Below are 55,735 nucleotides of genomic sequence, written 5' to 3' on the forward strand. Positions count from 1 at the left end.
CAAACGTGCAGGCGGCACGCGCCCTGCCCGCGCCCAAAAAACGGCGCGGGCGCGGCGCGAAGCCGGGCGGCGTCAGGCCAGCTTGCAGCCGGTCTTGTCGACGGGCAGGAAGGACTTGCCCGAGCTGACCACGTCCACGTAGTCGGCCGGGTTGGCCATCTTCGACTTCGCCTTGCCCTTGAGCAGGTAGTAGTCCTTGATGACCTGGTGGTCGGCCTTGCGGATTTCTTCCACGCCCGTGAGGCCGTCGAACTTCATGCCTTCGAGCGCCGCGACCACCGCCTTCGGATCGACCGTGCCGGCCTTCACGATGCCGTCGATGAGGATCTTGGTGCAGATGTACGAACCGGCCAGGCTGTAGTTGGGCACGATCTTGAGCTTGTCGGCGGTGCGCTTCACGAGGTCCTTGTTGAGCGGCGTGTCGACCGTGTGCCAGTACTGCGCGCCGAAGTAGACGCCGTCGCACAGGTCGGCGCCCAGCTCGTCGAACTGCTCCAGGCCCGAGGCCCAGGCCATGAGGATCGTCATGTTCTTGTGCATGCCGAAGCTCACCGCCTGGCGCAGCGCGGCCGACGACTGCGCACCGAAGTTCAGGAGCAGCAGCACGTCGGGCTTGGCGGCCATGGCGTTGGTGAGGTAGCCGCTGAACTCCTTGTCGTTGAGCGAGTGGTAGCTGTTGCCCACGTGCTCGATGCCCTTCTCCTGGAAGATGGTCTTGGCCGCGCTCAGCAGGCCGTCGCCGAACACGTACTGCGGCGTGATCGTGTACCAGCGCTTGGCCTTGGGCATGGCCGCGATCAGCGGGCGCACCGTCTGCTCGATGGCACCGAAGGTGGGCACCGACCAGCGGAAGGTGGCGGGGTTGCAGTCCTTGCCGGTGATCTCGTCGGCGCCCGCGGTGGTGATGAACAGGCCCCCGGCCTTCTCGGCCTCCTTGCCCATGGCCAGCGCTTCCGACGACAGGATGCCGCCGACGAAGAACTTCGCGCCCTGCTGCTGCGAGGCCTCCTGCACCTTGCGCACGGCCGTGGCCGGCTTGCCCTCGGTGTCGAGCACCGTGTAGGCCAGCGGCCGGTTCAGCACCTTGCCGTACTGCTCGATCGCCAGCTTGGTGCCCAGGTCGGCGAACTTGCCGTTGGCCGCGAAGGCACCCGACATGGGCACCGGCGCACCGAATCGGATCGCGTCGGTGGCCTGGGCGATGGCCGAGCGGCTCATCAGGAGCGAAGCCGGGGCGGCCGACAGGGCGGCGAGCTGAAGGAGTTGTCTGCGTTGCATGGGGTTCTCCGGTCGTGATGTGGGAAGTGGGGAAGAAAACACAGTGCCTGCGATCGCCGGCAATTTAAGCGGATAAATAGGATTAATATGTTGGTAAAAACCCGTTAGCAAGCCCCGTGCCCAAACCCAACCCGACCCTGCCGATGACGCCGTTAAGATCGCGCGCTGTTGCGCATCCCGCGCATCTCCCGATGTGCATGGATGGAGCGTTTTGATGAGAGTGGGGCACAACCCTCCGAAGCGGCAAAAGCTCTCGGACGTCATCGTCGAAGACGTCAAGCGATGGATCGTTGCCGAGCGCAAGCAGCCCGGCGACCGGCTACCGAACGAGAAGGAACTGATCGAGCTCTTCGGCTATTCGAAGAGCACGGTGCGCGAGGCGCTGAAGGCGCTCGAGGTGCGCGGGCTGATCTCGATCCGCACCGGCCCCGGCGGCGGCGCGTATCTGCAGCAGGTGTCGGTCGACCATGCGTCGGAGCCGCTGCGCAACTTCCTGCACTTTCACCACCTGGACGGCCACCACATCTACCAGCTGCGCAAGGCGCTGGAGCCCGAACTGGCCGTGAGCGTGGTCGGGCGGCTCACGCCCGAGCAGTTTGCGCGGCTCGAAGAGAACGTGCGCCTGTGCACCATCGAGCCGACCAACGAGGACGAGCTGCGCACGCAGCGCGAGGCCGAGCTGGCCTTTCACACGATGCTGGCCGAGGCCTGCCCCAACCCGGTGCTGTCCTTCATGTGCCGCTTTCTCAACGACCTGCTGCGCGACCTCGTCGTCTACAAGAAGGCGCTGGACCACCACCACTTCGGCGAGACCAACGTGGACTACCACACGCAGCTGCTGGCGGCCTACCGCAAGGAAGATGCGGACGAGGTGCGGCGGTTGATGGTGGAGCACATGGTGGATGCGGAGCACCATATGCATGAGATGGAAGCGCACATCGGGGCGAAGCACTTGTTGCTGCCCAGCGGACAGCGATAGCACCACAAAGGTCTAGAAGACCTTGCGGAACCGCTCGGCCCTGCCGAAGCGCACGGCGACAGTGCCGTTCGCCTCGAATCCGCATCGAAGGTAGAACGACCCGGCGTGTGGATTGCCGGTGACGTGGAGTGCCGACGCACCCTGGCGCCGGGAAAGCTCGACACAGTGCGCGACCAATGCCTTGCCGATACCGCGACGCCATGCCTCGGGCTCGACGAACAATCCATCGAGTTCGGCGCTGCCGTCATCGTTGGGCAGCACGACAGCGAATCCCGCCGTCACGCCATGGAGCTCTGCCACGAACACCCGGCCATCGACGATCTGGGCCAGAGGCAGTTCGATGGCGTCCGGGTCGGACTGAATCGCCTCGCGATCGCCAGGGTTCGCGAGCGATGCGCGCCGCTGCAAGTCTTCGAGTGCCCGGTGTTCCGACGCAAGTGCAGGGCGAATACGCAGGGGTGTTTCGGTCATCTGGGGTGGTTTCAGTGCCTTCAGATCTTCGCACCGCCATGCGCCTGCTCCAGGCACGCCTGAAACGCCAATACCGCCCGCGAAGGCTTCGGCGAGCGCCGCAGCAAACTCACGAACCGGCACGCATAGTTGAAGCGCGCCGGCAGCACCGCCTTCATGAGCCCGCGCTGCTCGAACACCTGCGCGTAGTGGTCGGGCAGAAAGCCCAGGAAGCGCCCCGACAGGATCAGCGTCGCAATCGCCTCCTGGTCGAACCCCGTCGCCTTGCGCGACAGCCGCGCCCGGTGGCTCAGCTCCATGTTCGGCGAGTGATACCCCAGCCCGGCGAAATGGTGTTCGCCCAGCTTCGACCAGGTGAGCTTGCCGTGCGGGCTGTCGAACAGCGGATGCCCCTGGCCGCAGTACAGCAGCATGGTCTCGTCGAACAGGTCGGCATACACCAGGCTCTTCGAGCTGCGGTGCGCCGGGATGATGCCAATCTGGAAATTGCCCTCCAGCACGCCCTGCTCGATGGCGTTGATGGAGCCCACGTGCACCGCTAGGTTCACCTCGGGCGCGATCTCGGTGAAGCGCGCAATGGCCTCGCCGATGCGCGCCTTCGGGTTGGTCGCGGTCTTGTCGAACAGCGCCACGTCGAGCTGGCCGCCCATGCGGTTGTGGATGTCGTCGATGCTGCCGCGAAAGGCGTCGACCGAGGCCAGCAGGCGCAGCGTCTCGTCGTACACGCGCTGGCCCTCGGCCGTGAGCGCAAAGCCCGCCCGGCCGCGCCGGCACAGCACGAGGCCCAGGCGGGTTTCCAGGTCTTTCACGTGGCGGCTCACGGTCGAGGTGCCGATGTTCAGCTCCAGCTCGGCCGCCGCCATGCCGCCGCAGTCGACCACGCTCTTGAACACCTTGAGCAGGCGCAGGTCCATGTCGCTGAGCTGCCCCAGCACGGCGCGGTTGCGGGTGCCCTGGGCAGCGGTTTCGTCGGCGGGCGGGGCCTTGGCCTTTACTTGCATGGATCGTCAAGTGAACATTGATATTGCGCCATTCTCCACACTGAAGGCGTTGCGAACAATCGGCGCATCCCTTCACCCCCGGAGCCCGCCTTGCGCGGGATGCGCCATGACCCTCGCCACACCCGCCATCGAACCCACGCCCACCGCGCGCACCGACGCCGCCTGGCTCGAGGCGCACTGGATGCCCTACACCGGCAACCGCAACTTCAAGGCCGATCCGCGGATCATCGTGGAGGCCAAGGGCGCCTACTTCACCGACAACGACGGCCGCAAGATCTTCGACGGCCTGTCGGGCCTGTGGTGCTCGGGCCTGGGCCACGGCCGCCCCGAGATCACCGAGGCGGTGAGCCGCCAGATCGCCAAGCTCGACTACTCGCCCGCCTTCCAGTTCGGCCACCCGCTCTCGTTCGAGCTGGCCAACAAGATCAAGGAACTGACGCCCGCCGGCCTGGACTACGTGTTCTTCACCGGCTCGGGCTCCGAAGCCGCCGACACCTCGCTGAAGATGGCGCGCGCCTACTGGCGCACCAAGGGCCAGGCCGGCAAGACGCGCCTGATCGGCCGCGAGAAGGGCTACCACGGCGTGAACTACGGCGGCATCTCGGTGGGCGGCATCGCGGCCAACCGCAAGCTGTTCGGCCAGGGCGTCGAGGCCGACCACCTGCCGCACACGCAGCTGGCCAGCAATGCCTTCTCGCGCGGCATGCCCGAAAGCGGCGCCGAGCTGGCCGACCGCCTGCTCGACCTCATTGCGCTGCACGACGCCTCGACCATCGCGGCCGTGATCGTGGAGCCCTTCGCGGGTTCAGCCGGCGTGGTGATTCCGCCCAAGGGCTACCTGAAGCGTCTGCGCGACATCTGCACGGCCAACAACATCCTGCTGATCTTCGACGAAGTGATCACCGGGTTCGGCCGCTGCGGCGCGCTCACGGGCGCCGATGCCTTCGGCGTCACGCCCGACATCATGAACATCGCCAAGCAGGTCACCAACGGCGCGCAGCCGCTGGGCGCCGTGGTGGCCAGCAAGGACATCTACGACACCTTCATGGCCGCCGGCGGCCCCGAGTACATGCTCGAGTTCCCGCACGGCTACACCTACGGCGCGCACCCCGTGGCCTGCGCCGCCGGCATCGCGGCGCTCGACGTGCTGCAGAAGGAAGACATGATCGGCCGCGTGCAGACGCTGGCCCCGCACTTCGAGAACGCCGTGCACAGCCTCAAGGGCAGCAAGCACGTCGCCGACATCCGCAACTACGGCCTGGCCGCCGGCATCACCATCGCCGCGCTGCCGGGCGAGCCCGCACGCCGCCCCTACGAGATCGCGATGAACTGCTGGAAGAAGGGCTTCTACGTGCGCTACGGCGGCGACACGATCCAGCTCGCACCGCCGTTCATCGCCGAGAAGGCCGAGATCGACCGCATGGTCAATGCGCTCGCAGACGCCCTCGCAGAAACCAACTGATCCCTTTCCGAGACCTGAAGACATGCAACACGACAAGAACGTCACCGCCACCATCGGCCACTTCATCGACGGCAAGCACGTCGGCGGCGGCAGCCGCGTGCAGCCGGTGTTCGACCCCGCCACCGGCCTGTCGGCCAAGAGCGTCGCGCTCGCCGACAAGCTCACGGTCGAGCAGGCGATCGCCTCGGCGCAGGCCGCCTTCCCGGCCTGGCGCAACACGCCGCCGCTCAAGCGCGCCCGCGTGATGAGCCGCCTGAAGACGCTGCTCGAGGAAAACGCCGACACCATCGCCGCGCTGATCACCGCCGAGCACGGCAAGGTGCTGGCCGACGCGCACGGCGAGCTGCAGCGCGGCATCGAGAACGTCGAGTACGCCAGCTACGTGCCCGAGCTGCTCAAGGGCGAGCACAGCAAGAACGTGGGCCCGTCGATCGACTCGTGGAGCGAGTTCCAGGCCATGGGCGTGGCGGCCGGCATCACGCCGTTCAACTTCCCGGTCATGGTGCCGCTGTGGATGTGGCCGATGGCCGTGGCCTGCGGCAACACCTTCGTGCTCAAGCCTTCGGAGCGCACGCCCTCCTCCACGCTGTTCATGGCCGAACTCGCGCTGCAGGCCGGCCTGCCGCCGGGCGTGCTGAACGTGGTCAACGGCGACAAGGAAGCGGTCGACACGCTGCTGACCGACCGCCGCGTGAAGGCCGTGAGCTTCGTGGGCTCGACGCCCATCGCCGAATACATCTACACCACGGGCACGGCCCACGGCAAGCGCGTGCAGGCGCTGGGCGGCGCCAAGAACCACGCGGTGGTGATGCCCGACGCCGACATCGGCAACGCCGTGAGCGCGCTCATGGGCGCGGCCTACGGCTCGTGCGGCGAGCGCTGCATGGCGATCCCGCTGGTGGTGGCCGTGGGCGACGCCACCGCCGACGCGGTGGTCGAAGGCCTGAAGGTCGAGATCGCCAAGATGAAGGTCGGCCCCGGCACCGACAACGGCAACGACATGGGCCCGCTGGTGACCCAGCCGCACTTCGAGAAGGTCAAGGCCTTCGTCGACGCGGGCGTGGCCGCCGGCGCCAAGCTGGTGGTCGACGGCCGCGGCATCCAGGTCGAGGGCCACGAAGGCGGCTACTACCTGGGCGCCTGCCTTTTCGACCACGTGAAGCCCGGCATGACGATCTACCAGGAAGAGATCTTCGGCCCGGTGCTCGGCGTGGTGCGCGTGAAGACGCTGCAGGAAGCCATGGACCTGATCGACGCGCACGAGTACGGCAACGGCACCTGCATCTTCACGCGCGACGGCGAGGCCGCGCGCTGGTTCAGCGACAACATCCAGGTCGGCATGGTCGGCATCAACGTGCCGCTGCCGGTGCCCGTGGCGTACCACTCGTTCGGCGGTTGGAAGCGTTCGCTGTTCGGCGACCTGCACGCCTACGGCCCGGACGCCGTGCGCTTCTACACCAAGCGCAAGACCGTCACGCAGCGTTGGCCTTCGGCCGGCGTGCGTGAAGGGACGATGTTCTCGTTCCCCTCGAACCGTTGATGCGGTCTCCGCAGGTCAGGCTTTATCAGCCTTGCCTGCGGCGTTCGCGAGCTTGCTGAGCATGCGGTCCACCAGCCATGGCTGGCGGTCCTCATCCTCAGCGCGTTCCTTGCGGCGGATCGCGTTGCGCACGACGATAGAGCCGACATAGCGCATGGGCTCCGGCGGAAAGTAGCCCAGCGGCCCGTTCGTGATCGGGCTGCGCGTCCATGCGTTGTCCTGGTCGAGCACCAGCGACGACAGGATCTGCCCGCCCATGTAGGTCGGCCCCACCCCGTTGCCCGAGTAGCCGAAGCCGTAGTAGATGTGCGGCGCGCCATCGAGCTTGCCGAAGAACGGAAAGCCCGTCACCGAGCGGTCGGACGGGCCGTTCCAGCTCGCGGTGATCGGCGTGTCGCGCAATGCCGGGAAGAACGAATGCAGGGCCTGCGTGAGCTCGCCCTCGTAGGGCGAGCGCTCGTCGAACACCTTGGCCATGCGGCCGCCCCAGGCGAAGGTGTTGCCGCCCTTGCCCAGCATGATGCGGCCGTCGACCGTGCTGCGGTAGTAGTACACGAAGGTGCGCGAGTCGAGCACCGACACGCCGTCGGTCAGCCCGATCTGCTGCAGCAGATCGGGGCAGCGCTCGGTGATGATCATGTCGCTCGACACGATGGCGATGGTCCGCTCGAACTGCGGGAAGCGGCTGGCCATCCACGCGTTCATCGCCAGCACCAGTTTCTTCGCGCGCACGCGCCCGGTGGGCGTGTGCACCACCACGGGCTGGTCGGTGCTGAAGTCGAGCATCGGCGTGCGCTCGTGGATGCGGATGCCCATGGCCAGCGCCACGCGCCGCAGCCCGCGCACCAGCTTGCCCGGGTGCACGGTGGCGGCGATCGGCGAGTACACGCCGGCCAGGTTGCGCGCCGAGCCCGAGCGCCGCGCCACCTCGTCGGGCGGCAGCGCGTGGTACGAGTGGATGCCGCGCGCCTCCAGCGCCTGCATCATCGGATCGAGCGTGCCGATCTGCGCCTGCGAGGTCGCGGTGTAGAGCGTGCCGTCGCGCCGCAGCTCGGCGTCGATGCCGTGCGCCGCGCAGAAGTCGGCGATGTGCCCCACCGCCGCTTCCGACGCCTTCACGAGGCGCACCGCCTCGTCTTCGCCGAACAGCCGCCGCAGGGTCAGGAACTTGGCCGACCAGGTGAGCAGGCAACCGCCGTTGCGCCCGCTGGCGCCGGCGCCGCACAGGTCGCTTTCGAGGATGACGATGTCGAGCGCGGGCGCCTGCAGCTTGGCCTGGATGGCCGTCCACAGGCCGGTGAAGCCGCCGCCGACGATGCAGACGTCGGCGGTGGTTTCACCTTGCAGCGCCGGGGCCAGATCGCCATCGTTGAAGAGCGCTTGTTCGATCCAGAAGGGGCGCATCCGTGTGCCTTAAGCGGTGGTGAGGGCTTGCCGGTGCTCGGCGGAACTGATCTCGAGGTGGCGCACGAAGTGCGCGAGGCCGGGCATGTCGGCATCGGCCAGCTTGGCCGTGTCGTCCCACTGCCGCAGGCGCACTGCGTCCATCGCATACGGCAGCGTCTCGAAAGCCTTGGCCTGTGCCTCGTCGAAGACGCCGCCCTGCAACTGCAGGCTGCGCTCCGAGTCGGGCGACAGCGCCTCCAGGTAGCCGGGCACGCGCGCGCACAGGAAGCGCTTGGCGTCCACATGCAGCCGGATCGGCTCCAGCGTGGCCGGGCCGAACAGCGCGCGCAGGAACGGCAGGCAGCGGTACTGGTGCAGGTCGTCCAGGCCCTGCTGCGTCGGCGTGCCGCCGAAGTCGTGCAGCAGGTGGCCCAGGTCGTGCAGCAGGGCGGCGGCGATCAGCGCGCTGTCCGCCCCCTCCTGCTCGGCCAGGTGCGCCGACTGCAGCGCATGTTCGAGCTGCGTGACCGGCTCGCCGTCGTACTGCGCGTGGCCCTTGGTCTCGAAGAGGCCGACGATGTCGGGGATGCTGAGGCTCATGGTTACCAGGGCAGCGAGTAGGTCTTGGTGTTGGTGAAGCTCTTCATCGCTTCGAGCACGCCTTCCTTGTAGCCCAGGCCCGAGTCCTTGATGCCGCCGAAGGGCGTGAGCTCCAGGCGGTAGCCCGGCACTTCGCGCACATTGACGCTACCCACGTTCAGCTCGCGGATGAAGCGCGTGATGTAGTCCAGGCGGTTGGTGCAGATCGAGGACGACAGGCCGTAGGCCGTGCCATTGGAGATGCGGATCGCCTCGTCGATGTTCTTGAAGCGGATCACCGGCGACACGGGGCCGAAGGTCTCGTGCTTGGCCACGGTCATCTCGGGGTCGACATGGTCGAGCACGGTGGGCGAATAGAGCGCACCGCGGCGTTCGTTGCCGTAGAGCAGCTTGGCGCCGGCGGCGATGGCTTCGTTGACCACGGCTTCGAACTGCTTGGCCGCCGCTTCATCGATCACGGTGCCCATGTCGGTGTCGGGGTCCATCGGGTCGCCGTACTTCAGGGCGCGGGTCTTCTCGACCAGCAGCTCCACGAAGCGGTCGGCCACCGACTCGTGCACCAGCATGCGCTTCACGGCTGTGCAGCGCTGCCCCGAGTTCTTGTAAGACCCGTTGGCAGCCAGCGTCGCAGCCTCCTCGATGTCCGCGTCTTCCATCACGATGATCGGGTCGTTGCCGCCCAGCTCCAAAATCTGGCGCTTGTAGGTGGCCTTGCCCGCGATGTACTTGCCGATGGGCACGCCACCCGTGAAGGTGACCAGGTCGACGTCGGCGTTGGTCAGCAGCTCGTCGGCAATTTCCTTCGGGTCGCCCGTGAGCACCGACAGCATCTGCGGCGGCAGTCCGGCCTCGTACAGGATGTCGGCCAGCAGGAAGGCCGTGAGCGGCGTCTTCTCGCTGGGTTTCAACACGATGCGGTTGTTGGTCGCAATGGCCGGCGCCACCTTGTGGATCACCTGGTTCAGCGGGTGGTTGAACGGCGTGATGGCGGTGATGGCGCCCAGCAGCGGCTCGCGCATCGTGTAGACCTTGCGGCTCTTGCCGTGGTGCGTGAGGTCGCAGGAGAACACCTGGCCGTCGTCCACCAGCGCCTGGTTGGCGGCGAACAGCAGCACGTCGGAGGCGCGGCCCACTTCGTACAGCGAGTCCTTGCGCGACAGGCCCGATTCGAGCGTGATGGTGCGCGACATTTCATCCAGGCGCGAGGCGATGATCTCGCCGGCGCGCATGAGGATCTTGTAGCGCTCGTAGCGCGTGAGCGTGGGCTTGTAGTCGCGGGCGATGCGCAGGGCATTGCGCACGTCGTCCAGCGTGGCCTTGGGCACGGTGGCGATCACCTCGCCGGTGTAGGGGTAGGTGACCTCGATGGTGCGGTCGCGGTGAACTTTCTCGCCCGCGATGCGCAGCGCTTCGCGGTGGACGGTGCCTGGCTTCAGGATGGCTTGGCTCATGAGTGCTTGCTCCGTGCGGTGTCAGCGTGCGTGGTTCAGGGCGAGGTCGAGCGCATCGAAGTTGCGCAGCCGGCGGCCGGGGGCAATGCCTTCGACCGGGCGGTTGCAGATCAGCGGCACCTTCTGCTCCGAGACACCGCCGTGCGAGCGCAGCGGCACTTCGAGTGCCGACAGGTCGTGGCGGCTGGCGGCGGTGCCGATGACGGTGCTCTGCTCGCTCACCACCACGATGTCGCCGATGCGGTCCGGCGGCAGCTCGAAGCGCTTGGCGGCTTCGGCGCGCGAGAGCACGAGCTCCATGCCCGGAATGCCCTTGATGCGTTCGATCCAGCCCGGCACGCTGGCTTCATCGGGTGCGTACACGGTGGCGAAGGAGCCGAGCGCGCCGTGGTGCACCACGTAGGGGTCGGTGATCGGCAGGATCACGCGGGCTTTTTCGGCACCGTACCAGCCGTCGAGCACGTCCTGCAGGTAGATCACATTGGGCGAACCGTCCGCGCCATGCTTGTCGTTCATGCCGTGGTCGGCCGTGAGCACGATGGTGGCGCCCAGCGCGTCGAGCTGCGCAAGGTAGCCGTCCATCATCTTGTAGAAGGCATTCGCGGCGGGGCTGCCCGGCGCGGCCTTGTGCTGCACGTAGTCGGTGGTCGACAGGTACATGAGGTCGGGACGCTGCGATTCCATCAGCTTCACGCCGGCGGCGAACACGAACTCCGACAGCTCCGCGCTGTAGACCGAAGGCACCGGCATGCCGACCATGTCGAGCACGTTGTCGATGCCGTTCTCTTCCATCGTCACCTGGTCCGACTTCTCCGACGAGAAGCAGATGCCCTTCATCTTGTGGCCCAGCAGCTTGCGCAACTTGTCCTTGGCCGTGACCACCGCGAGCTTCGCGCCTGCATCGGCAAACGCGGCCAGCACGGTGCCGGCGCGCAGGTACTTGGGGTCGTTCATCATCACTTCCTGGCCCAGCTCACGGTCGAAGAAGTAGTTGCCGCAGATGCCGTGCACCGCAGGCGGCGCGCCGGTCACGATCGACAGGTTGTTGGGGTTGGTGAACGAGGGCACGACGCAGTCGGCGAGCAGGTCGGCGCCGTCCTTGCGCATGCGGGCGATGTAGGGCGCCACGCCGGCCGCAATGGCCGCGTCGAGGTAGGCCGGCTCGCAGCCGTCCACGCACACGACCACGATCGGACGCGCCATCCAGCGATAGCTCCTGGCATTGACTTCAAGTGTCTCCGGTGTCATTTCAGACTTCCTTTTGGGGTGGGTGGTTCGGGGTAGCGGTGGTGTTGCTGGAGGTGGCCGCATCGGCGTCGATGCGGCCGAAGGCCTTGTGCATGCGTGCGCGGCTGCCGGCCACGTGTTCGCGCAGCGCGCGCCCTGCCGTGTCGGGGTTGCCGCTGGCGATGGCGTCGACGATGTGGCTGTGCTCGTCGGCCGAGACCCGCAGGCCGCCGCCGCTGTCGAGCGCGCGCATTCTGAAAAGGTGCAGCTCCTTGACGAGCCGCTTGTAGGTTTCGGTGAGCTTCTTGCTGCCGGCCGTGTCGAGCAGGATCTCGTGGAACTGCAGGTTGAGCTGCGCGTACTGCTCCACGTCCTGCGCCTGGGCCGCCGAGCGCATGGCGTCGACCATGGCGCGCAGGCGCTCCACGGCGTCGGGCTGGATGGCCAGCGCCACGCGCCGGCCGATGATTTCTTCCAGCGCCTCGCGCAGTTCGTAGATCTCGTCGGCCTCCTCGAACGCGATCTCGCGCACGAAGACACCGCGGTTCTTCTCGTTGCGCACGAGGCCGGCTTCTTCCAGCGCGCGCAGCGCCTCGCGGATCGGGCCGCGGCTGGTGTTGAAGCGCTGCGAGAGCTCGCTCTCGTTGATGCGGCTGCCCACGGGGAGCTCGCCCGTCATGATCAAACGCTCGATTTCTTCCTGCATCAGCATCGGCAGCGAGCTGGACTGGAGGAACGCGAGGGCGGCGGAGTGATTGCTGGTGACCATGGGGCGTATTTTCCCGAAGGATCGTCAACTGTCAACAATTTTTTATTGACAGTCATCAATCAGCAACCTACATTGCAAACACCGGATGGCGTTGCCCACCCTCGCGCCGGCGCCAGCCCTCACCCTTCTTCAGTGACAGCCAGCCTTTCAGGAGAAACAGATGACGATGAAACAAAGCACGCGCCGTCTCACGGCCGCCCTGTGTGTTGCGGCCCTCGGCCTCATGTCCGGCAGTGCGTGGGCGCAAAAGACGCCGCTCCTGGTCTACACGGCGCTCGAGACCGACGCCATGAAGCTCTACAAGGACGCGTTCGAGAAGGCCAACCCCGACATCGAGGTGAAGTGGGTGCGCGACTCCACCGGCATCGTCACCGCCAAGCTGCTGGCCGAAAAAGCCAACCCGCAGGCCGACGTGGTGGCCGGCCTGGCCGCCAGCAGCCTGGCGCTGCTGCAACAGGAAGGCATGCTGCTTCCTTATGAGCCCAAGGGCTTCAAGGAGCTGAACCCCGCGTACTCCGACGCCGCGCGCCCGCCCGCCTGGGTCGGCATGGACGTGTGGGCCGCCACCATCTGCTTCAACACGGTCGAGGCCAAGAAGCTCGGCCTGCCCAAGCCCGAGAGCTGGAAGGACCTGACCAAGCCCGTCTACAAGGGCACGATCTCGATGCCGCACCCCGCCTCCAGCGGCACCGGCTACCTCGACGTGTCGTACTGGCTGCAGAACATGGGCGACGCCGAAGGCTGGAAGTACATGGACGCGCTGCACCAGAACATCGCGCAGTACGTGCACTCGGGCTCCAAGCCCTGCAAGCAGGCCGGCGCGGGCGAGTTCCCCATCGGCATCTCGTTCGAGTTCCGCGCGCACCAGGTGAAGAAGTCGGGCGCGCCGGTCGACCTGATCTTCCCCAAGGAAGGCCTGGGCTGGGACATCGAGGCCACCAGCCTCATGAAGACCAGCACGAAGCTGGCGCAGGGCAAGCGCTTTGCCGACTGGATGGCGAGCAAGGAGGCCAACCAGATCAGCGCGCGCTGGTGGGCCGTGGTGGCCTACCCGGGCGTGGTCTCCAAGCTGGAAGGCATTCCGGACAACTACGAGAAGCTGCTGGCCAAGAACGACCTGAATTGGGCTGCGAAAAACCGCGAACGCATCCTCGCTGAATGGAGCAAGCGCTACGAAGGCAAGGCCGAACCCAAGTAAGCCCGACGGCATCCCCCGGTTTTCAATTCAAGGGTGCCGCCGCAGCTGGTGACGCCCTCCAACGACGAGTGCGAAAAATGGACATGACCGACACCCGCTTCATCGCCAGCCAGTTGACTCCCACCTCGGCCCCGCCCGCGGCCCTCGAGATCGTCGGTGTTCGCAAGGACTTCGAGACCTTCAGCGCGCTGCGCGACGTGCACCTGCGCGTGAACCCGGGCGAGATGCTGTGCTTTCTCGGCCCCTCGGGCTGCGGCAAGACCACGCTGCTGCGCATCATCGCGGGCCTGGAGACGCAGACCGCCGGGCAGATCCTGCAGAACGGCAAGGACGTCTCGTGGCTCTCGCCGGACAAGCGCGACTACGGCATCGTGTTCCAGTCGTATGCGCTCTTTCCCAACCTGTCGATCGCCGAGAACGTGGGCTACGGCCTCGTCAACAGCCGTGCGAAGCGGGGCGAGATCAAGGCACGCGTCGACGAGCTGCTGAAGCTGGTCGGCCTGCCGACCTCGGGCGCCAAGTACCCGAGCCAGCTCTCGGGCGGCCAACAGCAGCGCGTGGCCCTGGCCCGCGCGCTGGCCACGCGGCCCGGCCTGCTGCTGCTGGACGAGCCGCTGTCGGCGCTCGACGCGCTGGAGCGCATCCGCCTGCGCGGCGAGATCCGCCGGCTGCAGAAGCAGGTCGGCATCACGACCATCATGGTCACGCACGACCAGGAAGAAGCGCTGTCGATGGCCGATCGCATCGTGGTGATGAACCACGGCGTGATCGAGCAGGTCGGCACGCCGATGGAAATCTACGAGCAGCCGGCCACGCCCTTCGTGGCCGACTTCGTGGGCAAGGTCAATGTGCTGCGCGCGATGGCGCTGGGCAACCAGCGCTTCCAGGTCGGCGACATGGAACTGCAGTGCGACGCCTGCGACGGCGCCTTCGAGCCCGGCGACGCGGTCAACCTCTACCTGCGGCCCGAAGACCGCGCGGTGGAGCACCTGCGCGAGGACACGCCCAACCGCCTGCAGGCCAAGGTCACGAAGGTCGAGTTCCTGGGCGGCCTGTGCATTGCCGAAGTGACGGCCGACGCACTGCACGGCCAGACACTGGGCCTGCACTTCTCGCTGAACCAGCTGCACGACCTGGACATCCGCGAGGGCAACACGATCGACATCGCGCTGCGCGCCAACCGCATCCGCGCCTTTGCCGCGCGCACCGCCAAGCCATGAACACGCTGGCACACCCCCGCCCTGTGCTCGCCGCACGCCCCGCCCTGCGCTGGAGCCGCGACGAGACCATCGCGCGCGCCATCCTGTTCGTGGTGATGGCGATGCTGTTCGTGTTCCTCATCGCGCCGCTGCTCACCATCCTGGCCCACGCGGTGCAGGACAAGAACGGCCGCTTCGTCGGCCTGGCCCACTTCATCACCTACTTCCAGACGCCGAGCCTGCTGCGCGCGGCCTGGAACTCGGTGTGGGTGTCGGCCGCGGTGGTGATGATCTCGGTGCCCACGGCCTTCGTGTTCGCCTATGCGCTCACGCGCAGCCGCATGCCGGCGCCGCTGAAGGCGGTGTTCCGGCTCATCGCGCTCATTCCACTGCTCGCGCCCTCGCTGCTGTCGGCCATCTCGTTCGTGCAGTGGTTCGGCAACCAGGGCGCGCTCAAGTTCCTGCTGGGCGGCGCCTCGATCTACGGCGCGCCCGGGATCATCCTGGCCGAGGTCTACAACACCTTTCCGCACGCGCTGATGATCCTGGTCACCGCGCTGTCGCTGGCCGATGGCCGGCTGTACGAAGCGGCCACCGCGCTGCGCACGCGGCCCTTGCGCCAGTTCATGACGATCACCCTGCCCTCGTGCAAGTACGGCCTGATCAGCGCGGCCACCGTCGTCTTCACCTACGTGGTGAGCGACTTCGGCGCGCCCAAGGTCATCGGCGGCAACTTCAACGTGCTGTCGGTCGACGTGTTCAAGCAGGTGGTGGGCCAGCACAACTTCTCCATCGGCGCGGTGGTCGGCATGCTGCTGCTCATTCCGTCGATCATTTCCTTCGTGATCGACTACGTGGTGCGGCGCAAGCTGAAGGCGCAGCTCACGGCGCGCTCGGTGCCCTACACGCCCAAGCCCCGCAAGCTGGCCGATGCGCTGCTCACGCTGTTCTGCACCGTGGTCTGCAGCCTGCTGCTGGCCACCATCGGCATGGCGGTCTACACCTCGGCGATCTCGCTGTGGCCCTACGACCTGTCGTTCACGCTCAAGCACTACCACTTCGTGCTCATCGAGAGCGACATGGCGGCCGCCTACGGCAACAGCCTGCTGGTGGCCATGGTCACCGCGGTGGCCGGCTCGCTCATCGTGTTCGTGGGCGCCTACCTGATCGAGAAGACGCGCAACCTGGGCCTCATGCGCAAGGGCATGCACCTGATGGCGGTGCTGTCGATGGCGGTGCCGGGCCTGGTGCTGGGCCTGGGCTACGTGATGTTCTTCAACCATCCGTCCAACCCGCTGAACTTTTTGTACCAGACGATGGCGATCCTGGTCATCTCGATGGTGGTGCACTACTACACCTCGAGTCACCTCACGGCGGTGACGGCGCTCAAGCAGATCGACAACGAGTTCGAAGCCGTGTCGGCCTCGCTCAAGGTGCCGTTCTTCAAGACCTTCCTGCGCGTGACGGTGCCGGTGTGCCTGCCGGCCATCCTGGACATCGGGCGCTACTTCTTCGTGGTGTCGATGGCCAGCCTCTCGTGCGCCATCTTCCTGTACACGCCGGAAACCATCCTCGCGTCGGTCGCGATCATGCACCTGGACGACGCCGGCGACATCGGCCCGGCCGCCGCGCTGGCCAGCCTGATCGTCGTCACCTCGACGCTGGTGTGCATCGCCTACGCACTGCTCACCCGCGTGCTGCTCGCACGCACGCAGGCCTGGCGCAACCTCGCCCGTGGCTGAACGAACACCCTACCTCTCGCCCCTCATTCCCTTTCCCTGCCTGGAGACACCATGAGTCAAGCCGCCCACCCCATCCTGCTCACGCCCGGCCCCCTGACCACCTCGGACCGCACCCGCCAAGCGATGCTGCGCGACTGGGGTTCATGGGACGCCGACTTCAACCAGATCACGGCGCGCATCCGCAAGGAAGTGCTCAACATCGTGCACGGCACGGGCACGCACGAATGCGTGCCCTTGCAAGGCAGCGGCACCTTCTCGGTGGAAGCGGCCATCGGCACGATCGTGCCGCGCAACGGCCATGTGCTGGTGCCGAGCAACGGCGCCTACTGCCAGCGCCTGGCCAAGATCTGCAAGGTGCTGGGCCGCAAGCTCACCACCATCGACTACACCGAAGAGAAGCAGGTCTCGCCCGCCGACGTCGACCGTGCGCTCGCAGCCGACCCCAGCATCACCCACGTCGCGGTGGTGCACTGCGAAACCGGCGCGGGCGTGCTCAACCCGCTGCACGAGATCGCGCTGGTCGTCGCCAAGCACGGACGCGGCCTGATCATCGATGCGATGAGCTCCTTCGGCGCGCTGGAGATCGATGCGCGCAAGACGCCCTTCGACGCCGTGGTCGCCGCCTCGGGCAAGTGCCTCGAAGGCGTGCCGGGCATGGGCTTCGTCGTCATCAAGCGCAGCACGCTCGAAAAGTGCGAAGGCAACTGCCACTCGCTGAGCATGGACCTGTACGACCAGTGGGTCTACATGGAGAAGACCACGCAGTGGCGCTTCACGCCGCCCACGCACGTGGTGGCCGCGCTCGACACCGCCATTGCGCAGTACATCGAGGAAGGTGGCCTGCCCGCACGCGGCGGACGCTATGCGCGCAACTGCAAGGCGCTCATCGACGGGCTGGCCACGCTGGGTTTCCGCAGCTTCCTCGACCCGGCCATCCAGGCGCCGATCATCGTCACCTTCCATGCGCCCGACGATGCCAACTACGACTTCAAGACCTTCTACCAGGAGGTGAAGAAGCGCGGCTACATCCTCTACCCCGGCAAGCTGACGCAGGTCGAGACCTTCCGCGTGGGCTGCATGGGGCACTTCGGCGACGCGGGCATCCCGGGCGCGGTGGCGGCGATTGCCGACACGCTGAAAGCCATGGGCATCCGGCAGGTGACCGCGGCCGTCGCGGCCTGAAGCACCTGTGAGCAGACCGGCGCATTGCAGCGCCGGTCCTACAACGCGGGGGTGATGCGCTTCGCATAATGCCCCGCATGACGGTTCTGCGCAGCGACATCCCTGCCCGCCTGGACCGCCTGCCGTGGTCGCGCTGGCACTGGCGCGTGGTGATCGCGCTGGGCGTGGCCTGGATCCTCGACGGCCTCGAGGTCACGCTGGTGGGCTCCATCGGCGCGGTGCTGGAGCGGCCCGACACGCTCGGGCTCACGGCGGCAGAAATCGGCTGGTCGGGTTCGATCTACATCGCGGGCGCGGTGATCGGCGCGCTGGTGTTCGGCCGGCTCACCGACCGGCTCGGGCGCAAGAAGCTCTTCCTGCTCACGCTCGTGGTCTACACGCTCGGCACGCTGGCCACGGCCTTCTCCCCCAACTTCGCCTTCTTCGCGCTGTGCCGCTTCGTCACGGGGCTGGGCATCGGCGGCGAGTACGCGGCCATCAACTCGGCCATCGACGAACTCATTCCGGCGCGTGTGCGCGGGCGCGTCAACCTCGCGATCAACGGCAGCTTCTGGATCGGTGCGGCGCTCGGCGCGGCGCTGAGCCTCGTGCTGCTCGATGCGCGCGTGATCGGCCCCGTGTGGGGCTGGCGCGCGGGCTTCGCGCTGGGCGCGGTGCTGGCGGTAGCCATCCTGCTGGTGCGGCGCCATGTGCCCGAGAGCCCGCGCTGGCTCATCGCGCACGGACGCGCGGATGAGGCCGAGCGCATCGTCGCGGACATCGAGCGCGAAGTCGAAGTGCAGCACGGCCCGCTGCCCGCCGCGCAAGGCCACGTCATGTACACCGCCGCACGCCAGAACAGCCCGCCGATGCGCGAGGTGGCGCGCGTGCTGCTGCGGCGCTACCCGGCGCGCAGCGTGGTGGCGACGGCGCTCATGGTGTCGCAGGCCTTTTTCTACAACGCGATCTTTTTTACCTACGCGCTGGTGCTCACGCGCTTCTACGGCGTGGCCGAGGGCCGCGTGGCGCTGTACATCTTTCCGTTCGCGCTGGGCAACGTGCTCGGGCCGCTGCTGCTGGGCCCGCTGTTCGACAGCGTGGGCCGACGCCGGATGATCGCGCTGACCTATGTGCTGGCCGGCGTGGGCCTGGCGCTCACGGGCTGGGCCTTCATGCAGGGCTGGCTCGACGCGCGCAGCCAGGCGCTGTGCTGGTCGGCGGTGTTCTTTCTTGCGTCGGCGGCGGCCAGCTCGGCCTACCTGACGGTGAGCGAGGTGTTCCCGCTGGAGATGCGCGCCATGGCCATCGCGATCTTCTATGCCATCGGCATGGGCGCGGGCGGCTTCGTGGCGCCGGTGCTGTTCGGCCTGCTGATCGAGACCGGCAGCCGCGGCGCGGTGATGGTGGGCTACCTGATCGGTGCCGTGCTGGTCATCGTCGCGGGGCTGCTGGCGCTGCGCCACGCGGCCGATGCGGAGCGCAAGCCGCTGGAGGAGGTCGCGCCGCCGCTGTCGTCGGAAGCCGGCGGCGAGCGGCCCTGAAGGCGGCTACAGCGCGCAGGTACGGAAGCCGAAGAAGCCGTCGTCGGCATCGGGCAGCGCAAAGCCACGGCGACGCGGCGACCGCAGCCGCGCACGCGTCGCGAACGAGGCGCCGCGCAGCACGCGCGCACGGCCGAAGGCGGCCACCGGATCGAACTCGCCACCGGCGCTCCACGGATCGGCCCGGAAGCCCGGCCAGGGTTGCAGCGTGCCTGCCGTCCACTCGTGCACGTCGGCCCAGCGGAAGCCCCGCCGCGCGGCGGTGTGGGCGGCGATTTCCCATTCGACCTCGGTCGCGATGCGCCGGCCGGCCCAGCGCGCCCAGGCGTCGGCCTCCCACCAGCTCAGGTGCACGGCGCTGTGGTGCCCGGCCGCGCGCACGGTGACGCCGAAGCGCTGCTGCAGCACCGAGCCACCCGTGCCGTTGCGCGACACGCCGATCTGCTCCACATGGCGCGGCCCGCGCCGGCCTTCGGTCTGCGCGGCGAGCCAGCGCCAGCCGTCGCTGTGCCACAGTTCCTCGCGGTCGTAGCCGCCGTCGTCGACGAACTCGATGTACTGGTCCCAGGTGACGGGCTGGGCGTCGATCTCGAACTCGGGCACGTCGACGCGGTGCGCCGTGCCCTCCTGCGCAAACAGGAAGCCGCTGTGCTCGGGCAGGCCGAGCTCCCAGCGTGTGGCCGGCAGCAGCAGCGGCTCGCGCGTGACGGCGGTGGGCGGCTGCTCGATGTTCAGCGGCAGGCCCAGCGTCTGCGCCAGCACCACGAGCTGTTCGCCGCGCAGGTCTTCATGGAAGAGCGCAAGCCGGTAGAAGTACAGGCCGGCATCGGTCTCGGCGGCGTTCTCGAGCAGCTCGAGCGTGCTTTCGAGGGTTTCGAGCAGGTAGGCCTTGGTCTGGCCCAGGCCCGGCAGGTCGGGCGACCAGCAGCGATCGGCCGCGCCCTGGGCCGGGTTCCACCAGTCGTCGGCGTCGGGGTCGATGGCGGCCAGCCGCGTGGGCCGCACGGGGCAGTCGATGCCGAAGGCGCGCTGGGTGTTGCGCCCGATCCACCATTCGGCGAACCAGCCGATGTGGCCCGCCAGCCAGACCGGCGGCACCACGCCCGGCTGCGGCGGCACGCGCATGGCTTCGCCCAGCGCCTGTTCGAACAGGGACAGCAGGTGCAGCGTGTGGTTGCGCGCGTCGATGAGGGCCAGCGAGAGCAGGTCGCGGCCGGCGCGGCGCATGTCGGGCGAGTCGATCGACAGGGGCGGGCTCGCCGCACCGAAGGGCGTCGAAGGCGGCGGGCTCGAAGACATGGGCCATTATGGCGACCGCCCGACAGGCCCTCTGGCGACGCGGATTCCGGGTAAACCCGAGTTTGTGTCAAGGCAATACTAAGGTTCACCGAGATACCATTGCGGGCTTTGCGCGCAGCCCCCACCAGGGGCCGGCGCTTCACCTTGGGCTTCGCGGGAGACACCCCTTGTCTGTATTCCTCAAATTCGCGGCCGTCATGGACTGGGTCAGCGAAAAACTCGGCAAATTTGCCGGCTATGCGGTTCTGGCCGCGTCGCTCATCTCGGCCGCCAATGCCTTCGTCCGGTACGGCTTCGACTTCAGCAACAACGCCTTCCTCGAGATCCAGTGGTATCTGTTCGCCGCCACCGTGATGCTCGGTGCGCCGGTGGTGCTGCGCTTCAACGAGCACGTGCGCGTGGACATCATCTACGGCAAGCTCAAGGGCCACGGGCCGGTGTATGTCGACCTGTTCGGCCTGACCTTCTTCCTGCTGCCGGTGATGGGCCTGCTGACCTACCTCACCTGGCCGTTCTTCTGGAACACCTGGGTGTCGGGCGAGATGTCGGGCAACATCGGCGGGCTGATCCGCTGGCCCGCCGCGCTGCTGATGCCCGTGGGTTTCTGCACGATGTTCCTGCAAGGTGTCGCCGAGATCATCAAGCGCATCGCCTACCTGCGCGGACTGATCGAGATGAACACGCACTACGAGAAGCCGGTGCAGTGATGGCGTTCGTCGCGCTTCGCCAGACCGCCCCGACACCGCCCGTACCGCAGGACAAGTAGACATCATGCACATGGAAAATTTCGCCCCGATCATGTTCGCGGGGCTCGTGGTGATCATGCTGATCGGGTTTCCGGTCGCGTTTTCGCTCTCGGCCCTCGGCCTGATCTGCGGCTTCTTCGCCATCGAGATGGGCTGGTTCCCGGCCGGCTTCATGGCCAACCTGCCGCTCAACGTGTTCGGCATTTTGTCGAACGAGACGCTGCTGGCCATTCCGTTCTTCACGCTCATGGGGGCGGTGTTAGAGAAATGCGGGCTCGCCGAGGACATGCTCGACTCGATGGGCCAGCTCTTCGGCCCGATCCGCGGCGGCCTGGGCTACTCGGTGATCATCGTGGGCTTCATCCTCGGCGCCATTACCGGCACGGTGGCCGGCCAGGTGATCGCGATGGCGATGATCTCGCTGCCGGTCATGATGCGCTACGGCTACAACATGCGTTACTCGACCGGCGTGCTCGCCGCCTCGGGAACCATCACGCAGCTGGTGCCGCCCTCGCTGGTGCTGATCGTCATGGCCGACCAGCTCGGCACCGACGTCGGCCAGATGTACAAGGGCGCCTGGGGCCCGTCGATCCTGCAGGTGGTGATCTTCGCGATCTACACCTTCCTGGTCTCGCGCATCCGTCCGCACTACGTGCCGGGCCTGCCCGCCACGGCGCGCACGCTGCACGGCTGGGCGCTGTGGGGCAAATGCCTGCGCGGCATCATCCCCTCGGCCATCCTGATCTTCGCGGTGCTCGGCTCGATGGGCGGCCTGCCCTTCATGGACAAGGCCATCGCCACGCCGACCGAGGCCGGCGCCATGGGCGCGGTGGGCGCGCTGGTGCTGGCGCTCATTCACCGGCGCCTGAACTGGGCGCTGATGAAGGACGCGATGGAAGGCACCATGCGCCTCACGGCGATGGTGGTGTTCATCCTGATCGGCTCGCGCGTGTTCTCGCTGGTGTTCCAGGGCGTGGACGGTGCCAAGTGGATCGAGCACATGCTCTCGGGCCTGCCGGGCGGCCAGATCGGCTTCCTGATCGCGGTCAACATCTTCGTGTTCTTCCTGGCGTTCTTCCTCGACTTCTTCGAGATCGCCTTCATCATCCTGCCGCTGCTGGGCCCCGTGGCCCACAAGCTGGGCATCGACATGGTCTGGTTCGGCGTGCTGCTGTGCGTGAACATGCAGACCTCGTTCATGCACCCGCCCTTCGGCTTCGCGCTGTTCTATTTGCGGGGCATCGCCGACACCCTGTTCAAGAACGGGGCGCTGCCCAAGAAGGTGGAGTCGCGCGACATCTACTTGGGCGCCGTGCCCTGGGTCGTGATGCAGCTGCTGCTGGTGGCCATCGTGATCTTCTTCCCGCAGACGGTGACCGTGTTCCTCGAGAAGGAAAAGGTCGTCGACATCGACAAGGTCAACCTCGACATGCCGGTGGACCCGAACGCGCCGCCCGCCACCGACAACGGCGTGAACATGGAAGACCCGTTCGGCAACCAGAAGACGCCCGAGGAAACGCCGGCGCCGGCGGCCCCGGCGGCGGGCGAAGCCTCCAAGCCGTGAGCGACGCCCGCCCCGGCGACGCCCCGAACGACCACCCCGCGACGACAGAAGGCGGCCCGCTCGAAAGCGCCGCCTTCCCGCCGCTGCTGCGCACGCTGGCGGTGGTGCTGGTGGTCGATCTCTTCGCCTTCGCGCTGTGGAGCCTGCCGTCGCTGCGCACCACCAGCTGGTCGGCCACCAGCCTGTTCGTCTTCGGCGTGGCGGGCCTGTGCGTGATCTGGGTCGGCTACTGGATCGTCTACAGCCGCACCCGCCTCGAAGGCGACGTGCTGACGCAGACCTGGCTGTGGAACAAGCGCGTGAGCGCGCAGGACGTGGCGCAGCTCAAGCTGGTGCACATCCGCATGCTCGAGCGCGTGATCGCACCGCGCCTGCTGGTGCGCCGGCGCTTCGGCGGCATCACCTGGTTCCACGCCTACGACCCGCAGGTGCTGATCGCGTTCGGCGAACAGGTGGCGATGCGCACGCTGCCCTCCACGCCGCCGCCCTCACCCGAACCTGACCCTGAACCCAAATGAAAAAGCCCCGCCGAAACCGGCGGGGCTTTTTTTCTTGTGAGGTGCGAAGCGCCGGGTTGCGGCGCCGCGTGCCTTACAGCTTCTGCTGTTGCATGAAGCGGTCGAAGGTGCCTTCGGTGTAGCGGAACCAGGCGTTCTGGTCGGCCAAGAACTTGGACCAGTCGCTGTAGATCTTCTTCCACTCGGGGTTGCTGTTGTTCAGGTCCGAGTAGATCTGCTGGGCCGACTTGAAGGCGGCGTTCATCACGTCCTGCGAGAACGGACGCAGCTTGGTGCCCGAGCCCACGAGCTGCTTGAGCGCGATCGGGTTCTTGGCGTCGTACTTGGCCGTCATCGTGATGTTGGCGTGCGCGGCAGCCGCTTCGACCACGGCCTTGAAATCAGCCGACAGGCTTTCCCATGCCTTGGTGTTGATGTAGAAGTCGAGCTCGGGGCCGCCTTCCCACCAGCCGGGGTAGTAGTAGAACGGGGCGATCTTGTTGAAGCCCAGCTTCTGGTCGTCGTACGGGCCGACCCATTCCAGGCCGTCGAGCGTGCCCTTTTCGAGCGCGGGGTACAGGTCGGCGCCGGGGATCGATTGCGGGATCACGCCGAAGGGCTCGAGCACCTTGCCGGCGAACGGGTTGGTGCGGAACTTCAGGCCCTTCAGGTCGGCGACCGACTTGATTTCCTTGCGGAACCAGCCGCCCATCTGCGCGCCCGTGTTGCCGCCCGGCAGGTTGATGATGTTGTACTTGGCGTAGAAGGCGCGCATCAGCTTCAGGCCGTTGCCTTCGTACATCCAGGCGTTCTGCTGGCGGGTGTTCATGCCGAAAGGCACGGCGCAACCCAGGCAGAAGGTCGGGTCCTTGCCGTAGAAGTAGTAAGGCGCCGTGTGCGCCATTTCGACCGCGCCGCTCTGGATGCCGTCGACCACGCCGAAGGCGGGCATCAGCTCGCCGCCCGCGTGCACGGAGATCTGGAACTTGCCGCCCGTCATGTCGCTCACGCTCTTCGAGAACACCTCGGCGGTGCCGAAGATGGTGTCCAGCGACTTGGGAAAGCTCGATGCGAGACGCCAGCGAACGGTGGCTTGCGCGTGAACCGCGGGCGCGATGCCGGCAGCCAGAACGCCCGCGATGCCGGCGTTTTTGATGAGGGAACGACGATCCATTGAATTCACTCCGAGTGCTTTGGAAAAAACAAAACGCGGCTTGTGACCGCGTCAGGGACTTTTGTGAGTCCTTTTGATTGTAAAAACGCGCTTACAGGTGGCCGGCGGGGGTTTACCCTGCGACCTCTTGTCAAACGAAGCGTTTCTTGATTGCGGCGGCAATGCCGTCGGCATCGAGGCCGATCGATGCGAGCAGCTTGGCCGGATCTCCGTGCTCGATGAAGCGGTCGGGCAGGCCCAGTTGCAGCACCGGCTTCTGGATGCCGGCGGCCTGCAGGGCCTCGACCACCGCACTGCCCGCGCCGCCCATGATGGCGCCCTCTTCGAGCGTGACGAGCGCGTCGTGCGTGCCCGCCACCTGCAGCAGCAACTCGACGTCGAGCGGCTTGGCCCAGCGCATGTTGACCACGGTGGCATCGAGCGACTCGGCCGCCGTGAGCGCCGGGTACAGCAAGGTGCCGAACGCGAGGATGGCGATGCGCTGGCCTTCGCGCCGGACTTCGCCCTTGCCGAAGGGCAGCGCGTCGAGCGTGAGGTGCGGCGTGGTGCCGGCGCCCGCGCCGCGCGGGTAGCGCACGGCCACCGGATGGTTCTGCTCGTAGGCGCTCGTCAGCAGCTGACGGCACTCGCGCTCGTCGGCCGGGCAGGCGATGCTCATGTTGGGAATGCAGCGCAGGAACGGGATGTCGTACGCACCCGCGTGCGTGGCGCCGTCGGCGCCCACGAGGCCCGCGCGGTCGAGCGCGAACACCACGGGCAAGTTCTGGATCGCCACGTCGTGGATCAGCTGGTCGTAGGCGCGCTGCAGGAAGGTCGAGTAGATCGCCACCACGGGCTTCAGGCCCTCGCAGGCCAGGCCGGCGGCGAAGGTGACGGCGTGCTGCTCGGCGATGCCGACGTCGTAGTAGCGATCAGGAAAGCGCTTCTCGAACTCCACGAGCCCCGAGCCTTCGCGCATCGCGGGCGTGATGCCCACGAGGCGGCCGTCGTGCGCGGCCGTGTCGCACAGCCACTGGCCGAAGACCTGCGTGAAGGTCTGCTTGGCCGCCGTGGTCGACTTGACCAGGCCAACCTGCGGATCGAACTTGCCCGGGCCGTGGTAGGCCACCGGGTCGGCCTCGGCGAGCTTGTAGCCCTGCCCCTTCTTCGTGACCACGTGCAGGAACTGCGGGCCGTCCAGGTGCTTGAGGTTCTCGAGCGTGGGCACCAGCGAGTCGATGTCGTGGCCGTCGATGGGGCCGACGTAGTTGAAGCCGAACTGCTCGAACAGCGTGGCCGGCACGACCATGCCCTTGGCATGCTGCTCCAGGCGCTTGGCCAGCTCGAACAGCGGCGGCGCATTGCGCAGCACGCTCTTGCCGACGCTCTTGGCGGCGGCGTAGAAGTTGCCGCTCATGAGCTGCGCAAGGTAGCGGTTGAGCGCACCCACCGGCGGGCTGATCGACATGTCGTTGTCGTTCAGGATGACCAGCAGCTTGCAGTCGCACACGCCCGCGTTGTTGAGCGCCTCGAAGGCCATGCCGGCCGTGAGCGCGCCGTCGCCGATGATGGCCACGGCATGGCGCTTCTCGCCCTTCTGCTTGGCGGCCATGGCCATGCCGAGCGCGGCCGAGATGCTGGTCGACGAATGGGCGGTGCCGAAGGTGTCGTACTCGCTCTCGGTGCGCTGCGGAAAGCCCGAGATGCCGCCGAGCTGGCGCAGCGTGGGCATGCGCTCGCGCCGGCCCGTGAGGATCTTGTGCGGGTAGGTCTGGTGGCCCACGTCCCACACCAGCCGGTCGTGCGGCGTGTTGAACACATGGTGCAGCGCCACCGTCAGCTCGACCGTGCCGAGGTTGGAGCTCAGGTGGCCGCCGGTGCGCGAGACGTTGTCGAGCACGCAGGCGCGCACCTCGTCGGACAGCTGCTTGAGCTGGGCCCGGTCGTACTGGCGGATCGGCGAAGGGTCGTGGAGAGTGGGAAGCAGCGGAGCCATGGAGGTGGGTTCTTTGTTCTTCTCAGCGGTCGCGGTCGACCACCATGTGGGCCAGGGCGCGCAATGCGGCGGTGTTCGTCAAGCCGCTCTTGCCCAATGCGGCAATCGCGTCAGCCAGGAGCTGGCTCGCCTGCGCGCGCGCGCCGTCCAGGCCGAGCAGCGACACGTAGGTGGGCTTGTCGGCCGCGGCGTCCTTGCCGGCGGTCTTGCCCAGGGTTTGCGAGTCGGCGGTGACGTCGAGGATGTCGTCGACCACCTGGAACGCCAGGCCGATGGCGGCGCCGTAGTCGCGCAGCGCCGCCAGCGCGGCCGGCGACACGGTGCCGCAGGCGGCGCCCATCTCGACGCTGCCCTGCAGCAGCGCGCCGGTCTTCAGGCGGTGCATTTCGCGCAGCTGGGTTTCGTTCAGTGCGATGCCGACGCTGGCCAGATCGATGGCCTGGCCGCCGGCCATGCCCTGGCTGCCGGCCGCGCGCGCCAGCAGGCGGCACAGCAGGGCCTGCATGGCCGCGGGCACCTCGTCGCTCTCGGGTGCGAGCAGCTCGAAGGCCAGCGCCTGCAGCGCGTCGCCCGCGAGCAGCGCGTCGGCCTCGCCGAACTTCACGTGCACGGTGGGCTTGCCGCGGCGCAGCACGTCGTTGTCCATGCAGGGCAGGTCGTCGTGCACCAGCGAATAGGCGTGGATGAGTTCGGTGGCGCAGGCCGCACGCAGCGCGGCGTGGGCGTTGCCGCCGACCGCTTCATTGGCCGCGAGCACCAGCAGCGGCCGCAGCCGCTTGCCGCCGTCGAGCACGGCATAGCGCATGGCGTCACCCAGCAGCACCGGCGCATCGACGCCGACCCAGCGCGACAGCGCCGCTTCGACCGTGGCCAGGTGGGGCTCGGCCCAGCCGGCCAGCGTCTTCGCGTCCCAGGGGGTGGTGGCGGTGGAGGTCATCGGGACGGCGCTCATTCGGCCGTCCAGGGCTTGAGGCTGCCTGCGTCGAGCACCTTGATCTGGTCCTCGACCGCCTGCAGCTTGTCGCGGCAGAAGCCGAGCAGTGCGGCGCCGCGCTGGTAGCTGCCCAGCAGCTGGTCCAGCGGCAACTGGCCCGATTCGAGTTCTGCAACCAGTTGTTCCAGTTCCTGGAGCCCGGCTTCGTAGCTGGCGGGCAGCGGCCCGGTGTCGGGCGTCGCCGCCGGGCTGGTCGTGGAAGGAGAAGGCACCTTGGGCATGCAACGAATCGTGGATGAAACGGAACATTTTAGGGCGGGGGCGCAACGAACCGCCGGGCAGCCCGCGCACGCGCGCGCGACCCTTTGCAACACCCTGTATGACGCCCGGCCATGCGAGGCCAAAACCCGGCGGGCGCAAAAATGCCCCCCGGGTACAATCCCCGCTTCCCCCGCCGGTCACACCGGCACACCTCTTCGGGCCGTCACCCTTGCAGACGGCGCCTTCCGTTTTTTCTTTTTTTCTCCCTGTGGGGAGCTTGGTCAGGTCCTCCATGTCTGATTTAAGTCTTCAACTGCAGCAGGCCGCGAGCCAACTTCCAGTTACCGCGTATTTCGACGAGGCCCTGTACGCCCGCGAAATGCAGAACCTTTTCGCGCGAGGGCCCCGCTACGTCGGGCACCGACTGGCCGTACCCGAGCCGGGTGACTTCCACACCCTGCCGCAAGAACACCAGGGCCGCGCGCTGGTCCACACGCCCAAGGGCGTGGAGCTCATCTCGAACGTCTGCCGCCACCGCCAGGCCCTCATCCTGCAGGGCCGGGGCCAGCTCGACACCCAGACCGGCGGCAACATCGTCTGCCCGCTGCACCGCTGGACCTACGCCGCCAAAGACGCCCGCACCACCGGCACGCTGATCGGCGCCCCGCATTTCGACCAGGACCCGTGCCTGAACCTGCACAACTACCCGCTCACCGAATGGAACGGCCTTCTGTTCGAGAAGAACGCCGACGGCAGCGGCCGTGACGTGGCGGCCGACATGGCGGGCCTGGGCCCGCAGGCCGACCTCGACTTCTCGGGCTACGCGCTCGACCGCGTCGAGCTGCACGAGTGCAACTACAACTGGAAGACCTTCATCGAGGTCTACCTCGAGGACTACCACGTCGGCCCGTTCCACCCCGGCCTGGGCAGCTTCGTCACCTGCGACGACCTGCGCTGGGAGTTCAAGCCCGAGTTCTCGGTGCAGACGGTGGGCGTGGCCAACCGCCTGGGCCGCGCGGGCAGCCCGGTCTACCAGAAGTGGCAGGAGCAGTTGCTCAAGTACCGCGACGGCAAGCCGCCGAAGTACGGCGCGATCTGGCTCACCTACTACCCGCACGTGATGATCGAGTGGTACCCGCACGTGCTCACGGTGTCGACGCTGCACCCGGTGAGCCCGACCAGGACGCTCAACATGGTCGAGTTCTTCTACCCCGAGGAAATCGTCGCCTTCGAGCGCGAATTCGTCGAGGCCCAGCAGGCCGCCTACATGGAAACCTGCGTGGAAGACGACGAGATCGCCGAGCGCATGGACGCCGGCCGCCGCGCGCTCATGCTGCGCGGCGACAACGAAACGGGCCCCTACCAGAGCCCCATGGAAGACGGCATGCAGCAGTTCCACGAGTGGTACCGCAACGCGATGCAACAACCACGCGCCTGAACGCCGCCCCGCCCCGCACCCGCCGGGGCTTTCTTTTTTCTGATCTGGATGTCAATCGATGCAAGCGCTGTGGATGGTGCTCGGGGCCTTTCTGTTCGCCACCATGAGCGTGGTCGTGAAGGTGGCCTCCGAATGGTTCAACAGCGGTGAGATGGTCCTGGGGCGCGGCCTCATCGGCATCGTGTTTCTCTGGCTGCTGGCGCGCAACCGCGGCACCTCGCTCGCCACCAAGTACCCCGGCATGCACGCCTGGCGCAGCACCATCGGCGTGGTGTCGCTCGGTGCGTGGTTCTATGCCATCGCCCACATGCCGCTGGCCACGGCCGTCACGCTCAACTACATGAGCAGCGTGTGGGTCGCCGCCTTCCTGGTCGGCGGCGCGCTGCTGGCCTGGGTGCCGGTGCCCGGGCGCGACGGCCGCATCGAGCGCCCGCCGCTGCAGGGCCCGCTGGTGATGACCGTGCTCGCGGGCTTTGCCGGCGTGGTGCTCATGCTCAAGCCCACGGTGGGCGGCGGCGACGGCTTCGCGGGCATGCTGGGCCTGCTGTCGGGCGTCACGGCCGCCTTTGCCTACATGCAGGTGGTGGCGCTGTCGCGCATCGGCGAGCCCGAGCTGCGCACGGTCTTCTATTTCGCGGTCGGCTCGGCCGTGGCCGGCGCCTTCGCCACGGCCGCGACCGGGTTTTCGGGCGGCAGCTCGTGGACGTGGCAGCATGCGCTGTGGCTGCTGCCGATCGGCCTCTTGGCTGCCCTCGGACAGCTGTGCATGACCCGCGCCTACGCCACCGCGAAGACCCAGGCCGGCACACTGGTGGTGGCGAACCTGCAATATTCGGGCATCGTGTTCGCGGCCTTCTACAGCGTGGTGCTGTTCGACGACCGCATCGACGCCGCCGGCTGGGCCGGCATGGCGCTGATCATCGCCAGCGGCATCGCGGCCACCGTGCTGCGCCAGCGGGCCGTGCCGAAGGCGCCGGCCGAAGAACACTGAACGCTGCAGCCACGGCACCCATCGCCGAACCATTTTTCGAAGGAGCTCTCACCATGTACACCACCCTCATCTCCGTCGAACAACTCAGGCAGCTGCGCGAGGGCGACTCGCCCCTCATGGTGTTCGACTGCAGCTTCGACCTCATGAAGCCCGAGGCCGGCGCGCAGCTGTATGCCGCCGCGCACATCCCGGGCGCGCAGTACGCCAACCTGGACACCGACCTCAGCGCGAAGCACGGCCTGCCCGGCGCGCGCGGCGACGTGGTGGTGGCGCAGGACGACGGCGTGCCCGCCTCGGGCGGACGCCATCCGCTGCCCAGCCGCGAGAAGTTCGCGGCCTGGCTGTCGTCGGTGGGTTTCTCGAACACGATGCAGGCCGTGGTCTACGACCGCAACGGCGCCAACTACTGCGGGCGCCTGTGGTGGATGCTCAAGTGGATGGGCCACGACGCCGTGGCCGTGCTCGACGGCGGCCTGCAGGCCTGGCAGGCCGCGGGCGGCGAAGTGACCGACCGCGAAGAGCCCGCGCGCTTCCAGTCGAATTTCGTACAGGGCGAGCCGATCGCCAGGCTCGTGACCACCGACACCGTGGTGCGCCGGCTCGGCCAGCCTGACCAGAACCTGATCGACGCGCGTGCCGGTGCACGTTACCGCGGCGAGGTGGAACCTCTGGACCCGATCGCGGGTCACATCCCCGGGGCCCTGAACCGGCCCTTCGCCGACAACATCGGTCCCGACGGCAAGTTCAAGCCCGCCGCGCAACTGCGCGCCGAGTTCGAAGCACTGCTCGCGGGGCGCGATGCGGCGACCGTCGTCCACCAGTGCGGCAGCGGCGTGAGCGCCGTGCCCAACCTGCTCGCGATGCAGATCGCGGGGTTCGGGACGACCGCGCTCTATGCCGGCAGCTGGAGCGAATGGAGCAACACGCCGGGGCTGCCGACCCGGCAAGGCGCAGAACCATGATGCACACCCTGCACACCCGACTTCGACGCACGTCCTCCGGCTTCGCACTGACCGCCGCCGCGCTGTTCGCGGCCGCCATCCTTCCCGCACAGGCCCAGCAACAGCACGCGCATGTGCACGGCCAGCTCAAGCTCGACGTGGCCATTGACGGGCCCACCATCGTGATCGCCATGGAATCGCCGCTGGACAACATCGTCGGCTTCGAGCGCGCGCCCAAGACCGACGCCGAGAAGAAGACCGTCGAGGCCGCCATCGCCCAGCTGCGCGCGGCCGACAAGCTCTTCACCATCGACCCCGCCGCCAACTGCAAGCTCGGCCCCGTCGACCTGCGCTCCGGCGCGCTCGGCCTAGGCAACCCCGACCCCGCCGAATCGGGCGGGCACGCCGACCTCGACGCCTCTTTCTCCTTCAACTGCACCCAGGCCGCCGCCGCGAAGTTCATCGACCTGAACCTGTTCGCGGCCTTCAAGGGCGCACGCCAGATCGACGTGCAGATCGCCACCGCGCAAGGCCAGTTCAAGCGCCAGCTGAAGCGCCCGAGCGGCGCGCAGGCGGCGCAGCCTTCCCGCCTGACGCTGGGCAAGTGACAGCGTGAGCACCCTCCCGCAGGCCGAGACCACGCACTTGCGCGTCGTGCTCGCCGCCGACGCCCTGCGCTTCACCTGGCCCGGCGTGAAGACACCCTGCATCGACATCGAGGCCCTGCGCATCACGGCGGGTGAATCCGTGTTCCTGCACGGCCCGAGCGGCTGCGGCAAGAGCACGCTGCTGTCGCTGCTGGCCGGCGTGCTGGTGGCCGACGAAGGCCGCGTCACGCTGCTGGGCCACGACTGGGCCAAGCTCTCGGGCACGCAGCGCGACCGCGCCCGCGTGGCGCACGTGGGCTACATCTTCCAGCAGTTCAACCTGCTGCCCTACCTGAGCGTGCTCGACAACGTGCTGCTGCCCTGCCGCTTCTCGGCACGGCGCGAGGCGCAGGCCGCACGCAACGGCAGCTCGCGCGACGAAGCCGAACACCTGCTCGACCAGATGGGCCTGGACCGCGCGCTGTGGAAGCGCCAGGCGCTGCAGCTGTCCGTGGGCCAGCAGCAGCGCGTGGCCGCGGCGCGCGCGCTCATCGGCCAGCCCGAGGTCGTCATCGCCGACGAGCCCACCTCCGCGCTCGACGAAGACCGGCGCGAAGCCTTCCTCGACGTGCTGCTCACGGCCTGCGCCGTGAACCACAGCGCGCTCGTGTTCGTGAGCCACGACCAGCGCATCGCGCCACGCTTCGCGCGGCACGTGCTGCTGCCAGAGATCAACCGTGCGGCATCGAGCGCGATGGCGGTGGACGCATGAGAGCACTTTTTTCGATCGCATGGCGCAGCGCCTGGAACCGCCGCTTCACGCTCGCGCTGACGGTGTTCTCGATCGCGCTGTCGACCTTCCTGCTGCTGGGCGTCGAGCGCATCCGCACCGAGCTGCGCGAGAACTTCGCCTCGTCGGTCTCGGGCACCGACCTCATCGTGGGCGCGCGCACCGGCTCCACGCAGCTCCTGCTGTATTCGGTGTTCCGCATCGGCGCGGCCACCAACAACATCTCGTGGAAGAGCGTGCAGGCGCTGCAGGCGCACCCCGGTGTCGACTGGGTGGTGCCGCTGTCGCTGGGCGACTCGCACCGCGGCTTCTCGGTGCTCGCCACCACGCCCGAGTACTTCACGCACTTCCGCTACGGCGACCGCCAGACGCTCAAGCTGCGCGAAGGCAAGCCCTTCGACGCGCTGTTCGATGCCGTGGTTGGTGCCGAGGTGGCCGACAAGCTCGGCTACCACGTGGGCCAGAAGATCACGCTCGCCCACGGCAGCGGCGAACTCAACGTGGCCGAGCATGCCGACAAGCCCTTCACCGTGGTGGGCGTGCTCGCGCGCACCGGCACGCCGGTCGACCGCACGGTGCACATCGGCCTGGCGGCGATGGAAGCCATCCACCTCGAATGGGTGGGCGGCGCGCCGATGCCGGGCGTGAAGATTCCGGCCGAGCAGGTGCGCAAGTTCGACCTCACGCCCAAGAACGTGACGGCCGCGCTCGTGGGCCTGAAGAACCGCGCCGCCGTGTTCGGCGTGCAGCGCTGGATCTCCACCTACACCGGCGAACCGCTGATGGCCATCCTGCCCGGCGTGGCGCTCGACGAACTGTGGAGCGTGATCGGCATCGGCGAGAACGCGCTGCTGCTGATGTCGGCCCTGGTCGCGCTCGTGAGCCTCGCGGGGCTGGTGTCGGTGGTGATGGCGGGCCTGAACGAACGCCGCCGCGAGCTGGCCGTGTTGCGCGCCGTGGGCGCGGGCCTGCGCCATGTGCTGGCGCTGCTGGCGCTCGAAGGCGCGCTGGTCACCGTGCTGGGCGTGCTGCTGGGCGTGACGATGGCGGTGCTCGGCATCGCCCTGCTCTCGCCATGGCTGCAGGCGCAGTTCGGGCTGACGCTGAGCCTGTCCGAACCTACACTGAACGAATGGCTGCTGACGGCGAGCCTGCTGGTCGCCGGCTGGCTCGCGAGCCTGCTGCCCGGCATCCGGGCCTACCGCCTGTCGCTGGCCGACGGCCTTTCTCCGAGAATCTGACCATGACGAAGACCTCCACACCCCGCGTGCTCACCGCCCTGTCGATGCTGCTGGCCGGCGCCGGCCTCGCAGCCGCCGCCTGGGCCGCCGAGCCCGCACCGAAGGACACCACCGCGACCAACCCGCTGGGCGGCAAGCCGGCAGCAGCCGCGCCCCAGGCCGCGGCGGGCCAGCCGCGCCAGATCAGCTGGGAAGAGCTGGTGCCCAAGGACTGGGACCCGGCCAAGGCCTTCAAGGGCGTCGACCTGAGCACGCTCGACGACGGCGACCCGCGCGCCAACGAGCTGCTGATGAAGATGCAGGAGGTGTCGAACAACGCGCCCACCAACCCCGCGCTCAACGGCGTGGAAGTGAAGATCCCCGGCTTCATCGTGCCACTCGAAGAGGCCAAGGGCGAGGTCACCGAGTTCCTGCTCGTGCCCTACTTCGGCGCCTGCATCCACACCCCGCCGCCGCCGGCCAACCAGATCCTGCACGTCATTCCGCAAAAAGGCGCGAAGTTCCGCGCCATGGACACCGTGTGGGTCACCGGCAAGCTGCAGACGCTGCGCAACGACTCGATGATGGGCGTGAGCGGGTACCACGTGAAGGCCAGCAGCGTCACCAAGTACTCGGGCGGCGCCAAGTAACGACACAGAGGTTCTTCCCCGGGCGATCGCCACGTCGCCCGGTGGTCTCGTGGTCCTGCGCCGACAGCACAGGCGGCGCACCGCCGACACAGACCGTTGCATCCGGGGCGCAGGCTGTGTCATCGCCTGCTCTGGCCCGCCGTTGAAGGAGTTCCGGGCACCCTGCCGGCGTCTTCAGGACATGCCAGATGACACCCTCTCCCCACCGCCCCCGCCTTCAGCGGCGCCTCATGGCTTCGCTGTGCGTCGCAGCGTTGTTCGTTGCAGGCTGCGACAAGCCCGCACCACCACCTCCCGTCGCTGAAGCACCGGCCACCCAGGCACCAGCGCCCGTCGCCGCGCCGGTGCCCGCCGCCTACACGCCGCCTTCGGCCGAGCAGCTCTACCAGCTGGTCGCACCGATTGCGCTGTACCCCGACAAGCTCGTCGCGCAGATCCTGGCCGGTGCCACCTACCCCGATCAGATCACCGCGGCCCACGGCTGGCTGCAGCAGAACCCCACGCTCAAGGCCGGCCCGCTCGCCGACGCCGCCAACCAGCAGCCGTGGGACCCGAGCGTGAAGTCGCTCACTGCGTTCCGGCCCGTGATGGACCAGATGGCCGGCAACATCGCGTGGACCACCTCGCTGGGCAAGGCCTACTACAACGACCCGGCCGACGTGATGAACGCGATCCAGGTGATGCGCCAGCGCGCATCGAAAGCCGGCCGCCTCAAGAACAACGACAAGCTGCGCGTGGCGCGCGCCGCGACGCCGCCCAACTACACGCCCGCGCCCGACATGCAGCCGATGTACGCGGGCCCCCTGCTGATCGAACCGCCCGAGGAGCTCATCACCATCGAGCCCGTGCAGCCCGACGTGGTGTACGTGCCGCGCTACGACCCGCAGGTGGTGTACGACATGCCCGTGGCCGTCTACCCCGGCTATGCCTATGCACCGCCGCCGGTGGTGGTCGAGCCCGGCTACAGCCGCGGCCAGGTGGCCGCAGTGGGCGCACTGGCCTTCGGCAGCGGCGTGATCGTCGGCTCGGCGCTGGAGCGCCACGGCTGGGGCTGGAACGCCTGGAACATGAACTGGGGCGCGCCGCGCTGGCGCGACCGCGCGGCACCGCCGCCACCGGCCTACCGGCCTGCGGTGGTCTACAACAACAGCACGTATGTCTCGCGCTCGACCACGGTGGTCAACAACGTGCGCAACGTCTACAACAACAACTACGCAGGCGATCGCAGCGGCGCGCCGACCGGTGCGGCGACATGGCAAGCGGCGCAGCAGCAAGAGCAGCGGCAACAACAGGCGCGTGCCCAGCAGCAGCAGCAACAAGCGCTGATGCAGCAGCAGGCAGCCCAGAACCAGGTGCGCGAGCAACAGCAGGCCCAACAGGAACAGGCTCGGCGCCAGCAACAGGTGCAGCAGGGACAGGCCTTGCGCCAGCGCCAGGACCAGCAGGAGCAAGCCCGTCGACAGCAGATGCAGCAGCAACAAGCGGCACAGAACCAGCAGCGTCAACAACAGGCGCAGCAGGAGCAGGCACGGCGTCAACAGCAGATGCAACAGGACCAGGCTCTGCGCCAACGCCAGGATCAGCAGGAACAAGCCCGTCGCCAGCAGATGCAGCAACAGCAGGCCACGCAGGACCCGCAGCGTCAACAACAGGCCCAGCAGGAGCAGGCACGGCGCCAGCAGCAAGCGCAGCAGGAACAGGCACTGCGTCAGCGGCAAGACCCGCAGGAGCAAGCCCGTCGACAACAGATGCAGCAACAGCAGGCCGCGCAAGACCAGCAACGCCAACAACAGGCGCAGCAGGAACAGGCACGGCGTCAGCAGCAAGCGCAACAAGAGCAGGCACTGCGTCAACGCCAGGACCCGCAGGACCAAGCCCGTCGCCAGCAGATGCAGCAGCAACAACAGCAGCAGGCCCAGCAAGAGCAGGCGCGTCGCCAGCAGCAGGCGCAGCAACAGGAACAGGCATTGCGCCAACAACGCCAGGACCAGCAGGAGCAGGGCCGCCGCCAACAGATGCAGCAGCAACAGGCGCAACAGGAGCAGCTACGTCGCCAGCAGGAACAGCAGCAGGCCCAGGCCGCCCAGCAACAGCAACGGCAGGCACAGCAGGAACAGGCTCGGCGCGCGCAGCAGATGCAGCAGCAGGCTCAACAGGCTCAACAGGAGCAGGCCCGTCGCCAGCAGCAGTTGCAACAGCAACAACAGGCGCAAGCCCAGGCCGCGCAACAGCAACGCCAGGCCCAGATGGAACAGGCGCGCCAGATGCAGATGCAACAGCAGCAAGCCGCCCAGGCCCAGCAACGCCAGCAACAGGAGCAGATGCAGCGCCAGCAGATGCAGCAACAACAGCAGGCCGCGCAGAACCAGGCGCGCCAGCAGCAGCACCAGCAGGAACAGATGCAACGCCAGCAGGCGCAACAGCAGCAGGCGCAGGCTCAGGCCGCCGCGGCGGCCGCTGCCGCCCATCGCCGCCGCCCGGGCGATCCCAACGCACCGCAGTGAACCCGCGGCTCCTGCCCCGCGGGCGCACTGCGCGCTACGAACTCAGTTCTTGCCGATCTCGGTCAGCAGCCGCGTCACGAGGTACAGGCGCGGCACGATCGAGTCGACCTCGATGTACTCGTCGCGCGCGTGGTAGCCGAAGCCCGCGAGGCCGAAGCTCTCGACCACCGTGGCCTTGCCCGAGCGGCCCGCGAAGCCCGCGTCGGTGCCGCCGCCGGTCATCGGCGTCAGCGCCAGTTCGCGGTCGAGCTCCTTGTAGATCGCCTGCGCCTTCTCGGCCAGCGCGCGGCCCTTGGCGCCCGCGACGAAGGCCGGGCGGCCCACCTCGACCTTCACCGTGGTCTCGGTGTCGGGAATCAGCTTGCCGCTGGCGATCTTGGCCTGCAGCGCCTCGGTGAGTTTCTTCTCCGCACCGGGCTGCGTGATGCGGATGTCGCCCAGCGCCTGCGCCTTCTCGGTGATCTGGTTGATCGGGCCGGTGGCGCGCGCCACGGTCCAGTTCAGCGTCACGCCGGGGATGTCCTTGGCCAAGTCTTTCGTCTGCAGCATCTGGTACGACAGCTCGTACAGCGCGTTGCGACCCAGCTCGGGCGCGGCGCCGGCGTGCGCCGCGCGGCCCTTCACCTCGAGCGTGGCCTGCGCGATGCCGGCCGCGCCGAGCAGCAGCGACTCGCCCTTGGCCACCGCCTTGGCGGCCGTCGGCTCGAAGGACAGCACCGTGTCGTGCAGGTCGGCCGTGGTGGCGATGAGTTCGCCCGAGCCCACCGAGCCCACCTCTTCGTCGGGGTTCACGAGCACGGTGAGCGTGTCGTAGTCGCGCCAGCCCGCGTCGGCCAGGATCTTGAGCGACGCCATCATCACCGCGAGGCCGCCCTTGTCGTCGGCGATGCCGGGGCCGTAGATGCGGTTGCCGTCCACCTTGTAGGGCTGGCTGTTCAGGATGCCCGGCGCGTACACCGTGTCCATGTGGCCCTGCAGCATGATCTTGCGCTTGCCCGTGCCCTTGATCGTGCCGATGACGATGTCGGCGCCCGCGCCGGCCGAGGCCTTGCGGCGCTCCGTCTTGAAGCCGGCCGCCTTCAGGCGCCCTTCGATCACGTCGGCCATCTTCATCAGGCCCTCGACGTTCAGGCTGCCCGACTCGATGGACACCATCTCCTTCAGGTTGTCGATGACGGCGGGCTGTGCCTTCTCGGCCGCCGCCAGCAGCTTCGCATCGGGCGCCGCCTGCGCGGTGGCCACGGCGCCGAGCGCCAGGCCGCAGGCCAGGGCGACGGAACGCAGGGAGAAGAAAGACGAGGTACGCATGGTCATGAGAGTCTCTTTTCCTGGAGTGATTGGCGGGCGCCAGCATAGCGACATGGCGGGCGAAGCGGCGCAAATCGGCGACAGCGCCCGGGCGGCGGTTTACAGTGCGCCGCATCCTTCCACACGCCGCCGATCCAAGACCATGAGCCTCGCGAACGACGCCAGATTCTGGGACCGCACCTCACGCCGCTACGCGAAGAGCGCCATCGCGGACGAGGCCGGCTACGCGCGCACGCTTGAGCGGACCCACGCCCTCTTCAAGCCCGACGCGCGCGTGCTCGAACTGGGCTGCGGCACCGGCACGACGGCCCTGCGCCTCGCGGGCCATGTCCGCGCGTACCTGGCGACGGACATCGCCGAAGGCATGATCGCCATCGCCGAAGAGAAGCACGCCGCCGCCCCTGTGCCCGGCCTGGCGTTCCGCGTGGCGACCGCCGAGACGCTGGCTCCGGGCGAAGGCCCCTTCGACGCCGTGTTGGGGTTCAACTACCTCCACCTGGTGCGCGACCTGCCCGGCACGCTGCGCCGCATCCACGCCCTGCTCGCACCGCGGGGCCTGTTCATCTCCAAGACGCCCTGCCTCGGCGACATGACCCCGCTGCTGCGGCTGGCCTTGCTGCCCGCGATGCGTGCGATCGGGCTGGCGCCGCATGCCGGCGTGTTCCGGGCGGCGCAGCTCGGGGCGCATCTGCAGGTGGCCGGCTTCGAGGTGCTTGCGAGCGAGAACCACGCGACGAAGGGTGGCGAGAACCGCCCCTTCATCGTGGCGCGCAAGCGGTGACCTGCACTTCGGCGCGTGGCGTCGCCTCGATCCGATCCGCTACCATCCGAGCCGCGGTGCAAGCCGCGCCCGGGCCCGCGGGAAGGGTTGAACCCACTTGCCTTCTTCATGACGATCCACAGCCTTTTGTGCAGCCGGATTTGCGGGTCATCGGCGCCTGATGCACGGAGGTTTCCATGAAGCGCATTCCCGCCCGGCCCGACATCGGCCACCTGAAGAAGCAAGCCAAGGAACTGCTGGCGCTCTACCGCAGCAACGACCCCACGGCCTTTCACCGATTTCGCAGCGCCTTGCCGGCCGCATCGGGCAAGACCGATGCCGCTCTCGCCTCCCAGGGCTTGCGCCTGCACGATGCCCAATCGTGCGTGGCGCGCGAGTACGGCTTCGCCTCGTGGGCCGACCTGCAGGGCTTTGTCCTGGCCCGCAGGGCACAGGCCGATGACCCGGCCAAAGCGGTGCTCCATTGGCTGCGCCTCGTGTACGCGGGCGACATCGCCGGCGGCACGAACCGCGCACGGCCCGCGGCGGCCTTGCGCATGCGCGACGAGAACCCTGCCCTTACGGCGGCTGGCGACCCTTGGGTGGCCTGCGCCATCGGCGATGAAGCCGCGCTGCGCCACGCCACCGCGCAAGACCCGGCATGGGTCCATCGCGCGGGCGGCCCGCTGCACCTGCCGCCGCTCGTCGCCGTCACGCACTCCGGCCTGATGCGACTGCCCGACCATCGCGAACGCCTGCACGCATGCGCGAAGTTCCTGCTCGACGCCGGCGCGTCCCCCGATCAATCGGCCGGCAACCGCTGGCCTCCCGCATCGCTCGAAGCGCCGGCCGACACCGAGCGGCTTTCCGCGCTGTACGGCGCGGCCGGCCAGAACCACGACCCCGAACTGACGAAGCTGCTGCTCGACGCCGGGGCCGACCCGAACGACGGCGAGTCGCTGTACCACTCGCTCGACCAGCCCGCCTGCACGAAGCTGCTGCTGGAAGCCGGCGCGCGCGTGACGGGTTCGAACGCGCTGTACCGGGTGCTCGACCTGGACGACGTCGAAACGCTGCGCCTCCTGCTCGCACACGGCGGCGACGCGAACGAGCCGCCGCAGGGCCCGCCCATCTCGGACTGGGGTTCGCCGCTGCTGTGGGCCCTTCGCCGCCGCCGCTCGCCCGCACACATCGAAGCCCTGCTGACCGCCGGTGCACAACCGAACGTGTCCACGCCGGATGGCACGCCCGCCCACACGGTCGCCCTGCGCTTCGGGCTGACCGAGGTCGCGCAGCTGCTGCAGGCGGCGAGCGGTGAACAGACGCCGCTCTCCACCAGCGAAGCCTTCATCGCTGCATGCGCGCGCGGCGACGAAGCCACGGCGCGCGAACTGCAGGCGCGGCACCCCGGCCTCATCGGCTCGCTCGAGCCCACGCAGCTTCGCCTGCTGCCCGAGCTCGCCGCCCAGGGCTGCAGCGACGCGGTGAAGGCGATGGTCACGCTCGGCTGGCCGCTCGAAGTCCGTGGGGGCGACTGGGATGCCTCGGCGCTCAACCACGCCGTGTTCTGCGGCGATGCGGCGCTCACCCGGTTCCTGCTCGCACACGGTGCCGACTGGCAAGCGCCGCACGGCTTCGGCGACAACGCCTGCGGCACCTTGTCGTGGGCCTCGCTCAACGAGCCCGTCGAAGGCGGCGACTGGGTCGGCTGCGCGCAGGCCCTGGTGGCCCACGGCATGCCTCCTGCGCGGCCCGACCCGCAGGACGCGGACGGCGTACTCATCGGTGCGCGGCGCAGCGTGTTCTCGGACGAGGTCACCGACTTCCTGCTGGGCGCATCGATGGCGTGAAGCGAGACGGTGCCGTGCGCTCAGCGCACCACCATCGCACCGAACACCACGATCAGCAAGGCCAGGTAGACCTTGGCGTGGATGCGGTCCGGAATGCGCCCGATCCACAGCGCGGCGACACGGATGCCGATCCACGAGCCCACCACGAGCGCCGCCGCCGCGCGCACGTCGACATACCCCACATGCCACGGCCCGAACGCCGGCGTCGAGGTGGCGGACAGGGCCACGTAGGTGGCCGTGCCCGCCAGCGCCACCGGCAGGGACAGCGGGTTGGCCATGGCCGTCGCGCGGCTCATCTCGATGCCGCGACGGCGCATGAGCGGCACCGTCATCACGCTGCCGCCGACGCCGAGGAACGCGGCAATCCAGCCGATCGCCAGGCCCGACAGCGTCGTGGCCGCGAGAGAGGGCGCCGCCCGGCTCGCCACGGTCGGCGAAAGAAAGCCGGGGCGCAGCCAGCAGTCCACGATGGTCAGCGCCAGGTACGCGGCAAACGCCCAGCGCAGCCATTCCCCGTGGACCGCGCTGGCGGCCAGCGCCCCCAGCACCGCACCGGCTCCGATGACGCCCAGCAGCGGCCGGATGTGCGACCAGTCCAGCGTTCCGGCGCGCTGATGCCGCCACGTGGCCAGCAGCGCGCTGAAGACCATCACGCAGGTGGACGTGGCCACCGCGATCTGCATGGCCGACTGCCCGACGGCGCTGTCGGCCGCATTCAGCTGGGACAGCAGCTGGTAGAGCAACGGGACCACGACGAATCCGCCGCCGAAACCGAACAGCACGGTGGTGACGCCCGTCAGGCATCCGCACACCACCAACATCACATACAACGACACAAGGCACTCCATCGACACGGAAAGAAGCCTCGAGGCTAGAGTCCGAGGGTCTGGCGCGCTTGCGATGTTCAGTCAACAATATTTGCGTTCCGGCCAACCCACCGATCCGCTGCCGTGCGCAACCAGCCTCTCGACACCCTCGACTCCACGCCCCGCGCCGTGCTGGCCATCGGCACCGACTACGCGCCGGGCACCCTGCTCGAAATGCACAGCCACCGCCGTGCCCAGTTTCTCTACGGCGCGACCGGGCTGATGGAGGTGGGCACGGATGACGGCGCCTGGGTCGTGCCGCCCCACAGCGGCGTCTGGATTCCGGCCGGCAAGCCGCACCGGGTGCGGATGGTGGGCGTCAGCACGCGCAGCCTCTACATCGAGCCGGCCGCCGCGCCGCGCGGCGGTCCGCAGTGCGAAGTGCTGGCCGTGTCGCCGCTGCTGCGGCAGCTGCTGATCGAGGCCATCGACGTGCCGGCGCTGTACGACGAACGCGGCCGCGATGGCCTGTTGATGTCGCTGGTGCTGAAAGAAGTCGGCCGCGCGGCGGCCCTGCCCTTCTTTGCGCCGCTGCCGGGCGAGCCGCGACTGGCGGCGCTGTGCATCGCCTTCCTGCACGCGCCCGACGTGCGCACCTCGCCCCTGGCCTGGGCACGGCAGCTGCACCAGAGCGAACGCACCTTCAGCCGGTTCTTCCGCCAGCACACTGGGATGGCGTTCGCCGAGTGGCGCAGCCAGGCCTGCCTGCTCTCGGCCATGGCCCAGTTGGCAACGGGCCGGCCGGTGACCGCGGTGGCGCTTCAGCTGGGCTACGACAGCCCGGGCGCCTTCTCCACCATGTTCCGCAAGCGGCTCGGGCAGAAGCCTTCGGCGTTCATCGCGGCCTGAGGCGCAGGTTCTCGCCCGCGGCGATGCATGGCATTCTTCGCCTGCTTGCCACCGATTCACAGGGAGTGAAACCAATGAAGCCTCGTCTGCCCAGGCACCGCGCCGTGCTGGCATGCCACCTCGTCGCGTCCGCCTGCGCTGCAGCCACCTTGCTGACTGCAGTTGCCACACACGCCGCCGACACCTGGACCGAAATCGCCACCACCCCGCGCAAGCAGGTGCTGCTGCAACGCGATTCGATCAAGCCGCATGGCGATGCCGTGGAAGCGTGGACGCTCTACCGCTACGACGAGCTGCAGACCGACGTGGGCAAGACCCCGTTTCGCACCTCGCGCTATCTCTACGACTACGACTGCAAGGGTCGGCGCGAAAAGATGCGCCGCGTCGTCAGCCACAACGGGCCGCTGGAAGTGCACGACATCGACCTCGCCCGGCGCAGCGAGTGGAAGGCCGTGGGCGGCCCGACCACGGTGAGCGGCATCGTGTTCAAGCGCGTGTGCGCGCAGGTGCGCTGACCAAAAAGACGCACGGGCGCTTTCCAGCAACGTGAAGAGGGCCTGAGGGCCCTGCGTTGCCAGCAGGAACTGCCACTGCTACGATGCCCTTCCGCGGGAAAACAGCCTCCCGCGCTGCAAAGCAAGACGGTGTCCCGTCCAAGCGCTGGTGACCCTCAACGGAGTTTTCCGTGGACACCGCCTTGCCTGACGCCTCCTCTGCGCTTCCTGCGCCTCCCACGCCCATTTCCTTTGCCGAAGCGCTTCGCTTCTGGCTCAAGCTCGGCTTCATCAGTTTCGGCGGGCCCGCCGGGCAGATCGCGATCATGCATGCGGAGCTGGTCGAGCGGCGGCGCTGGATCAGCGAGAAGCGCTTCCTGCACGCGCTGAACTTCTGCATGCTGCTGCCCGGCCCCGAGGCGCAGCAGCTGGCCACCTACATCGGCTGGCTCATGCACCGCACGCGCGGCGGCCTCGTGGCCGGCGCCCTGTTCGTGCTGCCCTCGCTGTTCATCCTCATCGCGCTGTCGTGGGTCTACCTGCGCTTCGGCAACGTGCCGGTGGTGGCCGGCATCTTCTACGGCATCAAGCCCGCGGTGACCGCGCTGGTGCTGCACGCGGCGCACCGCATCGGCAGCCGCGCGCTGAAGAACCGGTGGATGTGGGGCATCGCCGCCGCGGCCTTCGTCGCCATCTTCGCGTTCGACGCGCCGTTTCCGGCGATCGTGCTGGCGGCCGGCCTCATCGGCCACTTCGGCGCGCGACGGGCGCCCGAGGTGTTCGCACTCGGCGGCGGCCATGGCAGCGCGCAGCAGCACTACGGCCCGGCGCTGATCGACGACGACACGCCCACGCCGGCGCACGCGCGCTTTTCCCGCGCGCACCTGCTCAAGATCCTGGGCATCGGCCTGGGCCTGTGGCTGCTGGCCATGGGCGTGCTCGTCGCGACCCAGGGCCTGCGCGGCACGCTCTCGCAGATGGGATGGTTCTTCACCAAGGCCGCGCTCCTGACCTTCGGCGGCGCCTATGCCGTGCTGCCCTACGTCTACCAGGGGGCCGTCGAGCAGTACCACTGGCTTTCCGGCGCGCAGATGATCGACGGGCTGGCGCTGGGAGAAACCACGCCGGGGCCGCTCATCATGGTCGTGGCCTTCGTCGGCTTTGTCGGCGGCTGGCTGACGCAGGTGCTGGGGCCTGATTCGCTGTTCCTCGGCGGCGCGCTGGCGGCGACGGTCGTCACCTTCTTCACCTTCCTGCCTTCGTTCATCTTCATCCTGGCCGGCGGGCCCGCCATCGAGGCCACGCACGGCCGGCTGGGCTTCACGGCGCCGCTGTCGGCGATCACCGCGGCGGTGGTGGGCGTGATCCTGAACCTGGCGCTGTTCTTCGCGTACCACGTGCTCTGGCCGCACGGCTTCGCAGGCCGCTTCGACGCGATCTCAGCGGTGATGGCCGTGGCCGCGGCCATCGCCCTGTTCCGCTTCAAGGTTGGCGTGATGCCACTGCTCGGTGCCTGCGCGGCCATCGGGCTGGCAGTCACCCTGTTGCTTCCGCTGCTGCGCTGAAGGAGTCGTCATGGACGCCCGAACTCAAGCCTTGCCCTTCGATCCCGCCGCGCTGCGCGGCCTGTCGGCGCAACTTCTGAACAGCCATCACCAGAACAACTATGGCGGCGCCGTCAAGCGCCTCAACGCCATCCGCGCGCAGCTCGCCACGGCATCGTTCACCGCCATGCCCGGCTTCGCGCTCAACGGCCTCAAGCGCGAAGAACTCATCGCCACCAACTCGATGCTGCTGCACGAGCTGTACTTCGCATCGCTCGGTGGCGATGGCCGGACGATGGAGCCCGCCATGGCGCTCGCCCTGGCGGCAAATTTCGGCAGCGTCGATCGATGGCGCGAGGAATTCGCAGCGATGGGCAAGGCGCTTGGCGGCGGCTCGGGCTGGGTGCTGCTCAGCTTCCAGCCGCGCGAGGGCACGCTGGTCAACCAATGGGCTGCCGACCACACCCATGCGCTGGCGGGCGGCATGCCGCTGCTGGCGCTGGACATGTACGAGCACGCCTACCACCTGGACCACGGCGCCGCCGCCGGCGTGTACGTCGATGCCTTCATGGCCAACATCGACTGGGCCCCGGTGTACGCACGCTACCAGCAGGCCGTGCACGCCGCCAGCGAACCCTTCGGCGCGGCGCAGGACGATGTGGCCGGCTCGATGCTGCTCGACGTGCGCCGTGCCGGCGTGTTCGCGCAGGCCGCGTCGATGCTCCCCGGTGCCCGCTGGCGCGACCCGGCGGCGGTCGAGCACTGGGCCGTCGAGCTCCCGGCCGACCGCGCGCTGGTCGTCTACTGCGTGTACGGCCACGAGGTCGGACGCAGCACGGCCCTGCGGCTGCGCGCCGCGGGCCTGGATGCCCGTTATCTGCGCGGCGGCATCGACGGCTGGCAGGCCGCCGGCCGGCCGCTCCAGCCCAAGCCTGCCGACCCAGGAGCCACGCCATGAAATGGATCACCCGCGAACGCCCGAAGATCGACCGCATCGCCTGCCCGTGGTTGATCCTGCGCTTCATCGACCGCGAGGCCGAGTTTCTCTACGTGCCGCCGGCCGACGTGCTGACGATGGCGCAAAGCACCGGCGCCACGCCCTACGACATTCCGGGCGTGGAGATGAGCCACGTCGGCGAACGCTGCAGCTTCGACGCCTTCCTCGCGAAGTACCGGCTCGCCGAGCCTGCGCTGCACCAGATGGCCGACATCGTGCGCGGTGCGGACACCTCGCGGCTCGACCTCACACCGCAGTCGGCAGGGCTCTACGCGATATCGCTGGGCCTGTCGCGCGTGTTCGCCGACGACCACGCGATGCTGCAGCACGGGCTCGTGATGTACGACGCGCTCTATGCCTGGTGCAGCGAGGGCCGCGGCGAGACGCACAACTGGCCGCCGAAGATGCCGGCGTGAAGCGGGTCGGAGGACGATGGCCTGCCTTGCCGGAAGCGCGCTAACATTTCGCCCGGCTCCGCCGCACCACCCGGGTCGGACCCTTGAGCGCACAGCGACAACCCAGGGTGTCACCGCAAATGGAGCGTCCCGATGTGGAGCATCCTGGCCGACCTTGTCGTCGGCATCTTCGATTTCGTTCTCGATGTCCTGTTGTTCCGGGGCCTGCGCCGCAAGCACGGCCAGCGCCACCGCAGCGTGGCGGAAGACACCGTCGAGGTCGCGCGCTTCGATTTCGTCACGCTGACTTTCATCGCGCTGGTCAGCGTCGGCTTGATGCTGATCCTGGCGATCGGATTCGATGTGCCGGTGGGCTGGAGCGTGGGCATCGGCATCACCGTCGGCGCAATCTGGGGCCTCTGGCGGTACGCCCAGCTGGTTCGTGAATGAGTGAGTGATGAACGCATGAAGCATTCAAGAGGGTCAACGATGCCGGGCGTGACTCGTTTCGCACGCTTGGCCACGGGGCTGTCGATCGCAGCCGCCGCCCTGCTCGCTGCCGGCTCCGCCGCGGCCCAGTCCCTCGCCTGCAACGGCTACCTCGTCGGAAAAGGAGCGTCCCCCGCGACCTTGCTCCAGACCTGCGGCGAACCGGTCTACCGGCAAGCCGTCTGCGTGCCGATGGTGCAGCTCGGCTGGGTCCTCACGCCCTATCGGCCAGGCAGCCCCGAGGCCGTGCTGGCCAATCAATGCGTACCGATGGAAGAGTGGACCTACGACCGCGGGCCGGGCACCTTCTTCGGCATCGTGCGCATCTACAACGGCACCATCGAATCGGTGCGCGACGGGGACCGCGGCCGTTAGGGGGTCGACCGATCGGCGCGCCCGAAACGCCCGGCAACATCTCCGGTACCCACTACAGGGGAGGACGCCCGCGCAACGGCGTTGACGACGATGCCTGGCAAGGCCACCATGGCCCATCGTCCCCGTCACGCATGCCCAAACAGGCAACGGACTCGTTGGAGCAAGGGAGCAGGCCCGCTCTGTTCAGAGCTTTCAAGGAGTTCCCATGGCCGACGAAAGCGACAAGGTGTTCGCGGGCTCGATCCCGAAGTTCTACGACACGCTGATGGTCCCCCTGATCTTCGAGGGCTACGCCGTCGACGCGGCCGCCCTGGTCGCTGCGCTCTCGCCCGGCGCGGTGCTGGAAACGGCGGCCGGCAGCGGCGCGGTCACGCGGATGCTGGCACCCCAGCTCGGCGCCGGTGCGCGCTACGTGGTGACCGACCTCAACCCCGCCATGCTCGACTACGCCGTCACGCGGCAGGCGAGGGACAACCGCATCGAATGGCGGCAGGCCGACGCGCTCGCCCTGCCGTTCGAGAACGCCTCGTTCGATGTGGTCCTGTGCCAGTTCGGCGCCATGTTCTTCCCTGACAGAGTTGCCGGCTACAGCGAGGCGCGCCGCGTGCTCAAGCCCGGCGGGCGCTTCGTGTTCAGCGTCTGGGACCGCATCGAAGACAACGCCTTCGCCGACGACGTCACCCGCGCCGTCGCCACCGTGTTCCCGGACGACCCGCCGCGCTTTCTCGCGCGCACGCCGCACGGCTACCACGACGTCGCACAGATCCGCGACGACCTGCGCCGCGCGGGGTTCACCGACATCGAGGTCCAGACGCACGAGAAACTGAGCCGCTCGCCCTCGCCACGCGAGGTGGCGGTGGCCTACTGCCAGGGCACGCCGCTGCGCAACGAGATCGAGGCGCGCGACGCGAGCCTGCTCCAGCTTGCGACCGACCGCGCGGAGGAGGCGATTGCCAGCCGCCATGGCACCGGCCCGGTGGCGGGCAAGATCCAGGCGCACGTCATCGTGGCGACGGGGTAGACAGGCACTACGTTCGCAGGATCTTCTCGATCGCCTTGCCCTTGGCCAGCTCGTCGACCAGCTTGTCCATGTAGCGGATCTTCTGCATCAGCGGGTCTTCGACTTCCTCGACGCGCACGCCGCACACCACGCCCTTGATCAGCGCGCGGTTCGGGTGCAGCGCCGGGGCCTGCGCGAAGAAGGTCCTGAAATCGTTCTGCTGTTCGATCTGCTGCTGCAGCCCCGCCGCGTCGTAGCCGGTGAGCCAGCAGATGACCTGATCGACTTCGTCCTTCGTGCGCTGCTTGCGCTCCGCTTTCTGGACGTACATGGGGTACACCTTGGCGAACGGCATCGCGAAAATCCGGTGCTCTGACATCGTCATGTCTCCTTAATGCCGGGCCGCAGGCTGACGCGGGCGCTCAGCCCTTGCGGCCACCTGCAGTCTTCTTCGCCGCCACGGTCTTGCGCACCGGCTTCATCGCAGGCGCCTCGCGCGCCGACTTCATGTGCCCGCTCTCCCCCGAGGTCATGCCCACGATCTTCGCGAGCTGGCGGCTCACGCTCACGTAGGCGTGGCCGAGGCGGCTGTCGAAGTACAGCGAGTCGCCGCGCGCCAGGCGCACCACCTCGCCGTTGTCGAAGTACACGTCGATCTCGCCCGACAGCACGTAGGCGAACTCTTCGCCCGTGTGCCGCACGAAGTCCTCGGGGCCGTTGATGCGGCGCGCGTGCACGGTGCCGACGATGGGGCTCATCTGCTTGCCGGCGGCGGTGGTGCCCAGGAACTCGTAGGCGATGGCCAGCCCCTTGTAGACCACGCCCTTGCCCGCGCGCGTGACGACCGGGCCGTCGAGCTGTTCGGGCTTGACGCCGGCGCCCGCGAACATGGCGTTCATGTCCATCTCGAGCGCGCGGCCCAGCGCGGTGAAGTTCTCGTAGCCGAGCGCGAGCTGGCCGCGCTCGGCGCGCGAGATGGTGGTGATCGACACGCCGGAGCGCTCGGCCAGTTGCGCCAGCGTCCAGCCGAAACGCTTGCGCGCGGTGCGCAGGCGATGGCCGAAAGTGGTGCGGTCCAGCGTGGGCGGCTCTTCCTTCGGCTTCGCCCCGCCCCGGTTCCCTGTGTGTGGAGTCACGCTTGGCTTTCTCTAGGTATGCCGGGTGATTCTGCCAGCCCCGCGCCCGCCCGGTCACGCACGGCGCGACAGCCCCGGCATGCGTTTTGCGTATGCGCAAATTGCGTGTACGCAAATTTCACCTCGGTGGTGCACCCATGGTTTCCCCTTGGTTGGTGCAAATCAATTTGCGTATCCGCAAATTTCTACCTACACTTTTCGGCGATGACAACAAGCACACCCACTCCTGTCGTGGCCGACTACCTCGTGATCGGCGGCGGCATCGCCGGGGCCTCGGTGGCCCACTGGCTCGCCCCGCATGCCCGCGTGATCCTGCTCGAACGCGAAGCCCAGCCGGGCTACCACTCCACCGGCCGTTCGGCCGCGCTCTTCATGGAGAGCTACGGCACGCCGCAGGTGCGCGCCCTCACCATGGCCAGCCGCGCCTTCCTCGAACACCCGCCCGAAGGCTTCGCCGAGCACCCGCTGCTCACGCCGCGCGGCGCGATGATGGTCGCGGGCACCGAGCACCTGCACGAGCTCGAAGCGCACTGGGAACTGCTGCGCGCCATGGACGTCGGCGCCCAGCGCCTCGATGGCGAGCAAGCGCGCGAGATGGTGCCGGCGCTGCGCCCCGATCAGGTGGCCGGCGCGGTGTACGAACCCGATGCTTCCGACATGGACGTGCACGCCATCCACCAGGGCTACCTGCGCGGCATGCGCCAGGCCGGCGGCAAGCTCGTGTGCGACGCCGAGGTCACGGCCATGGAACGCGTGGGCGAATGCTGGCGCGTGACGGCGGGTGGCGCGGTGTACGAAGCGCCCGTGGTGCTCAACGCAGCGGGCGCCTGGGTCGACACCATCGCGCAGCTGGCCGGCGTGCGCCCGCTGGGCATCGAGCCGCGCCGCCGCTCGGCCTTCATCTTCGCGCCGCCGGAGGGCCAGAGCGTGGCGCACTGGCCGATGGTGTTCGCCGCCGACGAGGGCTGGTACATCAAGCCCGACGCCGGCATGTTGCTGGGCTCGCCGGCCAACGCCGACCCGGTCGAGCCGCAGGACGTGCAGCCCGAAGAGATGGACATCGCCATCGCCATGCACCGCATCGAGGAGGCGACCACGCTCGCCATCCGCCGCCCCACGCGCACCTGGGCCGGCCTGCGCTCCTTCGTGGCCGACGGCGACCTGGTGGGCGGTTTCGAGCCCGACGCGCCCGGCTTCTTCTGGGTCGCGGCGCAAGGCGGCTACGGCATCCAGACCTCGGCCGCGATGGGCGAGGCCTGCGCCGCGCTGGCACGCGGCCTGCCGCTGCCCGAGCGCATCGCGGGCTTCGGGCTCACGGCCGAGATGCTCGGCCCGCAGCGACTGCGCACGGCCGGCTGATCCGCGTTCCCTCCCCCACCAATCTTCCCCACGAGAAATCACCATGCGTGTCTTCAGTGCCTCCCTCGCGACCGAAACCAACACCTTCGGCCCGATGCCGACCGGCATCGCCTCCTTCAAGGACCGCGGCTACTTTCCCGCCGGCCAGCATCCCGATGCGCTGACGATCTACTCGGGCCCGCTGTGGGCCGCGCGCATCCGCGGCAAGGAAAAGGGCTGGACGCTGCTCGAAGGCATGGTGGCGGGCGCACAGCCCAGCGGCATCACCACGCGCCATGCCTACGAAACCCTGCGCGACGAAATGCTGAACGACCTGCGCGCCGCGCTGCCGGTCGACATGGTGCTGCTCGGCCTGCACGGCGCGATGGTGGCCGACGGCTACGACGACTGCGAAGGCGACATGCTGGCGCGCGTGCGCCAGATCGTCGGCCCTGACGTGGTGATCGGCGCCGAGCTCGACCCGCACAACCACCTCACGCCCGCCATGGTGGACAACGCCAACGTGATGGTCTCCTTCAAGGAGTACCCGCACACCGACGTGCTCGAACGCGGGTTGGAGCTGGTCGACATCTGCGCCGCGGCCGTGGAAGGCAAGGTCAAGCCGGTGGTCGCGATGGTCGACTGCGACATCATCGTCACCGTCCACACCTCGCGCGAACCGGCGCGCAGCTTCGTGCAGCGCATGCAAGCGCTCGAAGGCAAGGACGGCGTGCTCTCGGTCTCGCTCACGCACGGCTTCTCGTGGGGCGATGTGCCCGAGATGGGCACCAAGGTGCTGGTCTACACCGACGGCGATCAGGCCAAGGCGAATGCGCTGGCACGCCAGCTCGCCGACGAGGTCATCGCCATGCGCGACGGCCTCACGGTCAATTACCCGAGCATCGACGACTCGCTCGACGAAGCGCTGGCCTTCGACGGCGGCCCCGTGGTGCTGGCCGACGGCGCCGACAACCCCGGCGGCGGCGCGGCGAGCGACTCCACCTTCATCCTGCGCCGCATGCTCGAGCGCGGCATCACCAACGCCGCGCTCGGCCCGATGTGGGACCCGATCGCCGTGCGCATCGCCTTCGATGCCGGCGTGGGCGCCAGGCTGCAGATGCGCATCGGCGGCAAGATCAGCCCGCTGTCGGGCGATCCGCTGGACCTCGAGTGCACCGTGAAGGCGCTGAAGGAAGACCTGGTGATGACGGGCCTGTCGAACACGCCCACCGCCATGGGCGACTGCGCGCTGGTCGAGGTGAACGGCATCGAGATCGTGCTGATCACGCGGCGCAACCAGGCCATGGGCACCGACCTGTTCACACAGCTGGGTTGCGACCTGGCCGCCAAGAAGATCGTCGTGGTCAAGTCGTCGCAGCATTTCTACGCGTCGTACTCGCAGGTTGCGAAACACGTGATCTACGCCGGCGCACCGGGCGCCGTGACGCTCGACCTCACCACCCTGCCGTACCGCAAGGCTCGCCTGCCGAAGTGGCCCATCGGCGTCGCCGCCTGAACTCCCTCTTCTTCTTTTTTGTTTCGCCCCACCGACCGGAGAACCGACGATGACCCGACGAACGCTTGCTGCCCTCGCTGCCCTGGCCCTTTCGGCCGCCAGCCTTCCCGCGCTCGCCCAGACGCCGCCCAAGACACTCAAGGTGGTGGCGCATGCCGACCTGAAGATCCTCGACCCGACCTTCACCACGGCCTACATCTCGCGCAACTTCGGCCACATGGTGTACGACACGCTGTTCGCGCAGGATGCCACCGGCAAGCCGCAGCCGCAGATGGTCGAGAAGTACACGACCTCGAAAGACGGCAAGCAGTGGAGCTTCACGCTGCGCCCCGGCCTGAAGTTCTCCGACGGCGCCGCCGTGACCTCGGCCGACGCCGTGGCCTCGCTGCAGCGCTGGGCGGCACGCGACAGCCTGGGCCGCGCCATGACGGCCGTCGGCGCCGAGTGGAAGGCCACCGACGCGCGCACGCTCACGCTCACGCTCAACGAGCCCTTCGGCATGGTGCTCGACGCGCTGGCCAAGCCCTCGGGCTTTCCGCCGGTGATCCTGCCCGAGCGCATCGCCAAGCTGCCGGCCACCGCGCCCCTCACCGAGGTCGTCGGTTCGGGCCCCTTCATCTTCAAGCGTGACGAATGGGTGCCGGGCAACAAGACGGTGTTCGTGCGCAACCCGAACTACGTGGCGCGCAGCGAGCCGCCGAGCGGCCTGGCCGGCAGCAAGAAGACCAGCCTCGACCGCGTCGAATGGCTCTACCTGCCCGACGCCAACAGCGCGATCTCGGCGCTCAAGCGCGGCGAGGTCGACTACATCGAGCAGCTGGCGCCCGACTACATCGCGCCGCTGCGCACCGACAGCAACATCAAGATCGGCTCCGGCGGTGCCTACCAGGGCTTCCTGGTGATGAACCAGCTGCACCCGCCCTTCGACAACCCGAAGGTGCGCCAGGCGCTGCTGCAGGCCGTGAACCAGGAACGCTTCGTCGCGGCCATGGGCTTCCCGCTGGACATGCGCATGGCCTACTGCGCCACCTGGTTCATCTGCGGCAGCCCCAACGACACCTCGGCCGGCGCGGAGCCTTTCCGCAAGGCCGACGTCGCCAAGGCGAAGAAGATGCTCGCCGACGCCGGCTACAAGGGCGAGAAGGTGGTGCTGATGGTGCCCAGCGACGTGCCCTACCTCAACGCCGAGGCGCTGATGGCCGCACAGACCATGAAGAGCATCGGCCTGAACGTCGATGCGCAGACCATGGACTGGGCGTCCATCGGTGCGCGCCGCGCCAAGCGCGACACGTCCGACGCCGGCGGCTGGAACATGTACGTCACGGTGGCCGGCGAGTTCGACGTGAACTCGCCCATCAGCAACGCCTACCTGGGCGCGGCCTGCGGCAACACGCTGCCCGGCTGGCCCTGCGACAAGAAACTCGACGAGCTGCGCACCGCCTGGCTGAAGGAAACCGTGCCGGCCAAGCGCAAGGAACTGCTCGACGCCTTCCAGTCGCGTGCCTACGAAGCCGTGCCGTACATCAACGCCGGCCAGTACTCGGCCGCGTTCGCGGCGCGCGCCAGCATCAAGGGGCTGGACAAGATGTGGGCCGGCCTGCCCACCGTCTGGATGCTCGACAAGTAAGCCGCCGCGCACCGCCATGGGCTACATCGTTCGACGCTTTCTTTCCACGCTGCCGGTGATGGCGGTGGTGGCCGTGGTGGTGTTCCTGCTGATCCACCTGTCGCCGGGCGATCCGGCCGCGCTCATCGCGGGCGACCTCGCCACCACCGAGGACATCGACAAGCTGCGCGCCGCGCTCGGCCTGAACCTGCCGCTGTGGCAGCAGTTCGGGCTGTGGATCGGCAAGATCTTCACCGGCGACCTGGGCACCTCGATCTTCACGCAGGTGCCCGTGACGCAACTGCTCGGCCAGCGGCTGGAGCCCACGGTGTCGATCGCGGCGCTGACCATGCTCATCACGCTGGTGACGGCCGTGCCGCTGGGCACGCTCGCGGCCTACTGCGCGGGCACCTGGATCGACCGGCTCGTGATGCTGTTCGCGGTACTGGCCTTCTCGGTGCCGGTGTTCCTCGTGGGCTACCTGCTGGTCTACACCTTCGCGGTGCAGCTGCCGTGGTTTCCGGTGCAGGGCTACGTGAACTTCTCCGAAGGCCCCGGCGCCTGGCTGCGCGCGCTGGTGCTGCCCTGCGTGAATCTGGCGCTGGTGTACATCGCGCTGGTGACGCGCATGACGCGCGCCACCGTGCTCGAGGTGCTGCACGAGGACTACATCCGCACCGCGCGCGCCAAGGGCCTGGGCGTGCTGCCGGTGCTGGGCCATGCGCTGCGCAACGCGGCCATTCCCATCGCCACCACCATCGGCGCAGGCATTGCGCTCTTGATCGGCGGCGTGGTGGTCACCGAGACGGTGTTCGCCATTCCAGGCGTGGGCCGGCTCGTGATCGATTCGGTGCAGCGCCACGACTACCCGGTGATCCAGAGCGTGCTGCTGCTGTCGGCGGGCGTGTACGTACTGATCAACCTCCTGATCGATTTGAGCTACCGCCTGTTCGATCCGCGCATCCAGTACTAGAACAAAGAACGAGCCTCACGACGCCATGTCCACTGCCCTGCCCTTGCGCGAGGTCGATGCGCCGGTGCCCAGCACCGCCGTTGCCGATGCCGCTGAAGACCCTCCTTTCGTACCGCCGCGCTGGCGCTGGGTGCGCAAGCACCCGACGCTGATCGTCGGCGCGCTGCTGCTCCTCGCGGTGGCTGCGCTGTCCATCGCCGCGCCCTGGATCGCCACCCACGACCCGCAGGACATCGACCCGCTGGCACGCATGCAGCCGGCCTCGGCCGAGCACTGGTTCGGCACCGACGCGCTGGGCCGCGACGTGTTCAGCCGCGCCGTGTGGGGCGGTCGCGTGTCGATGATCGTCGGCGCCTCGGTGGCCGTGCTCGCCACCTTCTTCGGCATCGCGCTGGGCCTGGTGTCGGGCTTCGTGCGCTGGGCCGACGGCCCGATCATGCGGGTGATGGACGGCCTCATGGCCATCCCCGGCATCCTGCTGGCGATCGCGCTCATGGCCGTGACGCGCGCCAGCCTCACCACGGTGATCATCGCCATCACCGTGCCCGAGATTCCGCGCGTGGTGCGGCTGGTGCGCTCGCTGGCGCTCACGCTGCGCGAACAGCTGTTCGTGGAAGCCGCGCACGCGGTGGGTACGCGGCTGCCGGTGATCCTCGTGCGGCACGTGCTGCCGAACATCGTGGCGCCGCTGGTGGTGCAGGCCACTTTCGTGGCCGCCGCCGCCGTGCTCACCGAGGCCGCGCTGTCCTTCCTCGGCGTGGGCGTGCCTTCGCAGACGCCGAGCTGGGGCAACATGATGGCCGAGGGCCGCAACTTCGTGACCGTGGCGTTCCACATCATCCTGTACCCGGGCCTGCTGCTGGCGGCCACGGTGCTGGCCATCAACCTGCTCGGCGACGGCCTGCGCGATGCGCTCGACCCGCGCCTGGCGCGGCAGCTGTGAAGAGGAACGCGCCATGACGATCCCCATGTCCCAGGCCACCCTCGCCCCCGGCGAGCCCTTGCTCGAGGTCGACAACCTGCGCACCTACTTCAGCACGCTCGCGGGCACCGTGCGCTCGGTCGACGGCGTGTCGTACACCGTGCGTGCGGGCCGCACGCTCGGCGTGGTCGGCGAATCGGGCTGCGGCAAGAGCGTGACGGCGCTCTCGATCCTGCGGCTGGTGCCCACGCCGCCCGGTCGCCACATGGGCGCCGTGCGCCTGCGCGGCACCGACCTGATGCAGCTGAGCGAACGCGAGATGCGCCAGATCCGCGGCAACCGCATCTCGATGATCTTCCAGGAGCCGATGACCTCGCTGAACCCGGTGCTCACGGTGGGCCGGCAGATCGCCGAGACGGTGCAGCTGCACCAGAAGGCCAGCCGCGCCGAGGCGCTGCAGCGCGCGGTCGAGATGCTGCGCCTGGTGCAGATCCCCGAGCCCGAGCGGCGCGTGAACGAGTACCCGCACCAGCTCTCGGGCGGCATGCGCCAGCGCGTGATGATCGCGCTGGCCCTGGCCTGCAACCCCGAGGTGCTGATCGCCGACGAGCCCACCACCGCGCTCGATGTGACCATCCAGGCGCAGATCCTCGACCTCATCAAGCGGCTGCAGAAGGAGCTGGGCATGGGCGTGGTGATGATCACGCACGACCTGGGCGTGGTGGCCGAAAGCTGCGACCG

General features: G+C 68.3%; 52 protein-coding genes (1 of these 52 running past the window's edge). 35 read left to right on the top strand and 17 right to left on the bottom strand.

What is annotated here, in order from left to right; genetic code table 11:
- Positions 1-72: 72 nt before the first annotated feature.
- Positions 73-1,278 carry an ABC transporter substrate-binding protein gene (locus tag AC1RLW_RS16975; protein WP_493194078.1) on the bottom strand — a complete coding sequence of 402 codons (1,206 nt, stop codon included), beginning with the start codon at positions 1,276-1,278 and terminating at the stop codon, positions 73-75.
- Between the two features lie 214 nt (positions 1,279-1,492).
- Between AC1RLW_RS16975 and AC1RLW_RS16980 the strand changes: the two genes are divergently transcribed.
- Positions 1,493-2,257, top strand: coding sequence for a FadR/GntR family transcriptional regulator (locus AC1RLW_RS16980; RefSeq protein WP_095744317.1), 765 nt, complete (start codon positions 1,493-1,495; stop codon positions 2,255-2,257).
- Positions 2,258-2,269: 12 nt separating this feature from the next.
- On the opposite strand, the gene AC1RLW_RS16985 is transcribed toward AC1RLW_RS16980, so the two are convergent.
- Both AC1RLW_RS16985 and AC1RLW_RS16990 read right to left on the bottom strand, forming a co-directional pair.
- Complete coding sequence (locus AC1RLW_RS16985) at positions 2,270-2,728, bottom strand: GNAT family N-acetyltransferase (RefSeq protein WP_493194079.1); 459 nt, start codon at positions 2,726-2,728, stop codon at positions 2,270-2,272.
- Positions 2,729-2,748: 20 nt separating this feature from the next.
- Complete coding sequence (locus AC1RLW_RS16990; RefSeq protein WP_159274609.1) at positions 2,749-3,729, bottom strand: LysR family transcriptional regulator; 981 nt, start codon at positions 3,727-3,729, stop codon at positions 2,749-2,751.
- 106 nt (positions 3,730-3,835) lie between these two features.
- On the opposite strand from AC1RLW_RS16990, the gene aptA reads away from it, so the two are divergent.
- Positions 3,836-5,191, top strand: coding sequence for an omega-aminotransferase AptA (gene aptA, locus AC1RLW_RS16995; protein ID WP_095744314.1), 1,356 nt, complete (start codon positions 3,836-3,838; stop codon positions 5,189-5,191).
- 22 nt (positions 5,192-5,213) lie between these two features.
- Positions 5,214-6,731, top strand: coding sequence for a CoA-acylating methylmalonate-semialdehyde dehydrogenase (locus AC1RLW_RS17000; RefSeq protein ID WP_095744313.1), 1,518 nt, complete (start codon positions 5,214-5,216; stop codon positions 6,729-6,731).
- A gap of 15 nt (positions 6,732-6,746) precedes the next feature.
- Here AC1RLW_RS17000 and AC1RLW_RS17005 read toward each other — a convergent pair whose 3' ends face one another.
- Genes AC1RLW_RS17005 through AC1RLW_RS17025 form a run of 5 tightly spaced genes read right to left on the bottom strand, consistent with a single transcriptional unit; the run spans position 6,747 to position 12,164 of the window.
- Complete coding sequence (locus AC1RLW_RS17005) at positions 6,747-8,135, bottom strand: FAD-dependent oxidoreductase (protein WP_493194080.1); 1,389 nt, start codon at positions 8,133-8,135, stop codon at positions 6,747-6,749.
- A 9-nt stretch (positions 8,136-8,144) separates the two neighbouring features.
- Positions 8,145-8,717: a phosphonate degradation HD-domain oxygenase gene (locus AC1RLW_RS17010; protein WP_493194082.1), complete on the bottom strand. Its 573-nt coding sequence runs from the start codon at positions 8,715-8,717 to the stop codon at positions 8,145-8,147.
- A 2-nt stretch (positions 8,718-8,719) separates the two neighbouring features.
- On the bottom strand, positions 8,720-10,168 hold the full coding sequence (phnY, locus tag AC1RLW_RS17015; protein ID WP_095747021.1) for a phosphonoacetaldehyde dehydrogenase: 1,449 nt from the start codon (positions 10,166-10,168) through the stop codon (positions 8,720-8,722).
- Between the two features lie 21 nt (positions 10,169-10,189).
- Positions 10,190-11,416 (bottom strand): phosphonoacetate hydrolase, encoded by a 1,227-nt coding sequence (phnA, locus tag AC1RLW_RS17020; RefSeq protein ID WP_493194084.1) that lies wholly within the window; start codon positions 11,414-11,416, stop codon positions 10,190-10,192.
- A gap of 1 nt (position 11,417) precedes the next feature.
- Entirely contained in the window at positions 11,418-12,164 is a 747-nt protein-coding gene (locus AC1RLW_RS17025) for a phosphonate utilization associated transcriptional regulator (RefSeq protein ID WP_070061830.1), read from the bottom strand.
- Between the two features lie 160 nt (positions 12,165-12,324).
- Between AC1RLW_RS17025 and AC1RLW_RS17030 the strand changes: the two genes are divergently transcribed.
- The 5 genes from AC1RLW_RS17030 to AC1RLW_RS17050 all read left to right on the top strand — a co-directional run bounded on the left by AC1RLW_RS17030 (position 12,325) and on the right by AC1RLW_RS17050 (position 19,005).
- Positions 12,325-13,362: a putative 2-aminoethylphosphonate ABC transporter substrate-binding protein gene (locus tag AC1RLW_RS17030; RefSeq protein WP_159277872.1), complete on the top strand. Its 1,038-nt coding sequence runs from the start codon at positions 12,325-12,327 to the stop codon at positions 13,360-13,362.
- A gap of 77 nt (positions 13,363-13,439) precedes the next feature.
- On the top strand, positions 13,440-14,582 hold the full coding sequence (locus AC1RLW_RS17035; RefSeq protein WP_070061828.1) for a putative 2-aminoethylphosphonate ABC transporter ATP-binding protein: 1,143 nt from the start codon (positions 13,440-13,442) through the stop codon (positions 14,580-14,582).
- Entirely contained in the window at positions 14,579-16,303 is a 1,725-nt protein-coding gene (locus AC1RLW_RS17040; protein WP_493194086.1) for a putative 2-aminoethylphosphonate ABC transporter permease subunit, read from the top strand. The genes AC1RLW_RS17035 and AC1RLW_RS17040 overlap by 4 nt, the downstream gene beginning before the upstream one ends.
- Positions 16,304-16,354: 51 nt before the next feature.
- The gene (locus tag AC1RLW_RS17045) at positions 16,355-17,485 is read left to right on the top strand and encodes a 2-aminoethylphosphonate--pyruvate transaminase (protein ID WP_493194088.1); all 1,131 of its coding nucleotides are present in this window, start codon (positions 16,355-16,357) and stop codon (positions 17,483-17,485) included.
- 77 nt (positions 17,486-17,562) lie between these two features.
- Positions 17,563-19,005, top strand: a complete 1,443-nt coding sequence (locus AC1RLW_RS17050; protein WP_493194090.1) for an MFS transporter — start codon at positions 17,563-17,565, stop codon at positions 19,003-19,005.
- A gap of 6 nt (positions 19,006-19,011) precedes the next feature.
- Here the strand turns inward: AC1RLW_RS17050 and AC1RLW_RS17055 are convergent, their stop codons facing one another.
- Entirely contained in the window at positions 19,012-20,304 is a 1,293-nt protein-coding gene (locus AC1RLW_RS17055; protein ID WP_493194092.1) for an SUMF1/EgtB/PvdO family nonheme iron enzyme, read from the bottom strand.
- A gap of 167 nt (positions 20,305-20,471) precedes the next feature.
- Between AC1RLW_RS17055 and AC1RLW_RS17060 the strand changes: the two genes are divergently transcribed.
- From AC1RLW_RS17060 to AC1RLW_RS17070, 3 genes are all read left to right on the top strand, one after another.
- Positions 20,472-21,011, top strand: a complete 540-nt coding sequence (locus tag AC1RLW_RS17060; protein ID WP_070061823.1) for a TRAP transporter small permease subunit — start codon at positions 20,472-20,474, stop codon at positions 21,009-21,011.
- A 64-nt stretch (positions 21,012-21,075) separates the two neighbouring features.
- Complete coding sequence (locus tag AC1RLW_RS17065; protein WP_062468805.1) at positions 21,076-22,614, top strand: TRAP transporter large permease; 1,539 nt, start codon at positions 21,076-21,078, stop codon at positions 22,612-22,614.
- The gene (locus AC1RLW_RS17070; protein WP_493194096.1) at positions 22,611-23,132 is read left to right on the top strand and encodes a hypothetical protein; all 522 of its coding nucleotides are present in this window, start codon (positions 22,611-22,613) and stop codon (positions 23,130-23,132) included. Before AC1RLW_RS17065 ends, AC1RLW_RS17070 begins: the two co-directional genes overlap by 4 nt.
- A 73-nt stretch (positions 23,133-23,205) precedes the next feature.
- Here the strand turns inward: AC1RLW_RS17070 and AC1RLW_RS17075 are convergent, their stop codons facing one another.
- From AC1RLW_RS17075 to xseB, 4 genes are all read right to left on the bottom strand, one after another.
- Complete coding sequence (locus tag AC1RLW_RS17075; RefSeq protein WP_062468808.1) at positions 23,206-24,285, bottom strand: TRAP transporter substrate-binding protein; 1,080 nt, start codon at positions 24,283-24,285, stop codon at positions 23,206-23,208.
- A gap of 130 nt (positions 24,286-24,415) precedes the next feature.
- Positions 24,416-26,260, bottom strand: coding sequence for a 1-deoxy-D-xylulose-5-phosphate synthase (gene dxs / locus AC1RLW_RS17080; protein WP_070061821.1), 1,845 nt, complete (start codon positions 26,258-26,260; stop codon positions 24,416-24,418).
- Positions 26,261-26,282: 22 nt separating this feature from the next.
- On the bottom strand, positions 26,283-27,212 hold the full coding sequence (locus AC1RLW_RS17085) for a polyprenyl synthetase family protein (RefSeq protein WP_493194098.1): 930 nt from the start codon (positions 27,210-27,212) through the stop codon (positions 26,283-26,285).
- The gene (xseB, locus tag AC1RLW_RS17090; protein ID WP_062468817.1) at positions 27,209-27,475 is read right to left on the bottom strand and encodes an exodeoxyribonuclease VII small subunit; all 267 of its coding nucleotides are present in this window, start codon (positions 27,473-27,475) and stop codon (positions 27,209-27,211) included. Before xseB ends, AC1RLW_RS17085 begins: the two co-directional genes overlap by 4 nt.
- A 272-nt stretch (positions 27,476-27,747) precedes the next feature.
- Here xseB and AC1RLW_RS17095 point away from each other — a divergent pair, with 272 nt between their 5' ends.
- From AC1RLW_RS17095 to AC1RLW_RS17130, 8 genes are all read left to right on the top strand, one after another.
- Entirely contained in the window at positions 27,748-28,893 is a 1,146-nt protein-coding gene (locus AC1RLW_RS17095; protein WP_062468820.1) for an aromatic ring-hydroxylating oxygenase subunit alpha, read from the top strand.
- 58 nt (positions 28,894-28,951) lie between these two features.
- Positions 28,952-29,884 carry a DMT family transporter gene (locus AC1RLW_RS17100; protein ID WP_062468822.1) on the top strand — a complete coding sequence of 311 codons (933 nt, stop codon included), beginning with the start codon at positions 28,952-28,954 and terminating at the stop codon, positions 29,882-29,884.
- Positions 29,885-29,937: 53 nt separating this feature from the next.
- Positions 29,938-30,846 (top strand): sulfurtransferase, encoded by a 909-nt coding sequence (locus AC1RLW_RS17105; protein WP_062468825.1) that lies wholly within the window; start codon positions 29,938-29,940, stop codon positions 30,844-30,846.
- The gene (locus AC1RLW_RS17110) at positions 30,843-31,433 is read left to right on the top strand and encodes a DUF2796 domain-containing protein (protein WP_493194101.1); all 591 of its coding nucleotides are present in this window, start codon (positions 30,843-30,845) and stop codon (positions 31,431-31,433) included. The genes AC1RLW_RS17105 and AC1RLW_RS17110 overlap by 4 nt, the downstream gene beginning before the upstream one ends.
- A 4-nt stretch (positions 31,434-31,437) precedes the next feature.
- Entirely contained in the window at positions 31,438-32,184 is a 747-nt protein-coding gene (locus tag AC1RLW_RS17115) for an ABC transporter ATP-binding protein (RefSeq protein ID WP_492743405.1), read from the top strand.
- Positions 32,181-33,443: an ABC transporter permease gene (locus AC1RLW_RS17120; RefSeq protein WP_070061815.1), complete on the top strand. Its 1,263-nt coding sequence runs from the start codon at positions 32,181-32,183 to the stop codon at positions 33,441-33,443. The genes AC1RLW_RS17115 and AC1RLW_RS17120 overlap by 4 nt, the downstream gene beginning before the upstream one ends.
- Positions 33,444-33,445: 2 nt before the next feature.
- Positions 33,446-34,072 (top strand): DUF3299 domain-containing protein, encoded by a 627-nt coding sequence (locus tag AC1RLW_RS17125; RefSeq protein ID WP_493194103.1) that lies wholly within the window; start codon positions 33,446-33,448, stop codon positions 34,070-34,072.
- A gap of 188 nt (positions 34,073-34,260) precedes the next feature.
- A complete protein-coding gene (locus AC1RLW_RS17130) occupies positions 34,261-36,576 on the top strand; it encodes a DUF3300 domain-containing protein (protein WP_493194105.1) in 2,316 nt (771 codons plus the stop codon).
- Positions 36,577-36,618: 42 nt separating this feature from the next.
- Here the strand turns inward: AC1RLW_RS17130 and AC1RLW_RS17135 are convergent, their stop codons facing one another.
- Complete coding sequence (locus AC1RLW_RS17135; protein ID WP_062468836.1) at positions 36,619-37,890, bottom strand: M20/M25/M40 family metallo-hydrolase; 1,272 nt, start codon at positions 37,888-37,890, stop codon at positions 36,619-36,621.
- A 136-nt stretch (positions 37,891-38,026) separates the two neighbouring features.
- On the opposite strand from AC1RLW_RS17135, the gene AC1RLW_RS17140 reads away from it, so the two are divergent.
- Positions 38,027-38,665, top strand: coding sequence for a class I SAM-dependent methyltransferase (locus AC1RLW_RS17140; protein ID WP_493194106.1), 639 nt, complete (start codon positions 38,027-38,029; stop codon positions 38,663-38,665).
- 176 nt (positions 38,666-38,841) lie between these two features.
- Positions 38,842-40,494: an ankyrin repeat domain-containing protein gene (locus AC1RLW_RS17145; protein ID WP_493194108.1), complete on the top strand. Its 1,653-nt coding sequence runs from the start codon at positions 38,842-38,844 to the stop codon at positions 40,492-40,494.
- A gap of 20 nt (positions 40,495-40,514) precedes the next feature.
- On the opposite strand, the gene AC1RLW_RS17150 is transcribed toward AC1RLW_RS17145, so the two are convergent.
- Positions 40,515-41,315 (bottom strand): sulfite exporter TauE/SafE family protein, encoded by an 801-nt coding sequence (locus AC1RLW_RS17150; RefSeq protein ID WP_493194677.1) that lies wholly within the window; start codon positions 41,313-41,315, stop codon positions 40,515-40,517.
- A 129-nt stretch (positions 41,316-41,444) separates the two neighbouring features.
- On the opposite strand from AC1RLW_RS17150, the gene AC1RLW_RS17155 reads away from it, so the two are divergent.
- The 8 genes from AC1RLW_RS17155 to AC1RLW_RS17190 all read left to right on the top strand — a co-directional run bounded on the left by AC1RLW_RS17155 (position 41,445) and on the right by AC1RLW_RS17190 (position 47,524).
- Positions 41,445-42,209: an AraC family transcriptional regulator gene (locus AC1RLW_RS17155; RefSeq protein WP_493194109.1), complete on the top strand. Its 765-nt coding sequence runs from the start codon at positions 41,445-41,447 to the stop codon at positions 42,207-42,209.
- Positions 42,210-42,283: 74 nt separating this feature from the next.
- Positions 42,284-42,724 carry a surface-adhesin E family protein gene (locus tag AC1RLW_RS17160; RefSeq protein WP_493194111.1) on the top strand — a complete coding sequence of 147 codons (441 nt, stop codon included), beginning with the start codon at positions 42,284-42,286 and terminating at the stop codon, positions 42,722-42,724.
- 170 nt (positions 42,725-42,894) lie between these two features.
- Positions 42,895-44,268 carry a chromate efflux transporter gene (gene chrA / locus AC1RLW_RS17165; protein WP_493194113.1) on the top strand — a complete coding sequence of 458 codons (1,374 nt, stop codon included), beginning with the start codon at positions 42,895-42,897 and terminating at the stop codon, positions 44,266-44,268.
- A gap of 10 nt (positions 44,269-44,278) precedes the next feature.
- A complete protein-coding gene (locus AC1RLW_RS17170) occupies positions 44,279-45,205 on the top strand; it encodes a Fe-Mn family superoxide dismutase (RefSeq protein WP_493194114.1) in 927 nt (308 codons plus the stop codon).
- Positions 45,202-45,660: a chromate resistance protein ChrB domain-containing protein gene (locus AC1RLW_RS17175; RefSeq protein ID WP_493194116.1), complete on the top strand. Its 459-nt coding sequence runs from the start codon at positions 45,202-45,204 to the stop codon at positions 45,658-45,660. The genes AC1RLW_RS17170 and AC1RLW_RS17175 overlap by 4 nt, the downstream gene beginning before the upstream one ends.
- A gap of 132 nt (positions 45,661-45,792) precedes the next feature.
- Positions 45,793-46,089: a hypothetical protein gene (locus AC1RLW_RS17180; protein ID WP_493194118.1), complete on the top strand. Its 297-nt coding sequence runs from the start codon at positions 45,793-45,795 to the stop codon at positions 46,087-46,089.
- Positions 46,090-46,137: 48 nt separating this feature from the next.
- On the top strand, positions 46,138-46,503 hold the full coding sequence (locus AC1RLW_RS17185) for a DUF2845 domain-containing protein (RefSeq protein ID WP_223301375.1): 366 nt from the start codon (positions 46,138-46,140) through the stop codon (positions 46,501-46,503).
- Between the two features lie 205 nt (positions 46,504-46,708).
- Positions 46,709-47,524, top strand: coding sequence for a class I SAM-dependent methyltransferase (locus tag AC1RLW_RS17190; protein WP_493194119.1), 816 nt, complete (start codon positions 46,709-46,711; stop codon positions 47,522-47,524).
- 7 nt (positions 47,525-47,531) lie between these two features.
- On the opposite strand, the gene AC1RLW_RS17195 is transcribed toward AC1RLW_RS17190, so the two are convergent.
- Together AC1RLW_RS17195 and AC1RLW_RS17200 are read right to left on the bottom strand one after the other, a co-directional pair.
- Entirely contained in the window at positions 47,532-47,882 is a 351-nt protein-coding gene (locus AC1RLW_RS17195) for a DUF2200 domain-containing protein (protein WP_095747505.1), read from the bottom strand.
- Positions 47,883-47,925: 43 nt separating this feature from the next.
- On the bottom strand, positions 47,926-48,639 hold the full coding sequence (locus AC1RLW_RS17200; protein WP_493194122.1) for a helix-turn-helix domain-containing protein: 714 nt from the start codon (positions 48,637-48,639) through the stop codon (positions 47,926-47,928).
- Between the two features lie 204 nt (positions 48,640-48,843).
- Between AC1RLW_RS17200 and AC1RLW_RS17205 the strand changes: the two genes are divergently transcribed.
- The 6 genes in view from AC1RLW_RS17205 to AC1RLW_RS17230 are tightly spaced (at most 49 nt apart) and all read left to right on the top strand, a layout consistent with a single transcriptional unit that may run on beyond the window.
- Positions 48,844-49,998, top strand: coding sequence for an NAD(P)/FAD-dependent oxidoreductase (locus AC1RLW_RS17205; protein WP_493194124.1), 1,155 nt, complete (start codon positions 48,844-48,846; stop codon positions 49,996-49,998).
- A 43-nt stretch (positions 49,999-50,041) separates the two neighbouring features.
- A complete protein-coding gene (locus AC1RLW_RS17210; protein ID WP_493194126.1) occupies positions 50,042-51,493 on the top strand; it encodes a M81 family metallopeptidase in 1,452 nt (483 codons plus the stop codon).
- A gap of 49 nt (positions 51,494-51,542) precedes the next feature.
- Positions 51,543-53,120 (top strand): ABC transporter substrate-binding protein, encoded by a 1,578-nt coding sequence (locus AC1RLW_RS17215; RefSeq protein ID WP_493194128.1) that lies wholly within the window; start codon positions 51,543-51,545, stop codon positions 53,118-53,120.
- Positions 53,121-53,136: 16 nt separating this feature from the next.
- Positions 53,137-54,072: an ABC transporter permease gene (locus AC1RLW_RS17220; protein ID WP_056574393.1), complete on the top strand. Its 936-nt coding sequence runs from the start codon at positions 53,137-53,139 to the stop codon at positions 54,070-54,072.
- Positions 54,073-54,097: 25 nt separating this feature from the next.
- Positions 54,098-55,015 carry an ABC transporter permease gene (locus tag AC1RLW_RS17225; RefSeq protein WP_235944270.1) on the top strand — a complete coding sequence of 306 codons (918 nt, stop codon included), beginning with the start codon at positions 54,098-54,100 and terminating at the stop codon, positions 55,013-55,015.
- Positions 55,016-55,028: 13 nt separating this feature from the next.
- Positions 55,029-55,735 carry the 5' portion of an ABC transporter ATP-binding protein gene (locus tag AC1RLW_RS17230; protein ID WP_070095027.1) on the top strand. The gene runs 328 nt beyond the window's last position, so the window shows 707 of its 1,035 coding nt (coding positions 1-707); the start codon lies at positions 55,029-55,031; its stop codon lies off the right edge, out of view.

This window comes from Variovorax sp. GW822-FHT04A09, from assembly GCF_058801005.1.

What these genes read in the sequence shown, in the direction of transcription:
- AC1RLW_RS17150 (WP_493194677.1), bottom strand. Translation starts at nt 41,315, where the DNA reads ATGTTGGTGGTGTGCGGATGCCTGACGGGCGTCACCACCGTGCTGTTC.
- AC1RLW_RS17205 (WP_493194124.1), top strand. Translation starts at nt 48,844, where the DNA reads ATGACAACAAGCACACCCACTCCTGTCGTGGCCGACTACCTCGTGATC.
- phnY (WP_095747021.1), bottom strand. Translation starts at nt 10,168, where the DNA reads ATGAGCCAAGCCATCCTGAAGCCAGGCACCGTCCACCGCGAAGCGCTG.
- AC1RLW_RS16980 (WP_095744317.1), top strand. Translation starts at nt 1,493, where the DNA reads ATGAGAGTGGGGCACAACCCTCCGAAGCGGCAAAAGCTCTCGGACGTC.
- AC1RLW_RS17120 (WP_070061815.1), top strand. Translation starts at nt 32,181, where the DNA reads ATGAGAGCACTTTTTTCGATCGCATGGCGCAGCGCCTGGAACCGCCGC.
- AC1RLW_RS17085 (WP_493194098.1), bottom strand. Translation starts at nt 27,212, where the DNA reads ATGAGCGCCGTCCCGATGACCTCCACCGCCACCACCCCCTGGGACGCG.
- xseB (WP_062468817.1), bottom strand. Translation starts at nt 27,475, where the DNA reads ATGCCCAAGGTGCCTTCTCCTTCCACGACCAGCCCGGCGGCGACGCCC.
- phnA (WP_493194084.1), bottom strand. Translation starts at nt 11,416, where the DNA reads ATGACACCGGAGACACTTGAAGTCAATGCCAGGAGCTATCGCTGGATG.
- AC1RLW_RS17100 (WP_062468822.1), top strand. Translation starts at nt 28,952, where the DNA reads ATGCAAGCGCTGTGGATGGTGCTCGGGGCCTTTCTGTTCGCCACCATG.
- AC1RLW_RS17050 (WP_493194090.1), top strand. Translation starts at nt 17,563, where the DNA reads ATGACGGTTCTGCGCAGCGACATCCCTGCCCGCCTGGACCGCCTGCCG.
- AC1RLW_RS17030 (WP_159277872.1), top strand. Translation starts at nt 12,325, where the DNA reads ATGACGATGAAACAAAGCACGCGCCGTCTCACGGCCGCCCTGTGTGTT.
- aptA (WP_095744314.1), top strand. Translation starts at nt 3,836, where the DNA reads ATGACCCTCGCCACACCCGCCATCGAACCCACGCCCACCGCGCGCACC.
- AC1RLW_RS17000 (WP_095744313.1), top strand. Translation starts at nt 5,214, where the DNA reads ATGCAACACGACAAGAACGTCACCGCCACCATCGGCCACTTCATCGAC.
- AC1RLW_RS17025 (WP_070061830.1), bottom strand. Translation starts at nt 12,164, where the DNA reads ATGGTCACCAGCAATCACTCCGCCGCCCTCGCGTTCCTCCAGTCCAGC.
- AC1RLW_RS17075 (WP_062468808.1), bottom strand. Translation starts at nt 24,285, where the DNA reads ATGGATCGTCGTTCCCTCATCAAAAACGCCGGCATCGCGGGCGTTCTG.
- AC1RLW_RS16985 (WP_493194079.1), bottom strand. Translation starts at nt 2,728, where the DNA reads ATGACCGAAACACCCCTGCGTATTCGCCCTGCACTTGCGTCGGAACAC.
- AC1RLW_RS17035 (WP_070061828.1), top strand. Translation starts at nt 13,440, where the DNA reads ATGGACATGACCGACACCCGCTTCATCGCCAGCCAGTTGACTCCCACC.
- dxs (WP_070061821.1), bottom strand. Translation starts at nt 26,260, where the DNA reads ATGGCTCCGCTGCTTCCCACTCTCCACGACCCTTCGCCGATCCGCCAG.
- AC1RLW_RS17125 (WP_493194103.1), top strand. Translation starts at nt 33,446, where the DNA reads ATGACGAAGACCTCCACACCCCGCGTGCTCACCGCCCTGTCGATGCTG.
- AC1RLW_RS17095 (WP_062468820.1), top strand. Translation starts at nt 27,748, where the DNA reads ATGTCTGATTTAAGTCTTCAACTGCAGCAGGCCGCGAGCCAACTTCCA.
- AC1RLW_RS17170 (WP_493194114.1), top strand. Translation starts at nt 44,279, where the DNA reads ATGGACGCCCGAACTCAAGCCTTGCCCTTCGATCCCGCCGCGCTGCGC.
- AC1RLW_RS17140 (WP_493194106.1), top strand. Translation starts at nt 38,027, where the DNA reads ATGAGCCTCGCGAACGACGCCAGATTCTGGGACCGCACCTCACGCCGC.
- AC1RLW_RS16975 (WP_493194078.1), bottom strand. Translation starts at nt 1,278, where the DNA reads ATGCAACGCAGACAACTCCTTCAGCTCGCCGCCCTGTCGGCCGCCCCG.
- AC1RLW_RS17190 (WP_493194119.1), top strand. Translation starts at nt 46,709, where the DNA reads ATGGCCGACGAAAGCGACAAGGTGTTCGCGGGCTCGATCCCGAAGTTC.
- AC1RLW_RS17130 (WP_493194105.1), top strand. Translation starts at nt 34,261, where the DNA reads ATGACACCCTCTCCCCACCGCCCCCGCCTTCAGCGGCGCCTCATGGCT.
- AC1RLW_RS17005 (WP_493194080.1), bottom strand. Translation starts at nt 8,135, where the DNA reads ATGCGCCCCTTCTGGATCGAACAAGCGCTCTTCAACGATGGCGATCTG.
- AC1RLW_RS17210 (WP_493194126.1), top strand. Translation starts at nt 50,042, where the DNA reads ATGCGTGTCTTCAGTGCCTCCCTCGCGACCGAAACCAACACCTTCGGC.
- AC1RLW_RS17175 (WP_493194116.1), top strand. Translation starts at nt 45,202, where the DNA reads ATGAAATGGATCACCCGCGAACGCCCGAAGATCGACCGCATCGCCTGC.
- AC1RLW_RS17135 (WP_062468836.1), bottom strand. Translation starts at nt 37,890, where the DNA reads ATGACCATGCGTACCTCGTCTTTCTTCTCCCTGCGTTCCGTCGCCCTG.
- AC1RLW_RS17055 (WP_493194092.1), bottom strand. Translation starts at nt 20,304, where the DNA reads ATGTCTTCGAGCCCGCCGCCTTCGACGCCCTTCGGTGCGGCGAGCCCG.
- AC1RLW_RS17110 (WP_493194101.1), top strand. Translation starts at nt 30,843, where the DNA reads ATGATGCACACCCTGCACACCCGACTTCGACGCACGTCCTCCGGCTTC.
- AC1RLW_RS17145 (WP_493194108.1), top strand. Translation starts at nt 38,842, where the DNA reads ATGAAGCGCATTCCCGCCCGGCCCGACATCGGCCACCTGAAGAAGCAA.
- AC1RLW_RS17105 (WP_062468825.1), top strand. Translation starts at nt 29,938, where the DNA reads ATGTACACCACCCTCATCTCCGTCGAACAACTCAGGCAGCTGCGCGAG.
- AC1RLW_RS16990 (WP_159274609.1), bottom strand. Translation starts at nt 3,729, where the DNA reads ATGCAAGTAAAGGCCAAGGCCCCGCCCGCCGACGAAACCGCTGCCCAG.
- AC1RLW_RS17225 (WP_235944270.1), top strand. Translation starts at nt 54,098, where the DNA reads ATGTCCACTGCCCTGCCCTTGCGCGAGGTCGATGCGCCGGTGCCCAGC.
- AC1RLW_RS17195 (WP_095747505.1), bottom strand. Translation starts at nt 47,882, where the DNA reads ATGTCAGAGCACCGGATTTTCGCGATGCCGTTCGCCAAGGTGTACCCC.
- AC1RLW_RS17215 (WP_493194128.1), top strand. Translation starts at nt 51,543, where the DNA reads ATGACCCGACGAACGCTTGCTGCCCTCGCTGCCCTGGCCCTTTCGGCC.
- AC1RLW_RS17040 (WP_493194086.1), top strand. Translation starts at nt 14,579, where the DNA reads ATGAACACGCTGGCACACCCCCGCCCTGTGCTCGCCGCACGCCCCGCC.
- AC1RLW_RS17065 (WP_062468805.1), top strand. Translation starts at nt 21,076, where the DNA reads ATGCACATGGAAAATTTCGCCCCGATCATGTTCGCGGGGCTCGTGGTG.
- AC1RLW_RS17010 (WP_493194082.1), bottom strand. Translation starts at nt 8,717, where the DNA reads ATGAGCCTCAGCATCCCCGACATCGTCGGCCTCTTCGAGACCAAGGGC.
- AC1RLW_RS17220 (WP_056574393.1), top strand. Translation starts at nt 53,137, where the DNA reads ATGGGCTACATCGTTCGACGCTTTCTTTCCACGCTGCCGGTGATGGCG.
- AC1RLW_RS17160 (WP_493194111.1), top strand. Translation starts at nt 42,284, where the DNA reads ATGAAGCCTCGTCTGCCCAGGCACCGCGCCGTGCTGGCATGCCACCTC.
- AC1RLW_RS17045 (WP_493194088.1), top strand. Translation starts at nt 16,355, where the DNA reads ATGAGTCAAGCCGCCCACCCCATCCTGCTCACGCCCGGCCCCCTGACC.
- AC1RLW_RS17180 (WP_493194118.1), top strand. Translation starts at nt 45,793, where the DNA reads ATGTGGAGCATCCTGGCCGACCTTGTCGTCGGCATCTTCGATTTCGTT.